Consider the following 55,518-nt stretch of genomic DNA (forward strand, 5'->3'; position numbering starts at 1 on the left):
CTACGCTCCTGGGCGGGATCGCTGACCAGCCGGTAGGCGATGGCGCCGACGATCGCCCCGACGATGGGCGCGACCCAGAACAGCCACAGCTGCTCCAACGCCCAGCCGCCCACGAACAACGCGGGGCCGGTGGAACGGGCCGGATTGACCGAGGTGTTCGTCACCGGAATGCTGATCAGGTGGATGAGCGTCAACGCCAGTCCGATGGGAATCGCCGCGAAGCCGGCTGGCGCGCGCTTGCTGGTCGCCCCCAGGATCACGAAGATGAAGCCCGCCGTCAGCACGACTTCCGTCACCAGGGCCGACACCATCGAGTACTTGCCCGGCGAATAGGCGCCGTAGCCGTTGGCCGCGAAATGGCTGCCCTTCAGGTCGAAACCCAGCTTGCCGCTGGCGATGCAGGCCAGCACCGCCGCAGCCACGATCGCGCCCAGGACCTGGGCAATGACGTAAGGCAGGATTTCCTTGGCCGGAAAACGGCCGCCCGCCACCAGGCCCACCGTGACGGCCGGGTTGAAATGCCCGCCGGAAATATGGCCGACCGCGAACGCCATTGTCAGCACGGTCAGGCCGAAGGCCAGCGCCACGCCAGCAAAACCGATGCCTAGTTCCGGGAAACCGGCGGCCAGCACCGCGGCGCCGCAGCCCCCCAAAACCAGCCAGAACGTGCCAAAGAACTCAGCGCCGCAACGCTTAGAAAGCGGATACATGTCGACTCCCCGAAAAACGAAAATGCCACGGTATCGCGGGGCGGCAACGACGACTTTAAAGCAATGCAAATCTTGACAATTCTTGAACGCAGCCAGACGCGGCCCCCCCTGCCGCAACCACGGTAACGGCGTCCGATGGACTCGGGGATCGTCCGGACCGGCTAGACGGAAAGGCGCACGCCGCACGGGCACGGACGATGCAGGCCGTGCCGGGCCGCGCATCCGGCGCTTTGGCCCGCGCCCCGGAACGAGCGCGCCTAGCCGTGCACGGGAGTGCAGAGCTCCACCAACGTTCCGTCCGGACAGCGCACATAGGACACGACCTGCCCCCAGGGCTTGGAGACAGGCGCGCTCATTTCCGTGGCGCCCGCCGCAAGCGCGCGGGCATGCGCCGCGGCCACATCGTCCGTCACGAAAGCCACTTCCATGCCCAGCGGCTCGGCCGACGCCGAAGCCGCTACATGGCCGCCGCCGAAATTGGAGCCGGCCAGTTCATGCGCCGCGAACGACAGCGTGGTTTCACCGGTGTCCAGTTCGCCGTAGGTCTGGGACTCGTGCAGAAAACGCCTGGCGAAACCGAATGCCTGTTCAAAAAAGGACAGCGATGCGGCGACGTCCGGAACGTAGATGATGGTGTATCCGAATTTCATGGTTCGTCCTGATCGTGGGAAATGGCGCAGTGGCCGGCGCGCGCGCCGGAGGCGCATGATTGGATTGAACCAGATTACTGTTCATTTATCCAGTATTTAGTAGTCTTGCCAGCCGACAGCCTGATCCCTGCCTAGGCCGCCTCTTGGTGCAGCCCGCCGCTGGACCACCGGTCCACGTCGCGGATCAGATACAGCAGGAACTTGGTGTAAGCCACATCCAGCGCCTGCACCCAGGCGGAGTTGTCGTGGCGGGCGCAGGACGCGCGGATGGCGCAATCCAGCGTTTCCGCCAGATGGCCGACCGTGGTCCCGGACATCCGGAAGCAGATCGGCGCCTGGCAGGAATGCCGGTGGGCATGGCGCAGCGCGCTGTCGCGCGCCTGCGCCGTGGCGTGGGCATCGGCCACGTCCCGCAGCAAGCGGTTCAGGATTTCGCACCAGTCGGCCAATAGCTCATGCACGGCTCACCTCTCAGGGAACACGTCTGCGTCAGGAAAAGGAGTACTAGGCGGGCGCGTGCAGCACCGTCACCAGCACGGTCGCGTCGCGCACGGCCTGCAGCGCGTGCGGTTCGTGCGCGGGCAGCGCGACGAGCTGGTTCTCGCGCAGTTGGCGCACGCCATCGCGCAATGCCACGCTAACCTCTCCGGCGATGCAGTGAATGGTGATTTCGCCCGCCACGGCATGTTGCGGCAGGCCCTTGCCGGCGGGCAGCGCCAATTGCAGCAGTTGCATGTGCGCCGTCTTCATCAGGCTGACGCTGACGGTCTCCCCGTGTTCGCGATGCGGGGTGCGTATATCGATGACATCCAGAAATGCAGCGTGCTTGAGCGCCATGGAAGGCTCTCCTTATCGTGCTGTGTACGGGGCTGTTTGAGAGGCTGTTGCGATGCCGGACAGCGGCAAGCCTCCACCGAAGAGCGCGAAGATATATCAAAAATGCGCTTTAGGCACGGGAGGTTATCCCTAAGCGCGGGCCGGCGCCGAAAAAAGAAAAGCCCCAAGGCATTCAATGCCTTGGGGCTTGCAGGACACTGTAGCCATGAAGCCCGATCAGTGCCTAAATAAGGTTGGTGCGAAGGAGGGGACTCGAACCCCTACACCTGTTACGGCGTCAGGACCTAAACCTGGTGCGTCTACCAATTTCGCCACCTTCGCTATAGGCCAAGCCCGCTATTGTAGCTTGCTTGTTAAAATCTTGCGTCATGAATCCGCGCCTCGATGCCCTACACCCCTATCCGTTCGAAAAACTGCGCGCTTTGCTGGCTTCGGCCAGCCAGCAGCCGGACGGTCTGACGCCCATCAATCTGTCGATCGGCGAGCCCAAACACGCCGCGCCCGCGCGCGTCGAACAGGCCATCCGCGACAGCCTCGCGGGCCTGTCCGTGTACCCGTCCACCAAGGGCGATCCGGCGCTGCGCCGGGCGATCTCGGAGTGGCTGGCGCGGCGCTACAGCATCCCTGCCCCGGATCCGGAAACGCAGGTGCTGCCGGCGCTGGGCTCGCGCGAGGCGCTGTTCGCGTTCACGCAGACCGTCATCGACCCGTCCGCAGGCTCGGTGGTGATCTGCCCCAATCCCTTCTATCAGATCTACGAAGGCGCGGCGCTCCTGGCTGGCGCCACGCCCTACTTCGTCAACGCCGACCCGGTGCGCAATTTCGCCAGCGACTGGAGCCAGGTGCCCGACGAAATCTGGAAGAAGACGCGCATGGTGTTCGTCTGCTCGCCGGGCAACCCGGCAGGCAACGTCATGTCGCTGGACGAATGGGAAACGCTGTTCGAACTGTCCGACCGCCATGGCTTCGTGATCGTCTCGGACGAGTGCTATTCGGAAATCTATCTGGACGAAGGCAACCCGCCGCTGGGCGGCCTGCAGGCCGCGCGCCGCCTGGGCCGCGATACCTACCGCAACCTGGTGGCATTCTCCAGCCTGTCCAAGCGTTCCAACGTGCCGGGCCTGCGTTCGGGCTTCGTGGCGGGCGACGCCGCGCTGATCGGCCGCTTCCTGCTGTATCGCACGTATCATGGCAGCGCCATGAGCCCCATCGTGTCCGCAGGCAGCATCGCCGCCTGGACGGACGAGGCGCACGTGAAGGACAACCGGCGCCTGTACCGCGAGAAATTCGACGCCGTCGTGCCCATCCTGCAGAAGGTGCTGGACGTGTCCCGCCCGCAGGCCTCGTTTTATCTGTGGGCGGCCACGCCGGGTTCCGATACCGCGTTCGTGCGCGACCTTTTTGGCCGTACCGGTGTTACCGTGCTGCCGGGCAGTTTCCTGGCACGCGAGGCTCACGGCGTGAATCCCGGCCAGGGCCGCATCCGCATTGCTCTGGTGGCGCCCTTGGCTGACTGCGTGCAGGCAGCCGAACGCATCGCCCATTTTGTGCATACTTCCGTTTGATCAACCTTTAAAAGCTGAGCCGCTATGACTCTCGACCTGCAGACCACCATCGAAAAAGCCTGGGACGACCGGGCCAACCTGTCGCCCACCGACGCCAGCGCCGAAGTGCGCGAAGCGGTCGAGCGCACCATCGACGGCCTGGACCTGGGCCGCCTGCGCGTGGCCGAGAAAATCAACGACGACTGGGTTGTGCACCAGTGGATCAAGAAGGCCGTGCTGCTGTCGTTCCGCCTGAACGACAACGCCATCATGGGCCAGGCCCCCCTGCAGTTCTACGACAAGGTGCCGCTCAAGTTCTCGGAGTACGGCGACAACGCCTTCAAGCAAGGCGGCTACCGCGTGGTGCCGCCGGCCGTGGCCCGCCGCGGCGCCTACCTCGCCCGCAACGTGGTGCTGATGCCCTCCTACGTGAACATCGGCGCCTACGTCGACGAAGGCACCATGGTCGACACCTGGGCCACCGTCGGCTCCTGCGCCCAGATCGGCAAGAACGTGCACCTGTCGGGCGGCGTGGGCATCGGCGGCGTGCTGGAACCGCTGCAAGCCAACCCCACCATCATCGAAGACAACTGCTTCATCGGCGCCCGCTCGGAAGTCGTGGAAGGCGTGATCGTCGAAGAGAACTCGGTGCTGGCCATGGGCGTATTCCTGTCGCAAAGCACCAAGATCTATGACCGCGCCACCGGCAAGATCACCTACGGCCGCGTGCCGTCGGGTTCGGTCGTGGTCCCGGGTTCGCTGCCGTCGGCCGACGGCTCGCACAGCCTGGCTTGCGCGGTCATCGTCAAGCGCGTCGACGCGCAGACCCGCGCCAAGACCAGCATCAACGATCTGCTGAGGGCCTGATGAGCAATTCAGCCGTACTGGATCTGGTCAAGGACCTGATCGCCCGCCCTTCGGTCACGCCGGCCGATGAAGACTGCCAGGCGACGCTGGCCGCGCGCCTGGAACGCATCGGCTTCACCTGCGAGACCATCGCCCAGGGCGGTGTCACCAACCTGTGGGCGCGCCGCGGCAGCGCGGCGCCGCTGACCGTGTTCGCCGGTCACACGGACGTGGTGCCTCCGGGTCCGCGCGAAAAGTGGGAAAGCGATCCTTTCGTTCCCACCGAGCGCGATGGCTACCTGTACGGCCGCGGGGCGGCCGACATGAAGAGCTCGATCGCCGCCTTCGTGGTGGCGGCCGAGGAATTCGTGGCGGCCCACCCGCAGCATGGCGGCTCGATCGCCCTGCTGATCACCTCCGACGAAGAAGGCCCGTCCATCGACGGCACCGCCATCGTTTGCGACGCGCTGAAGGCGCGCGGCGAACAGATGGACTATTGCATCGTCGGCGAACCCACCTCGGGCGACGTGCTGGGCGACACCTGCAAGAACGGCCGCCGCGGTTCGCTGTCGGGCAAGCTCACGGTCAAGGGCATCCAGGGCCACGTGGCCTACCCCCACCTGGCGCGCAACCCCGTGCACCAGCTGGCGCCGGCCCTGGCCGACATCGTCAGCATCGAATGGGACCAGGGCAACGAGTACTTCCCGCCCACCACGTTCCAGGTGTCGAACCTGAACTCGGGCACCGGCGCCACCAACGTGGTGCCGGGCGAGGCGGTGGCGCTGTTCAACTTCCGCTTCTCCACCGCCAGCACGCCGGAAAGCCTGCGGGCGCGGGTGCATGAAGTGCTGGACCGCCATGGCCTGGAGTACACGCTGGACTGGGAACTGGGCGGCGAGCCCTTCCTGACGCCGCGCGGTTCGTTGACGGATGCGCTGGTCTCGGCCATCCGCGATGAAACCGGCGTGACGGCAGAGCTCTCCACCACCGGTGGCACGTCCGACGGCCGTTTCATCGCCAAGATCTGCCCGCAGGTCATCGAATTCGGTCCCTGCAACGCCACGATCCACAAGGTCAACGAACGCATCGAAGTGGCCTCGCTGGATCCGTTGAAGAACATTTATCGGCGCACGCTGGAAAACCTCCTGCTGCCGCCCAAGTAAAAGCCTCACATGTATCAATCCGCCCGCCAAGAACTGCTGACCCTGCGCGACCTGATCCGCTACGGCGTGTCACGCCTGAACGCCGCCCAGGTGGCGCTGGGACATGGCAGCGACAATGCCTGGGACGAGGCGGTCTACCTGACGCTGCACGCCTTGCATCTGCCGCTGGATACGCTGGAGCCCTTTCTGGACGCCCGCGTGCTCAGCGAAGAACGCAACCGCGTGCTCGACCTGATCGACCGCCGCGTGACCGAGCGCCTGCCCGCCGCCTACCTCACCAACGAGGCCTGGCTGCGCGGCCACCGCTTCTACGTGGACCAGCGCGTCATCGTGCCGCGCTCGCCCATCGCCGAATTGCTGGACCAGGGCCTCGCGCCCTGGGTGCAGGATGCGCTGGCGGTTGAGAACGTGCTGGACATGTGCACGGGATCCGGCTGCCTGGCGATCCTGTCCGCGCTGGCCTTCCCCTATGCCCACGTGGACGCGGTCGACGTGTCGCCGGATGCGCTGGAAGTGGCGCGCCGCAACGTGGACGACTACGGTCTGACGGACCGGCTGGACCTGCACGAAAGCAATCTGTTCGACAGCCTGCCGCCGCGTCTGTACGACGTGATCATCTGCAATCCGCCCTACGTGAACAGCGGCTCCATGGACGTCCTGCCCCAGGAGTACCGCCACGAACCGCAGCTGGCGTTGGCCGGCGGCGACGACGGCATGGACCTGGTGCGCCGCATCCTGGAAGCGGCGCCGCGCTTTCTCACGCCGGAAGGCGTGCTGGTGCTGGAGATCGGCCACGAACGCGACTTCTTCGAAGCCGCCTTCCCGCAGCTCTCGCCCGTCTGGCTGGACACGGAAGAAGCCTCCGACCAGCTTCTGCTGCTTACCCGCGAGCAACTCAGCCTGTGATACGCGCTACTGGATTGACCCTGCGCCGCGGCACCAAGGTGCTGCTGGACGGCGCTGAATTCGTCGTGCATCCGGGCGAGCGCGTGGGCATCGTCGGCAAGAACGGCGCGGGCAAGTCCTCGCTGTTCGCGCTCTTGACCGGCACGCTGGACCTGGACGCGGGCAACCTGGCCATGCCCGCAGGCTGGCGCATAGCCAGCGTCAAGCAGGAAATCGAAGCCGACGAGCGCCCGGCGCGCGAATTCGTCATCGACGGCGACACGCATCTGCGCGAGCTGCAGGCGCGCCGCGCCGAGCTGACGGACGAGCAAGGCACGCAGATCGCCGAGGTGGAAGCGGCGCTGGTGGAAGCCGGCGCCTGGAGCGCGGCCTCGCGCGCCGAGCAGTTGCTGGCCGGCCTGGGCTTCAAGCCCGCCGAATGGATGCAGCCGGTGGCGAGCTTTTCCGGCGGCTGGCGCATGCGCCTGGCCCTGGCCCGCGCGCTGATGGCGCCGTCCGAATTGCTGCTGCTGGACGAGCCCACCAACCACTTGGACCTGGACGCCATGCTGTGGCTGGAGAAATGGCTGGCGGCCTATCCCGGCACCGTCATGCTGATTTCCCACGACACCGAGTTCCTGGACGCGGTCGCCAAGTCCATCCTGCATTTCGACCACGCCAAGCTGGTGCGCTACCGCGGCGGCTATGGCGACTTCCTGACGCAGCGCGCCGAGCGCCTGCGCCAGACCAATATCGCCTACGAACGCCAGACCCGCGAAGCCGCCCGGCTGCAAGGCTTCATCGACCGCTTCAAGGCCAAGGCGTCCAAGGCCAAGCAGGCGCAGAGCCGCGTCAAGGCGCTGGCGCGCATGCAGGTGCTGGCGCCCTTGCATGCCGAAGCAGGCATCGACATCCGCATCCCCTCGCCCGACCAGGTACCGGATCCGCTGCTGACCCTGGAACATTTGTCGGCCGGCTACACGGACGCCGACGGCAACGCGGTGCCCATCCTGCGCGACGTGACGCTGATGGTGCGCGCCGGCAGCCGCGTCGGCGTGCTGGGCGCCAACGGCGCCGGCAAGAGCACGCTGATCAAGACCCTGGCCGAAGAGCTGCCGGTGCAGGCCGGCACGCGCCGCGCCTCGCGCGGGTTGGCCATCGGCTATTTCCATCAGCACCAGCTGGACATGCTGGACGTGGACAGCACGCCCATCGCCCATCTGGCGCGCCTGGCTCCCGAGACCCGCGAACAGGAGCTCCGCAACTATCTGGGCGGCTTCGGTTTTTCCGGCGACACGGTGACCAGCAAGGTCGGTCCCATGTCCGGCGGCGAAAAGGCGCGCCTGGCGCTGTCCCTGATCGTCTGGCAAAAGCCCAACCTGCTTCTGCTGGACGAACCCAGCAACCACCTGGACGTGGAAACGCGCGAAGCCCTGGCCGCCGCGCTGGCGGACTTCGGCGGCAGCATGCTGCTGGTGTCGCATGACCGGCATCTGCTGCGCACCACCGTGGACAGCTTCTGGATCGTGGCCGACGGCGCGGTACAGGAGTTCGACGGCGACCTGGAGGACTACCGCGACTGGCTCGCCGCCCGCAACGCCGGCGAACGCGCGGAAGCCGCGCGCGAAAACGCCGCAGGCAACGAACCGGTGGTGGACCGCAAGGCCCAGCGCCGCGCCGAAGCCGAACAGCGCCAGCGCCTGTCCGCGCTGCGCAAGCCGCTGGAATCCAGGCTCGCCAAGGTCGAGACCGAGATGGAGAAGCTGCGCGCCAAGCTGCATGCGCTGGACGCCGTCATCGCCGACCCGGACCTGTACTCGGATGCTCGCCGCGCCGAACGCCAAAAGGTCATGGCCGAGCATGGCGAGCACGGCAAGCGCATGGACGAGCTGGAAGAGCAGTGGCTGGAAATCCAGGGTTCCCTGGAAGAGATCGAACAGTCCGAGGCCTGACGGCCTGCGGCGGGCGCCCTGCCCGCCGCCGCTTCCTTCACGCCCTCTTTATCTAGAAATAGAAATCGTTATCATTTATACTTTGCCGCGAATTTGACTCTATCTGGCGCCCGGCGCCGGCGACATGTCTACGCTCACGGAAGTATTTCTCCGCCATTACCGAGAGGTGCTGGGTTTCCTCTCCCTGCGCACCGGCTCGCGCGACGTCGCACAGGACTGCGCGCAGGACACCTGGATCAAACTGGCGGAATTCAAGGACAGGACGCGTCCCGACAACGACCGCGCCTACGTCTTCCGCGTGGCCGCCAATATCGCTACCGACTGGCACCGGCGCCGCAGCCGCGAACAGATCGCCACCGCCGACTACGCCGCTTCGCGCCCTACCCTGCACGAGCCCGACACCCTGGACGTGGCTGCCGCGCGGCAGATGCTGCGCAGGCTGGAAGCCGCGCTGCTGACCCAGCCGCGTCGCAGCCTTGACGTGTTCGTGCTGCACCGGCACGAGGGCCTGAGCTACCGCGCCATTGCCGAGCGTTTTGCGATTTCTGTCAGCGCGGTGGAAAAGCACATGATGCGTATCCTGCTGGCCTGCGACCAGGCGCTGGCGTCCTGAGCATGGCCGCCCCCAAGACCGGCAGCGCCCAGGAAGAAGCGTCGCGCTGGGTCGTGCGCCACAGCGGCCAGGGCATGGATGCGCAAGCTCAGGCGGAGTTCGAAGCCTGGTACCGCGCCGACGCCAGCCACGCCGACGCCTATGAACGGCTGGCGCGCCTGTGGCGGCGCATGGGCGAAATCGATCGCGGCAAGCTGGCGCCGCGGCGCACGCGCAAGCGCGGCGCGGCGGCGGCGCTGGCCGTGCTGGCGGCCTGGCCGGCCTGGCAACTGCTGCGCGCCACCCATCCCGGCGCGGACTACACGACCGGCGCCGAAGTGCGCCGCGTGGCCCTGCCCGACGGCTCCAGCGCCACCTTGGACGCGGACTCGGCCATCGCCATCGATTTCGCGCCAGGCAAGCGCGAAGTACGGCTCCTGGCCGGACGGGCGCTGTTCTCGGCCGCGCCGCGCGCGCCCGGCGGTCCGGACTTCACGGTAGTGACGCCGGACGCGTCCGCAGCCGCGCTCGGCACCCGCTATGTCGTGGCGCGCGAGGCCGACGGCACGCGCGTGGCAGTGTACGAACATCGCGTCGCAGTCCATTGCCTGGCCTGCCAGGATGACACCGCCTTGGTGCTGGACGCGGGCCAGGAAGCCGCCGTGTCGGCGACGGGCATCGCCCGCCTCGCCACCGCGCAGGAACCGGCGCCGGACTGGAGCCAGGGCCTGCTGGCTTTCAACAATGTCGCATTGCCGCAGGCTGCGGCGCGGCTCTCCCGCTATGGCGGCAAGCACATCCTGGTGCTGGGCGACACCGCCAGGCGTTTGCACGTGTCGGGCACAGCCAGCATCGGCGATCCCAAGCGTGCGCTGGAACTGCTGCTGGCGCAGACCAAGGTCGGCATTACCGAACTGCCCGGCCTGTTGATCTTGCGTTAGAGCCGTTTGCTAATCAGTAAATGAGAATCGATATAAATTATTCATCGGCAATCCACTGAGGTAATCCGTACCTGCACACGTCCTACGGCTGACATCAACACCCGCTTGGACGCATTCATGCTGTTTCTCCACTTCAACCGGCGCGCGCGCCGGTCTGGCGCTACGGCGGCGCTGCTCGCCGCCGCGTTGCTCACGGCCTCGCCGGCCCCTGCTCAGCCCGCCGCGCCCGTTGCCTATGACCTGCCGGCCCAACCCCTGGGCGACGCCTTGCTCGCGTTGGGCCGGCAAGCCGGCCTGGAGATCTCGTTTCCGCCGGCGGCGGTAGCGGGCAAGACCTCCCCGCCGCTGCACGGAGAGTATTCGCCGCTGCTCGCGCTGAACCACCTGCTGGCGGGGTCCGGGCTGGCGCTACGCGCGGACGGCCCCGGACGCTACATCGTCTACGTGGACAAGACCAACCAGTTTTCCGCCCTGCGCCTGGACGCCGTGCGGGTCTACGGCGAACAGGTCGGCGAGCGCATCTATACCCGCGAGGACATCGCCGAGACGCCCAGTTCCAATCGCGACCTCAGCACGCTGGTGGCGACGCATCCGGCGGTGCGCACCAATCCGGGCGCGGCCGGCTCGCAGAACCGCGGCTCACTCAACGTGGAAGACATTTCCTTCCACGGCTCCAGCCCCTACCAGAACCTGTTCCAGCTCGACGGCATGGACGCGACCAACCGCGTGAATCCGGCCAGCAAGAATCTGAACCTGCAGGTCGGCAACGTGCCCAGCAACCCACAGTCGTACTTCGTGGACACGAGCCTGCTGGAGGAAGTCCGCGTGCACGACAGCTTCGTGCCGGTGGAGTACGGTGGCTTCACCGGCGGCGTGGTGGACGCGAGATTGCGCCGGTTCTCGGGCGAAAACCGCCTTAACCTCGACTACCGCTGGAACACCTCCAAGATGACGCGGCAGCAAGTCGCCGAGGGCGAAGAGAACAATTGGGCCAAAGGGAAACCGGGTTACTCACCCGAATGGAAGAAGCGTTTCTATTCGGCCGTGGGCGATCTGGCCTTCAATGAAAAATCGGGCGCGGTGCTGGCCATGTCGCGGCGCGAATCGGACATCACACGCTGGAACATGGGCGTGGATGACAAGGGGCAGCCGACCCCGGGCCAGGATGCCTACCGCGACCGCATTGACAACTTCCTGGGCAAGTTCAGCGTGCGCGCCAGCGCCGATACCACGGCCGACCTGACGCTGAAGTACAGCGACCGCAGCGAAACCCTGGCCAGTGACCTGTTCCGGCACACGCGCTGGGACAACAACCATGGGGCGCGCGGTATCGGCGCCAACGTGGATCACTATTTCAAGGGGGGACGCCTGGCATTGCAGGCGGGCTGGGACCGGTCGCTGAGCAACCGCGAATCCATCGGCGACGAACTCGTGACCTTCCGGCCCTACCGGCTGCCGCAGTACACGGCCGGCGGCTTCGGCAAGGAACAGACGCGGCAGGACACCTGGACGCTGAAGGGCCGCGTCGACCTGGATCCGGTACGGACGGGCGTGTTCACGCACATTCCGTACGCGGGGGCCGAACTGAACCGGGTCCAGGCGAACTTCGAGCGTTTCCAGAAAAGCCATTCCTACCAGCGGGCTTATAACCGCGATGGCAGCTATCGCGACTACAGCAAGGTCCGTTACCTGCCCGGCACCGTGGACGTGAACTACGACATGGCCAGCCTGTACCTATCGGACCGCATCGAGTGGGAACGGCTGGCCTTGGACGCTGGCCTGCGTTACGACCGCGAAACTTTCCTGGGCAGCAACAACGTGTCGCCGCGCACGCGGCTGGACTGGGACATGTTCGGATCGGGCGACACCCTGCTCAGCGCCGGATGGTCGCGCTATTACGGCTCCAGCGTGCTGGAAACCGCGCTTGAAGCGGAAAGAAGCCGCCTGCGGCGCCAGGTGCTGGACAAGAACGGCAACCCCGTGGCGGACGGCGGCAAGGAGTACTACGTGGAGTACAAGGGCTTGCGCATGCCCTATGACGACGAATGGGCGATCTCGCTGCGCCAGCGCATGGCCGGCGTGGAAGGCGTGCTGAGCTACGTGCGCCGCAACGGCCGCGACCAGTGGACCAAGACCGGCACCGAAAAGGACGGCTACCGCTACACCAACGAAGGCCTGTCCACCACCGACGGCGTCAGCCTGTCGCTACGCACACTGGAGCCCTGGCGCCTGGGCGAAACGCGCTGGAACATGCAGGCAAGCTGGAGCTGGCAGAAACGCAAGACCAACGCGGACCTGGTCGAAGGCTACAACGGCGACGCGCGCGACCCCGACGAATACGTGATCTACAACGGCTCGCGCCTGCGCGCCATCGACCTGCCGCCAAGCTCCTTCTACCAGCCGCAGATCGCCACGCTCAGCCTGACCGGCGCGTGGCCGCGCACAGGCCTGACCTGGAGCAACATGGTGAACTGGCGCAGCAAGCGCGACGCCACCATCTACGTGGGACTGGGTCCGCGGCCCGATTATCTGGAGCGTTTCGAATCCGGCGAGATCCCGTCCTATTGGACCTGGGACACCAAGCTTTCCTGGAATCCCACGTTCGCGCGCAGCCTGGAATTCACGGTCGAAGTCCTGAACGTGCTGGACCGCAGGCCCGCCGTGACGGCCAGCAATCCGAACGTCAAGACCAACCGCAGTACCTATCAGACGGGACGGGAGCTATGGCTGCAAGTCGGTTACCGCTTCTGATCCTGGGCGCGGCGCTGGCGCTGGCGGCGTTCGCGTCCCACGCCGATGCAGACGCCCAGGACGATCAGACCGCCTGCCGCACGTCCACGGGCTGGAACGCCGCCTGCCTGCGCCCGCACTACGCTGGGCCGCCCTCGACCTGGCCTGCGCCCACGATCGATCCTGGCGTGGACTGGCGCGAATGGGGGCCGGCGCCGCCGGCCTCCAGTCCGCCCCTGGCCTGGACCGCGGCCAATGCCGGCCAGGCAGAACTTGCCGCAGACGTTGCGCGTCCGGCGGTGGTGACGCTGGGGCAGATGCTGTTCTTCGATACCCGGCTGTCGCGCAAGGGGCAGGTGTCCTGCGCCTCCTGTCATCTGCCGCAGCGCGCCTTCACCGACGGCCTGGCGCTGGCCGTGGGCGAAGACAAGCTGATGGGCAGGCGGCGCTCCACGCCGCTGTATGCGGCGCCGTTCGCGCCCCGGTTGTTCTGGGACGGACGCGCCGCCAGCCTGAAGGAACAGGTGCTGGGCCCCATCCACGATCCCCGCGAAATGAACCATGATGCCGACGGCGCCGTGGCGCGGCTGCTGGCGGCCGACGCCTACCCGGCGCAGTTCCTGCAGGCGTTCGGCGCGGCGCCGGCCGCTCGGCCGCCAGTGGATGCCGACCGCCTGGCGCGCGCGCTGGCCGCCTATGTCGCGACGCTGCGGCCCGAGCCCACGCGCTTCGACACATTCCTGGATGGGCAATCCGACGCGCTGGACGATGCCGAGCTGATCGGCATGCACCTGTTCCGCACCCAGGCGCGCTGCATGAACTGCCACAGCGGCGCGATGCTGACCGACCACCAGTTCCACAACATCGGCCTGTCCTTCTATGGCCGCCGCAACCAGGATCTGGGACGCTACGAAGCGACGCGCGATCCCGCCGATCTGGGCAAGTTCCGCACGCCCAGCCTGCGTAATGTGTCGCGCGCCGGACCGTGGATGCACAACGGCATGTTTCCCGATCTGAAGGGCCTGCTGCGGATGTACAACGCCGGCATGGGCCGCGACCCCGAGCCCAGCGATCCGCCCGACCCCTATGCGCCGCGCAAGTCCGAACACATCCGGCCGCTTGCGTTGAGCGCGGACGAGATCGACGTCTTGCTGGCGTTCATGCGGGTCTTGTAGGAAAGGAAGAGGCGGCGCGCGGCGACTCGCTGATGCAAGCTGCCGCGCGCCGCCGGCCTGGCATTACGAGTAGGGGCGCTCGCGCAGGCGGGTGTGGTGGTCGACCACGGTGTCGATCACTTCGCGCAGGATGGTTTCGGCTAGCGCGGGCGGCACGCCCGCCTCTTGCGCCAGGCGGCGGATGCGCGCGACCTGCTGCTCTTCGCGCTTGGGATCCACCAGATCCATGCCAAGGTCGCGCTTGAGCTCGCCGATCATGTCCGTGCAGCGGAACCGCACGCCCAGCAGCAGCATGATCTGCTGGTCGATTTCATCGACCTCGGCGCGCAGCGACGCCAACTCGGCTTTGGAAGTATCGTTGTCGGCCATGAGTATCAACCCTGAACAATGTCGAGTTTGGCGATGCCCAGCGCCAAGGTCTTGGCGCCCACGTCGCGGAACTGGATTTCAGCCTGGGCGTCCTGCCCTGCTCCGCTCAAGCCGATGATCGTGCCCTCGCCGAACCGCGCGTGGTGCACGCCCTGACCTACACGATACTGCTTGTCGCCCACCGTGACGCCGGTGGTGACGCTGCGGGCTTGACGCGGCGCAATGGTATTGGTGGGCTTGCGGCCGAAAGCGTCGCCGCGATTGCCGCCGCCCCAGCCAGCGCCCGTGCCGCCGACCTGGGCCAGGCCGGCCTTGGGCGACAGCCACTTCAGGTGCTGTTCGGGGATTTCTTCCAGGAAGCGCGAACGCATCGCGTAGCGCGTCTGGCCGTGCAGCATCCGGCTTTGCGCCAGGCTGATGTACAGACGCTGGCGCGCGCGCGTGATGGCCACATACATGAGGCGGCGCTCTTCTTCCAGTCCGGAAGCTTCCAGGACGCTGTTCTCGTGCGGGAACAGCCCCTCTTCCAGGCCGGTGATGAAAACCGCGTCGAACTCCAGGCCCTTGGCGGCGTGCACGGTCATGAGCTGGACGGCGTCCTGGCCTTGCTGGGCCTGGTTGTCGCCCGCTTCCAGCGCTGCGTGCGACAAGAATGCCGCCAGCGGGGTCAGACCGTCGGACGCCACGACCGGCGCGTCGACCACGCCCGCGTTCAGCGTGGAGGCCGTGTCCTGTTCGGGCACGACGCCGGCAGGCATGCCGTCGTAGTTTTCCTCGGACGCGAACACCGCCGCGGCGGTGACCAGTTCGCTCAGGTTTTCCAGGCGCTCCGCGCCTTCGCGTTCGGCCTTGTAATGCGCGTTCAGCCCGCTGGCCTCGAGCATGTGCTCGACCATTTCCGGCAACGGCAGGTCGCGGGTCTCTTCGATCAGGCGATGGATGAGTTGCGCGAACTGCGCCAGGTTGGAGCCGCCCTTGCCGGGCACCAGGGCCACGGCCGCGTACAGGCTGGTGTCGTGCGCGCGCGCGGCGTCGCCCAATTGCTCCAGCGTGCGCGCGCCGATGCCGCGCGTGGGAAAGTTGACGACCCGCATCCACGAGGTGTCGTCGTGCGGGTTGGCCATCAGGCGCAGGTAGGCCAGCGCGTGCTTGATTTCCTGGCGCTCGAAAAAGCGCAAACCGCCGTACACCTTATAGGGAATGCCGGCGGAAAAGATGGCGTGTTCCAGCACGCGCGACTGCGCGTTGCTGCGGTAGAGCACGGCGATCTCGCGGCGCAGGCTGCCTTCGCGTATCAGCGAACGGATTTCGTCCACGATCCACTGCGCTTCCATGCCGTCGGACGGCTGCTCGATGACGCGCACCGGCTCGCCGTCGCCTTGCTCGGTCCAGAGATTCTTGCCCAGGCGGCCGGTGTTGTGGCCGATCAGCGCGTTGGCCGAATCCAGGATGTGGCCGAAGGAACGGTAGTTCTGCTCCAGGCGGATCACGGTGCCGCGCGCATAGTCGCGCTCGAAGTCGGCCATGTTGCCGACGTTGGCGCCGCGGAAGGCATAAATCGACTGGTCGTCGTCGCCCACCGCGAAGATCGCGGCGCCGCCGCCAGCCAACAGGCGCAGCCACTTGTACTGCAGCGTGTTGGTGTCCTGGAACTCGTCGACCAGAATATGGCGGAAGCGGCGCTGATAGTGCTCGCGCACCGGCGCATTGCGCGACAGCAGTTCGTAGGCGCGCAGCAGCAGCTCGGCGAAGTCCACCACGCCCTCGCGCAGGCACTGGGCCTCGTAGAGCTGGTAGATCTCGATCAGGCGGCGGCGATGGGCGTCATAGGCTTCCACGTCGGCGGGACGCAGGCCCTCTTCCTTGGCGCCGTTGATGAAGCGCTGCACATCGCGGGGAGGATACTTTTCGTCGTCGACGCCGTTGGCCTTCATCAGGCGCTTGATCGCCGCGAGCTGGTCGGTGACGTCCAGGATCTGGAAGCTTTGCGGCAGGCCGGCATCGCGGTGATGCGCGCGCAGCATGCGGTTGCACAGACCGTGGAAGGTGCCGATCCACAGGCCGCGCGTATCGATCGGCAGGATGGCCGACATGCGCGCAAGCATTTCGCGCGCCGCCTTGTTGGTGAACGTGACCGCCAGCAGCCCAAAAGGCGAGGCCTGGCCGGTTTGAATCAGCCAGGCCATGCGGGTGGTGAGCACCCGGGTCTTGCCGCTGCCCGCCCCGGCCAGGACCAGGGCGTGCTGCGGTTCTAACGTTACTGCGGCGCGTTGTTCAGGATTGAGCTTCTCTAGCATCATGCCGCGTAGCGGCGCAGACGTTGAGCGAATTGCTCGAGCCCGGCGATGCCGCTTTGCTGGGCGCGCTGGCACCAGGCCTGCAGGTCATGAAGAAGCTGTTCGCTGCTGGCGCTGGAGCTTTCCCAGATGCGGCCGAGTTCGCGGCGCATCTGCACCAGCGTGGCCAGCGACTTGTTGCGGGCAATGGCTTGATCCACGGCGGCAACCTGTTCGGGCTGGAGGATGTCCTCGTTGCGGTGGATGGCGCGGCGCACGCTGTGCAGCTTGGTCCAGTCGCACTCGGCGCTGTCCTTGTTGCGCGAATCCTTCAGCTTGGCCAGCTCTTCACGGGCGGCGCTCTTGATCACGTCCGCATAGCGGGCCATGACTTCGTAGCGGTGCGTGATCACGCCCTGCAGGGTGCGCAGGTCGATGCCGGTCTTGCTGTCGTCCAGCTTCAGCTTGGGCGCAACCTTCTTGATCTTGGCCAGGCCGAAGAACTTCAGGATGTTGATGTAGCACCAGCCGATGTCGAACTCGTACCACTTGGCCGAGAACTTGGCCGACGTGCCGTGGGCGTGATGGTTGTTGTGCAGCTCTTCGCCGCCGATCACGATGCCCCAGGGGAACACGTTGGTGCTGGTGTCCGGGCTGTTGTAGTTGCGGTAGCCCCAGTAGTGGCCGATGCCGTTGACGACGCCGGCGGCCCAGAAGGGGATCCAGGCCATCTGCACGGCCCACACGGTGACGCCGATGGCGCCGAACAGGGCGATGTCGATGGCGAGCATGGTCAGCACGCCCCACAGGCTGTGCTTGCTGTAGACGTTGCGCTCGAGCCAGTCGTCAGGCGTGCCGTGGCCGAACTTGGCCATGGTTTCCTTGTTGTTCGATTCTTCGCGGTACAGTTCCGCGCCGCGGAACAGCACCTTCCAGATGCCGAACAGGATGGGCGAATGGGGATCGCCTTCCTTTTCGCACTTGGCGTGGTGCTTGCGGTGAATGGCCACCCATTCCTTGGTGACCATGCCGGTCGTCATCCAGAGCCAGAAACGGAAGAAGTGCATGACGGCCGGATGCAGATCCAGACCACGGTGCGCTTGGCTGCGATGGAGAAAGACCGTGACCGACACAATCGTGATGTGCGTCACAACCAGAGTGAACACGACAACCTGCCACCAAGTGGCTTGGGTCAGACCGCCGGCAATGAAGGAAAGGATGTAATCCATAAAGCTGTAAGGAGCCTCGCTAGAGAAGTGCCTGGAGTTTAGCTTACCTTGGCTGACTTATGACAAGGTAGTTTCAAAATAGTTTTTGAGCGAAATCAAGGACTAAGCCCCGGTTTTTCAGGGCAAAAAGCCACTCTCGCAACCAAAAACGCAGGTTGCGAGGCCGAGCCTTGCGGCACGCGGCGCTAGGGCCGTCCTCCCCAGGGTAGGTGGGGGGCATACGCGAAGGCGCAAGGTTTGGGCTCGATTTCACCGTTAAAGTTCCTGTCAGCTTGGCGTCCGGTCTTGAAGCGGACTTGCGGCTGGCGCACACTGCGGGTGCTTTACCGACCAAACTGTCTCTTTTGTCCCACTGATGTTGCTGAAAAAAATCCGTCCCCAATTTTTTTACGCCCTGGCCGCGCTGGGAACCGCCCTGCCCGCCGCCGTTTCCGCGCAAACGCTGAAATCGGGCGACGTCGCCGTGCTGGCCTCGTACTACGAGATCCGCGGATCGGACTGCCTGGCGCTGCGCGCGCCGCGCGTGTCGCTCACCATGACGCCGCGCCTGGGCAAGGCCAACATCATGCAGACGCGGGGCCAGTCCAGCGATTCCGGGCGTTGCGCCTACCAGACCGTGCCGGTGTCCCAGGTGGTCTACCAGGCTGACCAGGCGGGCAATGACAGCCTGGCCTGGGAAGTGAAGTACCAGAACAAGACCCTGGGCACGCGGCGCTACAGCGCCACGGTGGTGGTGACGCCGGGTCCCTGACCCGGCGCCCCCGATCAGGCCGGCTGGTCCTGCGGACCGGCCGCGTCGTCCTCGGACGTTGCTTCAGCCGCAGCCTCATCCGTTTCCGAGGCTACTTCGGCCGCGGTCGCCGCGCCCTTCTTCTTGCGCTCGAATACCGCGGCGAAAAAGCCGTCGGTGCCGTGCACGTCGGGGCGCAGCTGCACGTAGGGGCCGTCCAGCTTCAGGTTTTCACAGCGCGCGGCCAGGATCTCGGCGGCGTCCAGGCGCTCGAAATCGGGATGGCTGGCGAGGAAACGCTCGGCCTGGACCTCGTTTTCCTCGGCCAGCAGGCTGCAGGTGGCGTACACCAGGCGGCCGCCCGGAGCAACGCAACGCGCCGCGCTGTTGAGAATGCGTTCCTGCAGCTGACCCAGTTCGGCCAGCGCCTCGGGGTGCTGGCGCCATTTCAGGTCCGGATTGCGGCGCAGGGTACCGATACCGCTGCAAGGGGCGTCGACCAGCACGCGCTGGGCCTTGCCGGCCAGACGCTTGACGCGGGCGTCGTTTTCGCTGTCGATGACCACCGGCACCACGTTGGACAGGCCGCTGCGCGCAAAGCGCGGCTTGGCGCGCTGCAGGCGGGCCGCGGACACGTCGAACGCGTACAGGCGGCCGGTGGAGCGCATCAGCGCGCCCAGCAGCAGCGTCTTGCCGCCCGCGCCGGCGCAGAAATCGATGATCATTTCGCCGCGGCGCGGCGCCACCAGCAGCGCCAGCAACTGGCTGCCCTCGTCCTGGACTTCGATGCTGCCGTTCTCGAACTGCGGCCAGCGGTTGATGGCAGGACGGCCTTCCATGCGGATGCCCCAGGGCGAATAAGGCATGGCGACAGGTTCGTAGCGGCCGGCGCCCTGCTGCAATTCGGCCAGCATGGCGTCGCGCTCGACCTTCAGCGGGTTGACGCGCAGGTCCAGGCTGGCCTGGCGGTTCAACGCCTCGATCAGCGTTTCCGGGCTGTCCATGGCGCCCAGGCGTTCGTCCAGCCAGTCAGGGATGCTGCCGCGCACGGCGCGCGGCAGGGTCGCCAGGTCGATCTGCGACACGCGCTGCAGCCATTCGGCTTCGCCGGCGTCCATGCCTTCGGCCAGCGCCTCGGCGCCCAGCGTCGCGGCCAGTCCCAGGATGGCCAGGCGGCGCGAAGCGGGACCGACGCCGCTTTCGCCGAACTGGCGGTAGCGGCGCAGATGGCGCAGCACGTCGTAGACGGCCTCGGCGACCTCGGAGCGATCGCGCGCGCCCAGATTCGGATGGTTGCGCAGCCAGTGCGACAGGGCCGCGTCGGCCGGATAGGTCCATTGCAGGATTTCGCCCAGGACGCGCTGGACCTGGTCGATGCGGATCGCCGCGTGCGATTGGCGCGGGCGGTTGAATTGAGGTTTGGGCGGACGGTCCTGGCCGCCGTCGCTGCCGCCGCCGCGCGGGCCGCCATACTGGCCGCGCTCGCCGCCGCGATCATCGCCTCGCGGCGAGCCATAAGACGGACGCGAGTCCGAGCGGCCATCACGACGATCCGAACCATAGGAGGCGCGCTCGCCGCCACGGCCTTCGCCGCGCGGAGCGTCATAGGACGGACGCGGGCCGGGACGGCCTTCACGGCGTTCCGAACCATAGGAAGCGCGCTCGCCGCCACGGCCTTCGCCGCGCGGGGCGTCGTACGACGGACGTTGGCCCGGGCGGCCTTCGCGGCGTTCCGAACCATAGGAAGCGCGTTCGCCGCCACGGCCTTCGCCGCGCGGAGCGTCATAGGACGGACGCTGGCCCGGGCGGCCTTCACGGCGTTCCGAACCATAGGAAGCGCGTTCGCCGCCACGGCCTTCGCCGCGCGGGGCGTCGTACGACGGACGCTGACCCGGACGGCCTTCACGACGTTCCGAACCATAGGAAGCGCGCTCGCCGCCACGGCCTTCGCCGCGCGGGGCGTCGTAGGACGGACGCTGACCCGGACGGCCTTCACGGCGTTCCGAACCATAGGAAGCGCGTTCGCCGCCACGGCCTTCGCCGCGCGCCGGGTCGAAGGACGGACGCGGGCTCGGACGGCCTTCGCGGCGGTCCGAACCGTAGGCGCCGCGTTCGCCGCCACGGCCTTCGCCGCGCGGCGCGTCGTAGGACGGGCGCGGCGTCGGGCGACCGCCGGAGCGCTCGTCGCGGCTGCCGCCGGAACGGTCGTCACGGGCGCTGTCGCGTGCGATCGGCGCGCGCGCGTCGCCCTTGGGGCGCGAGAAGAAGGACCGACCGTCGCGGCCTTCGGACGCGGCCCTGGCGGCGCCTGCCGGACGGGAACGCGGAGATTGGGGTTTGGTCATGGTGTATTCCAGTGGGGCGGAGGGCTTCCGCCCGAAAAATTCGATTCGGGGCCGCTCAGGCGGCCGGCGACCAGGCGAAAAGGCGATCGGGATCGCCCTGCACGTTGACGCGATGGTCGCTGGTCAGGGTAACCCGGCCTTCGGCAAGCCAGCGCACCGCCGCCGGAAAAGCCCGGTGTTCGACCGCCAGCACGCGCTCGGCCAGGGATTCGGGCGTATCGCCCGCCAGGACCGGCACGCAGCCCTGGGCGATGATGGGGCCGTGGTCCAGCACCGGCGTGACGAAGTGCACGGTGCAACCGTGCACGCGCACCCCGGTCGCCAGGGCCTGGGCGTGCGTGTGCAGCCCGGGAAACGCCGGCAGCAGCGACGGGTGGATGTTCACCAGCCGGCCGGCGTAGTGATTGACGAAGCCCGGGGTCAGCACGCGCATGAAGCCCGCCAGGATGACGTAATCGGGTTCGTAGCGGTCGATTTCGGCGGCCAGCGCGGCGTCGAAGGCTTCGCGGCTGGCGTAGTCCTTGTGGTACAGCGCGCCGGTGGGGATGCCCTGCTGGGCCGCCCACTCCAGGCCGGCGGCGTCGGGCTTGCTGGCGATGACGGCGGCGACTTCGGCCGGCCAGCCTTCATTGCGGCAGGCCTCGGACAGCGCCTGCATATTGCTGCCGCGTCCCGAGATCAGGATGACGATGCGGCGCTTGGTGGTAGATATTTCCGGCAAGATAAGGAATTCCAAGGGAAATCGGGCCCGTCCGCCCTACGCAATCCCGCGCGCGGCGACAGCCTGGACGCGCGGCAAGTAAGGACAGGAACAAACCCGGAATCCAAAATTGTAAACTCTCGCTCGTGAAACCATCGCTGCGCATCTACCGATCCCTGCCCCCGCCCGACCGGCGCGCCCCTTGCGCGCTGACGATCGGCAATTTCGACGGCGTCCACCGCGGACACCAGGCCATGCTGGCGCGCGTCTGCCAAGTCGCGCGCGACCGCAACCTGACGCCCGCCGTGATGACCTTCGAGCCGCATCCGCGGGAGTATTTCGCCACCCTCAACCAACGCCCTGAGCTCGCGCCCACCCGGATTTCGGGTTTGCGCGACAAGCTGGCGGCGCTGGCGCGTTACGGCATCAGCCAGGTCGTGGTGGAGCGTTTCAACGCGCGCCTGGCTGAAATGTCGGCCAACGCCTTCATCGAACAATTGCTGGTCCAGGGCCTGCACGCCAAATGGCTGCTGGTGGGCGAAGACTTCCGCTTCGGCCACAAGCGCAGCGGCGACATCGACCTGCTGCGCGAGGCCGGCCTGCGCCATGGCTTCGAGGTGCAGACGCTGGCGGACGTGACCGACCAGCAAGGGCACCGGATATCCAGTTCCGAGGTGCGCACCGCGCTGGCGGTGGGCGACCTGGAACGCGCCCGCCACCTGCTGGGCCACCCGTACCACATCAGCGGCCACGTGATCCACGGCCAGAAGCTGGGCCGCACGCTGGGCTTTCCCACCATGAACCTGCGGGTGGCGGAGCGCTGCGCCGCGCGCTCGGGCATTTACGTGGTGCAGGTCTACGGCCTGGCCGAGCGGCCGCTGCCGGCGGTCGCCAGCCTGGGCGTGCGCCCCACGGTCGAAGACCGCGGCCGCGTGCTGCTGGAGTCGCACCTGCTCGACGAGACTGTCGACGCTTACGGTAAACTCGTACGCGTCGAATTCCTGCAAAAGCTGCGGGACGAAGAAAAATTTCCTGACCTCCCTTCCCTGACTGCCGCCATCGCCGAAGACGCGCGAAACGCGCGCGCCTATTTTGCCGTTCATGGACTATAAAAAGACCCTCAACCTGCCCGATACCTCCTTCCCCATGCGGGGCGACCTTGCCAAGCGCGAGCCCGCCTGGATTTCGCAGTGGGAGGAAAACCACGTCTACCAGGCGATCCGCGCCGCCAGCCGCGGCCGGCCGCGCTTCGTGCTGCACGACGGCCCGCCCTACGCCAACGGCGACATCCACATCGGCCACGCGGTCAACAAGATCCTGAAGGACATCATCGTCAAGAGCCGCAACATGGCCGGCTATGACGCGCATTACGTGCCGGGCTGGGACTGTCACGGCATGCCGATCGAAATCCAGATCGAAAAGAAGTACGGCAAGCACCTGCCCGTGGCGGAAGTGCAGTCGAAGGCCCGCGCCTACGCGCTCGAGCAGATCGACCGCCAGCGCAAGGACTTCAAGCGCCTGGGCGTGCTGGGCGAGTGGGATCGTCCCTACATGACGATGAACTTCAGCAATGAAGCCGACGAAATCCGCGCGCTGGGCCGCATCCTGGACAAGGGCTACGTGTTCCGCGGCCTGAAGCCCGTGAACTGGTGTTTCGACTGCGGCTCGGCCCTGGCCGAAGCCGAGGTCGAGTACGCCGACCGCGTCGACCCGGCGGTGGACGTGGCCTTCCCGTTCGCCGAGCACGCCAAGCTGGCCAGCGCCTTCGGCCTGGACTCGGTGGAAGACGGCGCCATCGTCATCTGGACCACCACGCCCTGGACCATCCCGTCCAACCAGGCGCTGAACCTGCATCCCGAAATCGAATACGCGCTGGTGCGCGTGACGCCGGTTCCCAAGTTCGGTCCGCTCCTGCTGATCGCCAAGGAACGCGTCGAAGCCTGCCTGAAGGCCTGGAACCTGGAAGGCGAAGTGATCGCCACGGCCCCGGGCGCGGCGCTGTCGGGCATCGAATTCCGCCACCCGCTGGCGCAGTTCAATGCCGCCTACGACCGCAAGTCGCCCGCCTACCTGGGCGACTACGTCACGGCCGACTCCGGCACTGGCGTGGTGCACTCGGCGCCGGCCTACGGTATCGAAGACTTCATCTCGTGCAAGGAGCACGGCATGAAGGACACCGATTTCATCAGCCCGGTCATGGGCGACGGCAAGTACGTGGACAGCCTGGCGCTGTTCGGCGGCCTGTCCATCTGGGACGCCAACCCCAAGATCGTCGAGGCGCTGACGGAAGCCGGCGCGCTGATGCACGTGGAAAAGCACAAGCACAGCTACATGCACTGCTGGCGCCACAAGACCCCCATCATCTACCGCGCCACCAGCCAGTGGTTCGCCGGCATGGACGTGGCCCCCAAGGACGGCGGCCCGACCCTGCGCGAATCGGCGCTGGCCGGCATCGACGCCACGGCCTTCTACCCGGCCTGGGGCCGCGCCCGCCTGCACGCCATGATCGCCAACCGCCCCGACTGGACCTTGTCGCGCCAGCGGCAATGGGGCACGCCGATGGCCTTCTTCGTGCACAAGGAAACCGGCGCGCTGCACCCGCGCACCGCCGAATTGCTGGAACAGGTGGCGCAGCGCGTCGAGCAAGGCGGCATCGAAGCCTGGCAGACGCTGGACCCGCGCGAACTGCTGGGCGACGAAGCCGACCAGTACGAAAAGAACCGCGACACGCTGGACGTGTGGTTCGACTCGGGCAGCACGCACGCCACGGTGCTGGGCGGCAAGGACGGCGACTTCGCCGGCTCGCACGGCGCTGAGCTCGCCTGGCCCGCCGACCTGTACCTGGAAGGCTCGGACCAGCACCGCGGCTGGTTCCATTCGTCGCTGTTGACCGGCTGCATGCTTTACGGCCAACCGCCCTACAAGGCCCTGCTCACGCACGGCTTCGTGGTGGACGGCCAGGGCCGCAAGATGAGCAAGTCGGTGGGCAACGTGATCGCCCCGCAAAAGGTGTCCGACTCGCTGGGCGCGGAAATCCTGCGCCTGTGGGTGGCTTCCACCGATTACTCCGGCGAGCTGTCCATCTCCGACGAGATCCTGAAGCGCGTGGTCGAAGGCTACCGCCGCATCCGCAACACGCTGCGCTTCCTGCTGGCCAACCTGGCCGATTTCGACGCCGTGACGCAGTCCGTGCCCTATGGCGAGCTCTTCGAGATCGACCGCTACGCGCTGGCCATGACCGCGCAGATGCAGGCGGAAGTCCAGGCCAACTACGAACGCTACGACTTCCACCCGGCCGTCTCGCGCCTGCAGACGTTCTGCTCGGAAGACCTGGGCGCGTTCTACCTGGACATCCTGAAGGACCGCCTGTACACCTCGGCCGTGGACAGCCGCGCGCGCCGCTCGGCCCAGACGGCCCTGCTGGACATCACGCAAACGCTGCTCAAGCTGATGGCCCCGATCCTGTCCTTCACTGCCGAAGAAGCCTGGAAGGAACTGGTCAGCTCGGCCTTGAAGAACCAGGCCGACGCCGCCCGCACCACGATCTTCACCGAGGTCTACCACGCCCTGCCGCCGTTCGCCGACGCCGACGCCCTGTCGGCCAAGTGGACGCGCCTGCGCGCCATCCGCGCCGAAGTCCAGCGCAAGCTGGAAGAAGTGCGCACGGCCGGCGACATCGGCTCCTCGCTGCAGGCGGAAGTGGACCTGTACGCCAACGGCGCCGACCAGGAACTGCTGGCCAGCCTGGGCGACGACCTGCGCTTCGTGCTGATCGTCTCGCGCGCCACGGTGCACGCGGGCGAAGGCGAGACCCGCATCGAGGTCACGCCGTCCACGCACAAGAAGTGCGAGCGCTGCTGGCACTGGCGCCTGGACGTGGGCCAGGACGCGGACCATCCCGAGATCTGCGGCCGCTGCGTGTCCAACCTGTTCGGCTCGGGCGAAGCCCGCGACAAGGCTTGAGCATGGCCCGCCCCTCCGAACCCGGAGTGACGGGCGCCGCCGCCCCCGCCCGCGCCGCGCCTGCGCGCGTGGGCGGCTGGCTGGCGCTGGCACTGCTCATCATCGTGCTGGACCAGCTGACCAAGGTCTACTTCAACACCTCGTTCCAGTATGGCGAGCGCGTCAACGTGCTGCCGGTCTTCGACTTCACGCTGATGTACAACCGCGGCGCCGCCTTCAGTTTCCTGGCGTCCGAGGAAGGCTGGCAGCGCTGGCTGTTCACCGGCCTGGGCTGCGTGGCGGCGGTGGTCATCACCATCATCCTGCGCCGCACCCATGGCCAGCCGCGCTTCAGCCTGGCGCTGACCCTGATCCTGGGCGGCGCCATCGGCAACGTCATCGACCGCGTGGTCTATGGCCACGTGGTGGACTTCCTGCTGTTCTACTGGAACAACTCCTACTTCCCCGCCTTCAATCTGGCGGACGTGGGCATCACCTGCGGCGCCGTGCTGCTGGTGCTGGACGAACTCCTGCGCGGCCGCAAGGCCAAGACCCAGGCCTGAAGACGGCCCGGCCGGGGCGCGATGCCCCGGCTTGCTCCCGCATTTCCCACGGTTTTTGTCCTGTTTGATGCCCCCTGAACGCATCGCGAACGGCGCAATGCCGCAATGCAGAATAAAATCACTGTCCGTTCCTCGTTTACACGGCGCTGAACCCGCCGCCTCCCTCATGCTCGACCTCGCCCGCAAACGCATCGTCCTCGGCCTGACCGGCGGCATCGCCTGCTACAAAATCGCCGAACTGGTGCGGCGCATGACCGAACAAGGCGCCACCGTCGACGTGGTGATGACCGAGGCGGCTACGCACTTCATCACGCCGGTCACGATGCAGGCCCTGTCGGGCCGTCCGGTGTTCGTGGATGCCTGGGATGCCCGCGTGCCCAACAACATGGCGCACATCGACCTGACGCGCGGCGCGGACGCGGTGCTGATCGCGCCGGCCAGCGCCGACTTCATGGCCAAGCTGGCGCACGGCATGGCCGACGACCTGCTGTCCACGCTGGCGCTTGCGCGCGCCTGTCCCCTGCTGGTCGCGCCCGCCATGAACCGCGAGATGTGGGCCAACCCGGCCACGCAGCGCAATGTGGCGCAGTTGCGCGCCGACGGCATCAGCGTGCTGGGTCCGTCCGCCGGCGAACAGGCCTGCGGCGAAACGGGCGACGGCCGCATGCTGGAAGCGCATGAACTGCTGACCGACCTGATCGCCTTCTTCCAGCCCAAGCTGCTGGCCGGCCGCCACGTGCTGCTGACCGCCGGCCCGACGTCCGAACCCGTGGATCCGGTGCGCGTGCTGAGCAACCGTTCGTCGGGCAAGACCGGCTACGCGCTGGCGCGCGCCGCGCGCGAAGCCGGCGCCCGTGTCACGTTGATCACCGGCGCCACCTTCCTGCAGGTGCCGCGCGGCGTCACCGCGCTGTCAGTCACCACCGCGCGCCAGATGCACGACGCCGTGATGGCCAGCGCGGCCGACGCGGACATTTTCATCGCCGTGGCCGCCGTGGCCGACTGGCGCGTGAAGAACGTCAGCAACCAGAAGCTGAAGAAAACCAGCGAAGGCGGCGGCGCGCCCGTGATGGAATTCGAACCCAATCCGGACATCCTGGCCGAAGTGGCCAAGCTGCCCAACGGCCCCTGGTGCGTGGGCTTCGCGGCCGAAACCGAGAAGCTGGCCGAGCATGCCGAAGCCAAGCGCACGCGCAAGGGCATACCGCTGCTGGTGGGCAACCTGGCGCACAAGGTCATGGACGCGGACACCACCGAACTGGTGCTGTTCGACGAGCAAGGCACCCATCCCCTGCCCGCCGCCGACAAGCTGGACGCGGCGCGGCGCCTGATCGCCGAGATCGCCGCCCGCTTCCCGAAGTAAAAGCCAGGCCGCGGTTCCGGCCTGGCTGCTGACCAACCCCTGTTTCCGGACAGGGGTTTTTCTTTGCCGCGGGCTTGCCGCTCATGCGGCCGTCGTCAGTGGACATGCTCCTGCGAGGAACGATCCTCGCGCTCCATCTGCAGCGTCGTATGGTGCAGATGGAAATCCGCCTGCAGACGTTTCTCGATGGCGCGGCGCACCTGTTCGCCGTCGGCCCCGGCCGCCAGCACCACGTGGCCCGTCAGCATCGGATTGCTCTGCGTCACTGCCCACAGGTGTATGTCGTGAATCGAGACCACGCCGGCCGTGTCGGCGATGGCCTCGCGCACGGCCTGCAGGCTCATGCCCGGCGGCACGCCCTCCAGCAGGATGTTCACGCATTCGCGCAGCAGCATCCAGGTGCGCGGGAACACCATGAAGCCTATGCCGACCGCCAGCGCCGAATCCACCCAGCGCCAGCCCGTGAACCAGATGAGCACGGCGCCGAGGATCACGCCGATCGAACCCAGCATGTCGGCCCAGACCTCCAGGTAGGCGCCCTTCACGTTCAGGCTTTCGTCCTTGGCGCCAGCCAGCATGCGCATCGAGATCAGGTTGACGATCAGCCCGACCACGGCGACCGCCAGCATCCCCAGGGACTGGATGTCCGCCGGCGCCGACAGGCGCTGGTAGGCCTCGTACAGGATGTAGAACGCCACGCCCAGCAGCACCAGCGCGTTGACCGCCGCGGCCAGGATCTCGAAGCGGGCGTAGCCGTACGTACGCATCAAGTCAGCCGCCTTGCGGCCCGCGCGTATCGCCACCAGCGCCAGCAGCAAGGCCATGGCGTCGGTCATCATGTGCATGGCATCGGAAATCAATGCCAGGCTGCCCGTGATCATGCCGCCCGCGATCTCCACCAGCATGAAGCTGCCGGTCAGGCCAAAGGCGATCCAGAGGCGGGATTCGGGCAAGGCGCGGACGTCGCCGTGCTGATGGCTGTCGCTCATGACTGTCCTGATCGTGGAAAGGCTCCATGACAAAGCCTGTAGCGGCTTCAGAGTCAAGCACGGCGGCGCGCGCCATGAAAAAAACCCTCCGTGTTACCGGAGGGTTTTTGTTGGGCAACCCGGCTTACTGCTCCAGGCTGATGTTGGCCGCCTTGACGATGTCGGCCCATTGCTGGCGGTCCTTCTCCAGGAACTGGCTGAACTGCTCGGGCGTCATGCCGGTGACCGGCTCGGAACCCAGGCCGGCCATCTTCTCGACCAGCGCGGGCTGCTTCAGCACGTCCTGCATGGCCGCGTAGTAGGCGGCCAGCACGTCGGCCGGCAGGCCGGCGGGCGCGAACACGCCTTGCCAGGTCGGCATGTCGAAGCCCTTCAGGCCCTGCTCGTCCAGCGTCGGCACGTTGGGCAGTTGCGGCGCGCGCTTGATCGAGGCCACCGCGATCGCCTTGACCTTGCCCTGCGAAGCCAGCGGCGCGGCGGTGGAGATGTTGTCCATCGTCATGGCGATGTGGCCGCCCAGCAGGTCGGTGATGACGGGCGCGGCGCCGCGGTAGGCGGCATGCGGCACCTTCACGCCCAGCTTGTACAGCATGGTCTCGGCGATCAGGTGGTTGGAAATGCCCACGCCGGCGGTGCCGTAGGTGGCGGTCGGCGTCTTCTGGAAGTATTCCTTGAGTTCGGCCAGGTTGTTGGCCGGCACATCCTTGTTGACGATGACCACGTTGGGCTGCACCGCGGCCAGCGTGATGGGTGTGAAGTCCGACGGCTTGTAGTTCGTGCCCTTGGGGTTCAGGACATGGGTGATGGCCATGGACCCGGCGGCGGCGATGCCGATGGTGTAGCCGTCGGCCGGCGACTGGGCCAGGCGGTAGGCCATGATATTGCCGCCGGCGCCGGCCAGGTTTTCGACCACGACGGGTTGGCCCAGGCGCTGCGACAGGGGCTCGGCCAACAGGCGCGCCAAGGTGTCGGCGGAACCGCCGGGCGCGAAGCCCACCAGCAGGCGCACCGGCTTGACGGGCTTCCAGGCGTCGGCGGCGAAGGCCGGCGCGGCCGTCAGGGCTGTGACGGCGAACAGTGCGCCAGCGGCGCGATGCAGATTACGGCTGAACATGAAAAACACTCCCAACGATTGATTGACGAAGCCCGCTTCGTCTCCTCTCGCCGCTCGCCTGTCCCCGCCGCGCCGCGCATCGGTGTGCGCGGCAAGGTTGCGGGACGGGTTCGGCGGCGTTATTCCAATACTTGCGCCAGCGTCTGCGCCACCATGCGGTTGGACAGCAGCACCGGCCGGCCGGAAGCCTGCGCCACGGCCTGGCGCATGCGCTCGGCGTAGCCCATGCAATGCATGACGATCAGGTCGCAGGACGCGAGTTCGCGGCCCGCCCGCTCGAAGTTGAGCGCGGCCTGGGCCGCGTCGGCTTCGTAGGGGGAGGCATGCACGACCACGGTCTCGCAGGACAGCGGCACGACCATGTGGAAGGCGTCGACCTGCGCCTCCAGCGGCACCACCAGGCCCACCTTGCGGCAATGCTCGGCCAGGCCTGCGACCAGGTGGTCCACCACCTGCTGCGGCTCCACCACCAGCGTGCGCATCGGCGCGATCGCGGTGCCGGTGCACAGCGGCACCAGCACGTCGTAGCCCGCGGCGTCGGCCTGGCGCATGACTTCGGCCAGCCGCGCCTCGGCGGCGGCCGCGTCCAGTTCGATCTGCGAGCCGTCTCGCAGGCGGGTGGCAAAGCGGTATTCGCCCGGCTTGGGCGCGAGCGCGGCCAGGCCGGCGGCATCCAGTCCGTCGAGCGCGCCGAATTCGTCGATGCGCACCTGCGCGCCCAAGAGCGGCGCCATCTCGGGCACCACATCGCTGCGCGGCGACTGGCCGATGGTGAAGAACGCCACGCGGCGCGGCTGCGCGCTCATGCCTCGCCCGCGCTTTCGCGGCCCACGGTCTGCAGATGCGCCATCGAACCGTAGCGGCTCTGCAAGGCGGCCCATTCCTTGTCGTCGACGAAGCTCATCGCGCCTTGCCCGTAGAGCTTGGCGATCTCGATGCAGAAACGCATGGCGACGTCGGCGTCCACGGCGTTGGTCACGCCCGTGGCGCAGCCCGGCACGGTGGTTTGCGCGGTCAGCGCCACGCCCACCACCGGCGCGCCGGTGACGATCGTGGGCTGCATCAGCGAGTTCACGTGCTGCAGGCCGTTTTCGTAGGGCGTGATGTCCTGCGTGGTCAGCGGCAAGGTCAGCGGCAGCTCGCCGCTGACCCAGCCCATGACGTCCAGCATGGTCTCGGGGATGCGCAGCAGATAGCCCTGGCGCGCGACCGGCGTCAGCGCCACGCCGCGCTTGTTGACCAGGCGGTTGCCGCGCGTGGTGTCGACGGACAGGATCGCGTCCATGCGCGGGTCGACCTCATGCGACATCATCTCGCGCATCGGGAACGGCGAACGCATCATCGGCACCGGATGATGCGGCCGCGTGCCGGCGCGCGGACAGATGTGGGTGCGGATGCGCACCGTGCCCGGCATGACGTCGCCTTGGCGCGCCATGGCCATCAGCTTGAACGCCGCGGCAATCGCGACCACCGCGCCGTCGCTGTCGGACACCAGGCCGGTGACCGCCGGACGCGCGCCGATGCCGCCAAGGCGGCCGACGATGCCGAGTTGCGGCGCGGTTTCGTCGAGGCCCGGAATGACGATGGACAGGAATTCGGTGGCCGCGCCGTCGCGCTCCAGCCGGGTCACTTCGACTTCGCAGTTGCCCGCCGCGCGCAGTTGCTCGGCCACGGCCTCGCCCGTGATGTGGGCGGAGGACAGCAGTTCGATGGCGTCGATCACATGCTTCATGCCGGGATCTCCACGGGGCCCGGACGGAACACGCGCGGCTCTTCGTTGCCGAGGAACAGCGGCGCATCGTGCGGGCCGACCAGGTCGATCCGGTTGCCGCGCACGCGCAGCGCGGAGCCTTCCGGCAGGCCCAGCACGGGCATCCGCGGATTCAGCGTGCAGAACTCGGCCAGGCGTTGGGCGCGGGTTTCGCCGCGATGTCCGGGAGGATGGGCATTGGTGTAGTGCGGATTGATCTGGAACGACAGCAGGTCCAGGGCGTCGAAGCCTTGCGGATCCGTGATGGGCATGTCGTTGGTGGTGCAGATGCTGGGGCAGCTCAGGTTGGAGCCGGCGCTCCAGCCCAGGTAGGCCGCGCCCTCGCGCACGCGGCGCGCCACGACGTCCAGCAGGCCTAGTCGGCGTAGCTGGCCCAGCAGATTGAAGGTGTTGCCGCCGCCCACGATGATGATGGCGGCGCCTTCCAGCGCGGCCACCGGATCCTCGGCGCGATGCAGCCCCTGGATGGCCAGGGCGGTATCCGCCAGCGCCGATGCCACCAGCGCGGTGTAGTCGTCCCAGTCGCGCGTGACGCCGGCGTACGGCACGAAGACGGCCGGCGCGCCTTGCGGCAGCGACGCGATCAGTTCGCGGATGTCGGGCAGCGCGTGGACCAGATAGCCGGCGTCGCTGCTGGAATTGCTGAGGAGCAGTAGGTTCATGTGGAGGATTTCCGTAAGGGGATTTTCTGGGTGTCCGGCGGCGCGGACGCATCTGTGGGCCTGAAAGCGTTCAGGCCAGCCAATAGGGATCGTTCAGTTCGCGGCCCAGCGCCCCCACCTGCCGCAGCACCGACTCGCGCAAGCGCGCGACGCGGGCGGCATCGGCCTGGAAGGAAACGAAGGACAGGCACAGGCCGCGCAGTTCGCCGGTGGCGGGATCGCGCACGGCGGCTGCCACCGCGCCTATGCCCGGCATGGCCTGGTCGATGGCCACGCCGCAATGGTCGGCGCGGGTCTGCGCGACCAGGCGGGCCAGTTCGCCGACCGTGGCGGGACAGTCGCGGCCTTCGGTGGGCAGCGGCTGGTCGGCGTCGGCGCCGTAGAGCGCCTGGAACTCGGTTTCGCTCAGGCGCGACAGCAGCGCCCGGCCCATGGCCGTGCCCGAGGCGGCGCGGCGCGAACCGGGCGGCGACAGCACCTGCACCGGGTGCGAACCGTTCAGGCGCTGCAGCACCACGGTTTCGCGCTGGTTCAGGGTGGAGAGATAGGCGGTCAGGCCGCTGTCGTCGGACAGCCGGGCCAGCACCGCGCGGCAGGCGTCGTCCAGCGGCGTGGCCGCCATGCCCGCGCGCACCGCCTGGGCCAGCATGGTCCCCGCGCGGTAACGACGCGTGGCGGCGTCCTGGTCGAGCAAGCCGTAGTGCTGCATCTGGTTGAGCAGGCGCGACGCGCTGCTCTTGGGCATGGACAGGCGCGCCGCCACTTCCGTGAAGCTCAGCTCCGACGCGCCTTCCGCGTACAGCCCCAGCACGCGCTGGACGCCATCGAGAATACTCATGCTTGTTCCATAAAACGGAACTTATGTTCCTGTAAGTTGAACAAGAATAATGCGGGGCTCGTCGGCGGTCAATACGGAAGGACCATGAAAAAGCCCCGGCGGTCGCCCCCGGGGCCTGGTCGCGGGAGCCGCGAGCGCCCGCGTTGACCAACGCAATGGTTCAGACCATCGGCCGCCCGTCCTGCGGCGCCTCGCAGAATTGCAGGAAGCGATGCAGCGGCGTCTGCCGTTCGGCGGCACGCTGCCACGCGAGGACCGTAGGCGGGTTCTGTACACCCAGCTCGACCGGCAGGATGACCGCCTCGGCCCCGACGGTCAGACGTAGTGCCGCCGCCAGCGGCAGCATGACCAGGTAATCCGTGGTGCGCACGAATTCATCGGTGAGCAGCAGATCGCTCACCTGGATGCCGCGCGGCGGCAGTTCCAGGTCGCATCCCAGGAACAGCGCGGTCAGCTTGTCGTGCATCATCGTGCCCGGACGCGGCTTGCACCAGGGTTCTGCGTGCAACTCGCGCAGCGTAAGGCGGCGGCGGGCGGCCAGCGGCGACAGCCGGGCGTTGGCGACGACCACCAGCGGCTGCGGCGGCACCAGCCGCAAGCGTCCCAGGCCAGGCGCTATCAGCTCGGGCGTGTCGTAACACACCAGCGCGTCCAGCTTGTCGTCCAGCAGCAGGTCCGCCATGGCGCGGTATCCGCCGGCCTGCACATCGAGCGCGACTCCGGGCTGCGCCTGGTTGAAGGCATGGATCAAGGGCGCAAGAGTCAGTTTGCCCATGTCGGTCGCCACGCCGATGCGCAAGTCGCCCAGACGGCCGCTGCGCACATCCGTAACGGCCTGGGCCAGTCCGCGGGATTGCGCCACCACGGCCTCCATCATGGGCAGAATCTGGCGGCCCATTTTCGTCGGACGCTTGGCATTGCCGATGCGTTCGAACAGCTTGAAACCCAACTGCGATTCCAGCTCGGCCAAGGTCTTGGAGACCGCGGACTCGCTCACGTTCGCGGCGGCGGCCACCTCCTTGGCCGACGGCGCATCGCGCAGCGCCAGCGCAATCTGCAAATGCCGCAGCTTCAGGCGCGAAGCCAGCGACTCGATAGGCTGCGGCTTGACCATTTTCTCAATCCCTTAGTCGAATAATTCACTATACGGTAAACCCTTGCGGACCGATGATAGCGGCATAGCGCGTGGCCATGAGCCGATCCGCGGCCGGCCAGGCCTCAGGAGCAATAGAGCGCAAACAGGAGACCGCCTTGCCAGCCCGACCCCGCCTTCTTGCCTTTATCCTTGCCGCCGCGACCGCGGCGGGCCTGCAACCCAGCGCGATGGCCCAGGAGCCAGCCAGCGGCGACAAGCTCGTGCGCCTGGTGGTCGGCTACGCCGCGGGCGGCGCCGCCGACGCGGTGGCTCGCGCCTATGCCGAACAATTGCAGGCGGCGGGCTACGCCAACGTCATCGTCGAAAACCGCCCCGGCGCATCGGGACGCCTGGGTTTCGACGTGGTGAAACGCGCCAAGGCGGACGGGCTCACCCTGTACCTGGGTTCGTCGCCGATGTTCGTGATCTTTCCGCTGACCTACAAGAAGCTGGGATACGACCCGGACCATGACCTGCGCCCCGTCGCCCTGGTGGCCGACGTGCCCACCGGCGCCGTCACGGGCGCCGCCCAACCCTACGGCAACATGGCCGAATACCTGCAATGGGCCAAACAGGCGCGCGCCAAGGCGACCCTGGGCCTGGCGACGCAAGGCAGCCCCGGCCAGTTGGGAACGATAGAAATGGGCGGCCAGAACGGCCTGGAGGTCGTGCCCGTGCTCTACCGCGGCGCGGCGCCGATGCTGGTGGACGTGGCGGGCGGCGAAGTGTCGATGGGCTGGGACGCCGTCGCCAGCATGCTGCCGCTGTACAACGCCGGCAAGGTGAAATTCCTGGGCGTGGCAGGCAGCCGCCGCCTGCCCACGCTACCCAATGTGCCGACGCTGCTGGAACAGGGCTACCCGCAGTACCAGCATGCCGCCAGCTGGTATGGCGTGTACGCGCCCGCGGCCACGCCGGACGCCACGATCGCCCAGCTGGAACAGGCTTTTGTCGCCGCCGGCAAGCGGCCAGCGCTGGTGGAAAAACTGCAGACCGCGGGCTTCCTGGTCGAACCCCAGGACGCGCAGGCCGCCAAGCGCCGCATCGGCGTCGAACGCGCGCACTGGGCCCCCATCGTCAAGGCCGCCGGCATTTCCTTCGACGAATAAGGCGGAACGTGGTTTCGATGAGCGACTCTCTTTGCGACTTGAGCGCGGCCGAGGCCGCGCGCCTGGTCCGAACCAAGGCGGTGTCTCCGGTTGAGCTGGTGCGCGCCTCCCTGGAACGGGCCGAGCGGCTGCAGCCCGTCCTGAACTGTTTCATCACGCTGTGCGCGGAAGAGGCCATGGCCGAAGCCCGGCTTGCCGAAACCGCGCTGATGCGCGGCGATGCTGCCGGCCTCTTGCATGGCCTGCCCTACACGGTGAAGGACCTGGTCAATACCGCGGGCGTGCGGACCACCTTCGGCGCGTTGCCGTTCAGCGCGAACGTGCCGGCCGAAGACGCCGTGGCTGTCGCGCGGCTGCGCCAGCAAGGCGCCGTCCTGATCGGCAAGACCACGACGCCGGAGTTCGGCTCCAAGTCCATGACGGATTCGCCGCTGTTCGGCCATACCCGCAACGCCTGGAACCTGGAACGCACCTGCGGCGGTTCCAGCGGCGGCGCAGCGGCGGCGACGGCGGCCGGCATCACGGCGCTGGCGGTGGCCAGCGATGGCGGCGGCTCCACCCGCATCCCCGCGGCGTGCAACGGCGTGGTGGGATTCAAGCAAAGCCTGGGCGCGATCCCGCACAGCCAGGCGCAGGACGCCATCGGCAACCAGACCTACGTGACGCCGACCACGCGCACCGTGGCCGATACCCGCTTGATGATGGCGGCCATGGCCGGTCCGCATGACTGCGATCCATGGTCGCTGGGCATACCCAGGGCCGACTACGCCGGCGCCGCGGCCGGTCCCGAAACGCTGCGCGGCAAGCGCGTCCGCTATTGCCTCGCCCCGCCCGGCCGCCCCGTGGCCGCCGACGTGCGCGGCGCGTTCGAGGCCGCGCTGGCGCGCCTGGCCGATTTGGGCGCGGAAGTCGAACCGTTCGACGGCGCGGGCTTCGATGTCGAGCCGATCTGGCGCGTCATCAACCACACGGTCTGGCGCACCCGCTTTCTGCCGCTGATAGAACGCGAACCCGACGCCTACAGCCCCACCTTCCGGCGGCAGATCGCCACCGCCGCGGCGTTCAGCGCCCAGCAATACCAGGAAGCCATGTTTGCCCGCACCGCGCTCTACCGCAAGGTGCAGGCCCTGTTCGGCCAGGCCGACCTGCTGGCCATGCCGACCATGTCGCGCACCGCGTTGCCGCTGGGCACGGACATATTCGACACCATGGACATCGACGGCCGCCCGTACGGCGACATCCGCGCCCATTGGTATCCGTGGACCATGCTGTTCAACCTGACCGGCCACCCAGCCATCAGTGTGCCTTGCGGCCTGGGCCAGGATGGCCTGCCGATAGGCTTGCAGCTGGTAGCCCCTTGCCACGCCGACCTGCCGCTGCTGCAGGCGGCCGAAGCCTACGAGCAGGCCCGCGCGCCGCTGCCGCGGCCGCCCGCCATCGCGTAGATCGCGTCCCTACCTGGTCGACAACTCCGACCACTGCGCCAGCGGCAAGGGCGGCTGCGCATGCAGGATGCGGCCCAGCACCAGCTTCAGTTCGGCCCAGCCGCCGCGCTCGGTGGGCCAGCTGGACGGCGTCACCGCCTGCCAGTTGCCGCCCGCCGCGCGTTCGGCCATCTTGAAGCGGAAGGTGTAATGCCCCGCCATGCCCATGCGCAGGTCCGTGACCACCAACGCATTGCCGATGACGTCGTAGCGCAGCCAGTCGTCGGTGAACCAGCTAAGGCGCTGGTGCAGCGGCACGTCCGCCAGCGCCTGCGCCACATGCAGGTTGAGCGGCTGGCGCAGCCATTCCGGCGGATCGCTGTCGAACAGGCTGCTGACCGATTCGTAATAGTGGCCATCTGGCGTCTTGGCGATGACGCGCCACACCAGCGTGTTGAAAGGCATGGGCACCGCGCGCAGTTCGCTCAGCGCAATGCCCTGCCCCTGCATCGCCTCGCGCACGCGGTCCTCGGCGGCGATGCGTCCGGCCAGCCCGAATCCCAGATAGGCGGTGCTGAACACCAGCGCCGCGGCCAGCAGCCGGCGCGCCGTCAGCGTCATGCCGAAGCCGACGGCGAACAACACCGCCAGCAGCAACGGCACGGTATAGACCGGGTCAATGATGAACACGGCGGCCCAGCTTTCGGGGATGAGCGCCAGCGGCCAGAACAGCTGCGTCCCGTAGACCGTGAAGGCGTCCAGCACCGGATGCGTCACCAGCACCAGCCATAAGGTCAGGAACAGCCGGCGTCCGCTGTATGGCGCCTGCGGCCAGTATTTGCGGATCAGCCAGGTCAGGAAAACAGCCAGCCCGGTCAGCACGAACACCGAGTGCGAGAAGCCGCGGTGGTAAGTCATGAGCGACACCGGGTCCGGATAGCGCATCAGGACGTCCAGATCCGGCACCGTGGCCAGCGCCGCGCCATAGATCAGCGCCCGGCGTCCCTGCACCCGCCCCAGCAGGGCGCCCTGTATGCCCGCGCCCAGCACCGCCTGCGTAACCGAATCCATAACTCTCCAACAATTAGCTTCATCCAGACGGACTATACGGCGCACCGACAGTTCCGCAGGCGTTAACATACCCGATTGCATTCAGCTAATTTTCAACTTCGTAAATATGGACCAATACATCGACCAGATCGCGATGTTCATCGAGGCCAACCAGGCCTGGGCGGGACCGATCACCTTTCTGCTCACGCTGGGTGAATCCATGGTGCTGCTGGGCCTGTTCATCCCGGCCACGGCCTTGATGCTGCTGACCGGCGGCCTGATCGGCGCCGGCACCCTGAATCCCTGGGCCATCATCGCCTGGGGCATCGCCGGCGCCATCGTGGGCGACGCGCTGTCCTACTGGCTGGGCCGCTGGGCCGGCCCCGGCATCCTGCGCCGCTGGCCGCTGAAGCAGCAGCGCAGCGGCGTGGCGCGCGCGCGCCTGTTCTTCTACCGCTACGGCTTCGCCTCCGTGCTGATCGGCCGCTTCCTCGGCCCCATCCGCTCCACCATTCCCACCGTCGCCGGCGTCATGGGCATGGGGCACAGCCGCTTCCAGATGGCCAACGTCGCCTCCGCCATCCTCTGGATGCCGCTGATGCTGGCCCCGGGCTACATCACCGCGCGCAGCCTGGGCACGGCGGACAACGCGCAACAGATTGCCATGATGATCGGCGCGGGACTCTCGGTACTGCTAGGATGCGGGCTGTTGATAGCCATGCTGCGCAAGCGCCGGGTCCCGGCGCGCCAACGCCGCGGCAACTGAACCGGAGAGAGGGGCAATGGCCATAGACGGGGAACCCAGGAATGGCGATTTCGCGCGCTACGTCGAAAACCTGACGCGCGCCGGCGGGGCATCGCCGGGACAGGTTCCCGACAAGCGGACGGACTCCCGCCCGGCAGCGCCCCCGCCTCCTGCCTCGCCATCCGAAACGCTGTCCGGCGCGCCCTGGGGCAAACCGGCCCCGCCGCCCCTGCAATCGCGGCAAGCGCCCGCAGCCCCGGGCCAGACGGATGCCGCCGAGGTATCGATGGCCCGCCAAGCCACCCAGCGCAAGATCGGCGTCATCCTGACGGTGGGCGGCATCCTGGCCGGCTGGGCAGGCGCGCGCATCATCTTCGAAGCCCTGCGCGGCCCCGGCTTCGACCTGGACGAAGCCATGCCCGCCGTCTTCCTGTTCTTCTTCGCCATGATGCTGTTCAAGGCGGCCCGCAACGCGCGCAATCCGCGCAACAAGACGCCGCTGCCGCCGCTCAAGCGCTCCTCGTACCGCAAGGACGGCGGCGCCTGATTCCGCCATCGCGGCGGCGCGGCGCGGACGGGCAATGGTGCTAACATTTCCGCCGCTGTCGAAAGACCCATAAACCACGGAGTGAAAGTGAATAACGTAGTCGGATTGAACCAGGCCCAGGCGGCCACGATGCTGAAGCTGCAGGGCCACTTGAACAGCATGATCAATCCGGATTGGGTCAACGGCGGAGCCCGCTTCCTGCGCGCCGCCTTCGTCGAATCCGCCGAAGCGCTGGAACACTACGGCTGGAAGTGGTGGAAGAAGCAGACCATCGACCTGCCGCAAGTGCAGATGGAGCTGGTGGACATCCTGCACTTCTATCTGTCGCACACCATCGTCCAGTCCCGCGGCGACATCGCCGCCGCCGCCGGCGCGCTGGTCGCCGACCTGTCCGGCCCGGCTTCGGTCGCGCTGGACGGCAAGACCCACACGCTGGACCAGCTGAACGTGCCCGAGCTGCTGGAACTGATCGGCGGCCTGGCCGTATGCGGACGCGCCAGCTTCAAGGTGCTGGAACAGACCATGACGTCCTGCGAGATGAGCTGGAACGACGCCTACACGCAATACGTGTCCAAGAACGTGCTGAACATCTTCCGCCAGCAGCATGGCTACAAGGAAGGCACTTACATCAAGATCTGGAACGGCGAGGAAGACAACGTCGTGCTGGCCCGCCTGCTGTCGCAGCTGGATCCCGCGCGCGAGGATTTCGCCGACCAGCTGCACCGCGAGCTGGAGCAGGCTTATTCGCGCCTCTGAGCCGCGACGGTTCCTGCCCGCCCGAAGAACGCCGCATCCGCGGCGTTTTTTGTTTTGGGGGGATGCCAGCGCAACAAACGGAGTTTCAAATGGGCGGTGGATTTCTACACTGGCCTCGCCTGTAATCACAGGGAGGACCGGGCATGCGCACCGCGGCAAGCGGGAACCAAGACATGACAGCAACAGCCTATGACTGGCAGAACGTGGAGCACGCGCTTGATGCCCACGGCAACGCCGTGCTGCCCGGACTGCTGACACCCGCGCAATGCCGCGCCCTCGCCGCCCTCTATCCGGATGAAGCGCGCTTTCGTTCGCGCATCGTCATGGCGCGGCATGGCTTCGGCCGCGGCGAATACAAGTACTTCGCCTACCCCCTGCCGCCGCTGCTCGATCAGCTGCGCCACGCGCTCTATGCCCGGCTGGCGCCGATCGCCAACCGCTGGAATCAGCGGCTGCGCGCGGACACGCAGTACCCGCCCGAACTGGACGCCTACCTGCAACGCTGCCACCGGGCGGGCCAGACGCGTCCCACGCCATTGATGCTCCAGTACGGCGCGGGCGACTACAACTGCCTGCATCAGGATCTCTATGGCGAGCATGTGTTTCCGCTGCAGGTCGCCATCCTGCTGTCGCAGCCGGGCAAGGATTTCACCGGCGGCGAATTCGTCATGACCGAGCTTGCGGCCCGCAGCCAGCGCGCCGACGTCGTGCCGCTGGGCCAGGGCGACGCGGTGGTGTTCACCGTCAATCAACGGCCCGCGGCGGGCGCGCGCGGGCCGCGCAAGGTCGCCATGCGGCATGGCGTGAGCCGCGTGCGCAGCGGCCGGCGCCATACCGTGGGCCTCATTTTTCATGACGCGGCATGATGCCCCGTTCGCTTGCGACCATCGATGAGGACCCTATGCATGACAGCGGCATGAACGCCCCCGAAACCAGCCTGGACCGCCTGGACTGGACGGACATCGGATCGCAGCTCGACGTCGAAGGCTATGCCGTGCTGCCAGGATTGCTGGGCGCGGAACTGGCGCGCAGTCTGGCACGGCAGGCCGACGCGCCGCCTGCCCGGCGGGTGAGCCTGGCATCTGCCGGCCTGGGCCGCGGCGACCTGTACTACTTCGACGCCGGCATGCCGCCGCCGCTGGAGCAATGGCGCGCGGCGCTGTACCGTCGGCTGGCCGTTCACGCCAATCGCTGGAACGAGCTTCTGGACGTTTCATCGCGCTATCCCGATGAGCTGGACGATTTTCTTCAGCGCAACCGCGACGCCGGCCAGGCCCGGGCGCAATCGCACCTGAGCCGGCTCGGCGTCGAAGATTACATGGCACTGCACCAGCGCACTGAAGGCTTGCAGGTCTTCCCCATGCAGGTGGTCGCGCTCCTGTCCGAACCGGGAGACGGATTCCAGGGCGGCGAGTTCGTGATGACGGAGCAGCGCCCGCGCATGCAATCGCGTCCGCTGGTGGCGCCGCTAGCTTGCGGCGATGTCGCCATCATCGCCACGGGGGAACGCCCCTTTCACGGTTCCAAGGGTTATTACCGCGTCAACCTCAAGCATGCCGTCAGCCGCGTGCGCAAAGGAGTCCGCATCGGCCTTGAACTGTTTTTCCACGATGCGCCCTGATGCCAGCCCAAGCCATGCCCACATCGACCATGCTGCACGACCTGCCTGAAACCCGGATTGCGGATGCGGACTGGCAGGCTGTCGAAGACGATCTCGGCCGCGATGGCTACGCCGTACTGCCGGGGCTGCTGACGCAGGCCCAGTGCGAGAAGCTTGCGGCCGGCTACGGCGAGCAAGCGCGCTTTCGCAGCCGCATCGTGATGGAACGCCATGCGTTCGGCCGCGGCGAGTACAAGTACTTCAGCTATCCGCTGCCCGATATCGTCGCGGGCTTGCGGCAGTCGCTCTACCCGCGTCTGGCCCCCATCGCCAACCGCTGGCATGCCGCCATGCGCCTCGAAGCGCGCTTTCCGGCGACGCATGACGAATTCCGGGAGATCTGCCACGCCGCCGGACAGCGCCGGCCCACGCCGCTGCTGCTGCGCTACCAGGCGGGCGACTACTGCTGCCTGCACCAGGACCTGTACGGCGACCACGTCTTTCCGTTCCAGGCCATCTTCCTGCTCAACGAGCCGGGACGCGATTTCGAAGGCGGCGAGCTGCTGCTGGCCGAGAGCAATCCCAAGCAGCCCGGCCGGGCCGACGTGGTGCCCTTGCGGCAAGGCGATGCCGTGGTGCTTGCCGTCAACCACAGGCCTGTGCGGTCGGCGCGCGGCTATTACCGCGCGAATCTGCGGCACGGAGTCAGCCGGCTGCGCAAGGGCGAGCGGCACAGGCTGGGCATCATCTTCCACGATGCCAGGTAGGCTGCGCGATCGTCAGGCCGCGCGCGCAGCCTCGATGGCGGCATCCCAGACGGAAGGCGAGCCGATCTGCCGCCGCAACTGCTCGGTGAAGGCGCGGATGCGCGCGTTGGCGCGCGGCATGGCGCGCAGCAGGTAGATGCCGCTTTCGGGTGGCGGGCTGGCGTCCTGCAACGTCAGTTGCACCAGCCGGCCCGCGCCCAGGTCCACGCCCGCGGACCAGTTGGGCATGAGCGCGATGCCCAGCCCTTCCAGCGCCGCGAACCGGCGCGCGTCGCAGTCGTCGCATTCCAGGACGAACCTGGCGTCCCGCGCCCATTGGCCATCCCCCAGCTCGCGCCAGCCGCGCACGCTGGTGCTATGGCGCCGGTCGATGAGGCGATGGCGCGACAGGTCCGCCAGCGTGCGCGGCACGCCGTGGCGTTCCAGGTATGAGGGCGCGGCGCAGATCAGATAACGGTGGCTGCCGATGCGCTGCCCGATCAGGCTGCTGTCGGGCTGCTGCCCCACCCGCACCACCACGTCCATGCGTTCGACCACCGGATCCACCACGCGCTCGGTCAGTTCCAGCTCCACCTGCAATTGCGGATGGCGCTCACCCAGCTGCTGCAGCATGGGCACCACGTAGCGCCGCGCGAACGCCGGCAGGCAGCTGACCCGCAACAAGCCCTGCACGGTCTGCTCCAGCGAAATGACTTCGGAGCGCGCCTCGGTCATGTCGTGCAGGATCTTCACGGCGCGCTCGTACAGCACCTCGCCGGCCTCGGTGGGCATCAGCGCGCGGGTCGAGCGCACGAACAGCGGCACCTTGAGCTCGGATTCCAGCGCGCCGATCTGCCGCGCCACGGACGAGGCCACCATGCCGCGGCGGCGGGCCACCTCGGAAAAGCTCTGGGCGCGGGCGACGTCGACAAAGATGGACAGGCTCTCGGCGAATTTGACGGTTTTCATTTGTGCGTGCAGCGCAAAAGGCTTTGGCGTGGGACGCCAGCTTTCCTGGGAGGTTTGGCAATTACGATAGCGTGCATGGCCGCATTTTGGCAATTTTGACAAAGATAAACGGCCGACTACAACGACGACAAGCCCTGGAGACACGCATGCCCCCGACTACCGCCCCCCGCCGTTCGCACCGCGCCCTGCTGGCCAGCGCCGCCCTTGCCGCAGGCGCCTGGGCCGCCGCCCTGCCCGCGCTGGCGGATTCCTATCCGAGCAAGCCGGTGACGGTGGTGGTCCCCTTCGCCGCAGGCGGTACCGTGGACCGGGTGGCGCGCCAGGTGCAGCAGGCGCTGCAGGACAAACTGGGCCAGACGGTGGTCATCGACAACCGCGGCGGCGCCGGTGGCACCATAGGCACGGCGCTGGTGGCCAAGTCCGCGCCTGACGGCTATACGGTGGAAATGGTGTTCGATTCCTACGCCACCGAGCAGCACATCTACCCCAAACTATCCTACGACACGGCGCGCGACCTGACCGGCGTGTCTTACATGGTGCGCTCGCCCATGGTGCTGGCCGTGACGGGCAATGGCCCCTACCAGACGCTCGCCGACTATGTCGCGGCCGGCAAGAAGGGCAGCGTGTCCTACGCCTCGGTCGGCGCGGGCAGCTCCAACCATCTGGCGGCCGAAATGTTCCACCAGGCTGCCGGCACCAGCGGCATCCATACGCCCTACCGTGGCGGCGGCCCGGCCGTGTCGGACCTGATGGGCGGACATGTGGAATCCATCATCGCCAGCCTGCCGCTGGTGCTGCCCCACATCCAGAGCGGCAAGCTGCGCGCGCTGGCCGTGACCGCACCCAAGCGCGTCGCGGCCCTGCCGGACGTGCCCGCCATCGCCGAAAGCTATCCGGGCTTCGAGATCTATTCCTGGGTGGGCATGGTGGCGCCCGCGCAGACGCCGGCGGCGACGCTGGACAAGCTGGCCGACGCCACCATCGCCGCGCTGCGCGATCCGGCCGTGGCAGGACGCATCACCGAATCGGGATTCGAAGTGGTGGCCGGCGGCCGCGACGACATGAACCGGCTGGTGCAGGCCGAGTCCCAGCGCTGGGGCGAGCTCATCAAGCGCCGCGGAATCGTTGCACAATGACCGACATGCAGACGGAGAACGCCATGCACTCCTTCATCTACGCCAGCCGCGCCCAGCGCGTGGTCTTCGGACCGGGCAGCCTGGGCGGCCTGGCGGCCGAACTTGATGCGCTGGGACTGCGGCGCGCGCTGGTACTCTGCACGCCGCCGCAACGCGCGCAGGCCGAACGGGTCGCGGCGCTGCTGGGCGAGGCGCGGGTGGCCGGCATCTTCGACCAGGCCGTGATGCACGTGCCGATCGAAATCGCGCGCCAGGCGCGGGAGGCGGCGCGCAAGCTGGGCGCCGATTGCGCGGTAGCGGTGGGCGGCGGCTCCACCATCGGCCTGGGCAAGGCCATCGCGCTGGATTCCGGGCTGCCGGTCATTGCCGTCCCCACGACCTATGCGGGCTCGGAGATGACGCCGATCTACGGCCTCACCGAGAGCGGCCTGAAGAAGACCGGCAAGGATGACCGGGTGCTGCCGCGCAGCGTGGTGTACGACCCCGAGCTCAGCCTGTCGCTGCCGGTATCGATGAGCGTGACCAGCGGCATCAATGCCATCGCCCATGCGGCAGAGGGCCTCTACGCGCAAGACGGCAATCCGATCATGGACCTGATGGCGCAGGAAGGCGTACGCGCGCTGGCGCAGGCGCTGCCCGCCATCCACGCAGGCTCCCAAGGCGCGGAACTGCTGCAGGCGCGCAGCGACGCGCTCTACGGCGCCTGGCTGTGCGGCACGGTGCTGGGCAGCGTGGGCATGGCGCTGCATCACAAGCTCTGCCATACGCTGGGCGGCAGCTTCAACCTGCCGCACGCGGAAGTCCACACCGTGGTGCTGCCGCAAGCCCTGGCCTACAACGCCGCGGCCGCGCCCCGGGCCATGGAGCGCATCGCGGCGGCGCTGGGCGCGCCGGCTGCCGCGGCGGGCATATTCGATCTGGCCAGCACGCTGGGCGCGCCCACGGCATTGCGCGACATCGGCATGCGCCAGGAAGACCTGGACCGCGCCTGCGACATCGCCATGCAGACGCCCTACCCCAATCCGCGCCCGCTGGAACGCGAGGCCTTGCGGGCGCTGCTGCAAAACGCCTACGAAGGAAAACGGCCGTGATGGGTCAAGCGCGGCGGCCTATGACAGCCTCTTTTCGGCGCTGACGCCGCGCTGCGCCCATCCCGCTCACCGTTGTCCGAAGCGCGTCTCGCCAAACAGCGCCTTCTGCTCACGCGGCTGCGAGCGCCAGTACTGGCGCGGCGCGCTGACCTGGCCGCCCAGTTGCGCGGCGGCGTGCCAGGGCCAGCGCGGGTCGTACAGCATGCCGCGCGCCAGCGCGACCATGTCGGCCTGGCCGCCCTGGAGAATGTCTTCGGCCTGCTGCGCCTCGGTGATCAGGCCTACCGTGATGGTCGGCATGCCCACCTTGCGCTTGATTTCGTCTGCGAACGGCACCTGGTAATTCGGACCCACGGGTATCTTCTGCTGGGACGAGACGCCGCCGCTGGAGACGTCGATGAATTCACAGCCGCGCTCCTTCAGGGCTTGCGCCAGGACCAGCGTCTGTTCCAGGTCCCAGCCGCCTTCGACCCAGTCGGTGGCCGACACGCGCACACCCAGCGTCACCGACGGCGGAATGGCCTCGCGCAGCGCCTGGAAGACTTCCAGCGGAAAGCGCATGCGGTTCTCGAGCGAACCGCCGTAGGCGTCGTCGCGCCGGTTGGACAGCGGCGAAAGGAACTGGTGCAGCAGATAGCCGTGCGCGGCGTGCAGCTCGATCGCGTCGAAGCCCAGCCGCACGGCGCGCCGGGCGCTGGCCACGAAGGCGTCGCGCACGCGCGCCAGGCCCGCCGCGTCCAGCGCGTGGGGCGGCGGTTCCGACGCGTTGTGCGGCACGGCCGAAGGCGCCCAGCCTTGCCAGCCGCCGGACTCGGGCGGCACCAGTTGGCCGCCGTTCCAGGGCGCTTCGCTGGACGCCTTGCGGCCCGCGTGGCCCAGCTGTATGCCCAGCTTGATGGGCGCGTAGCGGCGGATGGCGGCGACGACGCGGCCGATGGCCGCCTCGGTTTCGTCGGACCACAGGCCCAGGTCTCCCGGGGTGATGCGGCCGTCTGGCTCCACGGCGGTGGCCTCCACGAACAGCAGCGCGGCGCCGGACAAGGCCAGGTGCCCCAGGTGGATCATGTGCCAGTCGGTCGCCAGGCCGTCTTCAGCCGAGTACTCGCACATGGGCGCAATGACGATGCGATTGGCCAGTTCCAGCTGGCCGATGGACGTGGGACTGAAAAGCAGGGACATGCTGGAGCCTCCGGGGCGTGGGATGCGACAGCATAGCGCCCCGGCCCGTCCGGGAACCTGAATACCGCAGCCCCGGGCGGGGTCAAGGCGCGTCCGCAAGCGATGCGCTACTGCCCTTCGATCACCGAGTCCAGGAACTGGCGCGTGCGCGGCTCCTTGGGCTGGCTGAACAGCACCGACGATTCGGCGTCCTCGACGATGTTGCCCTGGTCGAAGAACAGGGTCCGGTCCGAGCTGCGTTCGGCGAACTTCATCTGGTGGGTGACGATGATCATCGTCATGCTGCGCCGGGCCGACAGGTCGCGCAGGATCTGCAGGATGCCGCCGACCAGTTCCGGGTCCAGCGCCGACGTTACTTCGTCGAACAGCATGATGTGGGGGCACATGGCCAGCGCGCGGGCGATGCCCACGCGCTGCTTCTGCCCGCCCGACAACTGCGCCGGATAGACATCCAGCTTGTCGCCCAGGCCGACCATTTCCAGGTACTCCACGGCCTGTTCGCGCGCCTGGGCGCGAGGCATGCCCCGCACATGCAGCGGCGCTTCCATGGCATTGGCCAGCGCCGTCATGTGCGGGAACAGGTTGAAGTGCTGGAACACCATGCCGATCTTGCCGCGCACCTTGCGCAGGTGCTCCGAGTTGGGGCCGACAGAACGGCCCTGCGCGTCGGTCCACATGGGCACGCCGTCGATCTCGATATCGCCGCTGGTGGGCCGGTCCAGCGTCATCAGCACGCGCAGCAGCGTCGACTTGCCCGAACCCGAGGGGCCGATCACGGCCACGGTCTGGCCCGACGGTATCTCCAGGTTGATGCCGCGCAGCACCTCCAGTTCGCCGTACTGCTTGCGCAGGTTCTTGATGCTTATGCTGGCGCTCATCTTTTTCCTCCATATCGTTGCAGGCGGGCCTCCAGGCCGCGCACGCCCCAGGCCGCCGCCAGGCTCAGCGCCAGGAACAGCAAGCCCACCAGGGTCAGGGGCTCGGTGTAGCGGAAGGTGGCAGAGCCGATCATCTTGCTCTGCTGCAGCAGTTCCACCACGGTGATCGCCGACAAGAGCGGCGTGTCCTTGAACATGGCCACCAGGTAATTGCCCAGCGCCGGCACCACCGGCGGAATCGCCTGCGGCAGCACCACGCCCACCGCCGTGCGCCAGCGCGACATGTTCAGCGCGGTGGCGGCCTCCCATTGGCCGCGCGGCACGGCTTCGATGCCGGCGCGGTAGACCTCGGCGCAATAGGTCGCGTAGTGCAGGCCCAACGCGGTGATGCCGGTGGCCAGCGGCGACATCCGCACGCCGGTCAGCGGCAGCACGTAGAACAGGAAGTACATCTGCACCAGCAGGGGCGTGCTGCGCACGAACTCGATCACGAAGGCCGTGGGCAGGGACACGATGCGCAAGCGCGAACGCCGCAGCAGGGCCAGCGCCAGGCCCAGCGTGACGGCCACCAGCATGCCCAGCACCGTGGCCTGGATCGTGATGAGCAGCGCGGAACCCAGCGTGGGCAGGATCTCCAGGGCGAAGGACCAATCGAATACCGGCTTCATCGCACGCGCACCTTGCGTTCCAGCAGACGCACGCCGCCCGTGATCAACAGGGCCACCGCGAAGTACATCAGCAGCATCAAGGTGAAGATCTCGGTGGTGCGCAGGGTCTCGCTGCGCAGCAGCTGGCCGCGGAAGGTCAGGTCGGTGATGGTGATGAGGGACACCAGCGCGGTGTTCTTCAGCAGCTCGATCAGCAGGTTGCCGGCCGGCGGCAGCATGGCCGGCACGGCCTGCGGCACCACGATGCGGCGCATGATCTGGCCGCGCGTCAGGTTCAGCGCGATGCCGGCTTCGCGCTGCCCTGGCGGCACCGCTCGGATCGCGCCGCGCACCACTTCCGCGCCATAGGCGCCGGCGTTCAAGGCCAGCACCACGATGCCCACCAGCATGGCCGGCAACTGCACGCCGAACAGCGGCAGCACGAAGTAGAACCAGAACAGCTGCACCAGGGCCGAGGTGCCGCGAAATACCTCGACGTAGACCGCCGCGATCCAGCGCAGCGGACGCAGGGACGACAGGCGCCCGATGCCCGCGGCCAGCGCCAGCGGAACGGCCAGCACCACGGCGCCGGCCATGATCTCCAGGGTCACCGCCAGCCCCTGCAGCAGCGGCGGCGCCAGTTCGGCGAAATGCTCGGATATCAACCGCATGCGCGCCCCCTTACTGGCCGGCGCACAGCTTGGCGGCCGTGACCCCCTTGGGCAGTTCCTGCGCGGTGAAGCCGAAAGGCGTCACGAGTTTCTGGTGTTCTTCGGTGCCGATGAACTTGGCCAGTTCGGCGTTGAAGGCGTCGGCAAACGCCTTGTCGTCGCTGCGGAACGCGTAGGCGCCGTAGCCGCGCACGTCCTTGCCGTCGATGACCGGGTCCTTGAACGGATCGGCCTTCTCCAGGCCGCTGGCCGCGCTGGCCTTGCCCATCAGGTCGTTGACCGTGAGCGCCGTGGCCGCATAGGCGTCGGCGCGCCCCGCCTGCACGCCGGACAGCGCGCTGACCGCGTCCGGGAACACCACCACCTGGGCGGGCGGCACCTTGATCTTGGAGGCGTATTCCGCTTCGATCGCGCCCACCACCACGCCCAGCTTGGCGTCGGGATTCTTCATCACGTCTTCGTAGCTGTGCAGGTTCTTGGGATTGCCCTGCTTGACCAGGAAGGACTGGCCCACGCCATAAGTGGGGTCCGAGAACGCCACCTGCTGGCAACGTTCGGGCGTGACGTACATGCCCGCGGCGATGATGTCGAAACGCTTGGCCTGCAGGCCCGGAATGAGCGAGCCGAACTCGGTCAGCACGCCCTCCACTTCGTTGATGCCCATGCGCTTGAGCACTACCCGCGCGATCTCCACCGATTCGCCGGTGACCTTGCCCTCCTTGCTGTCCATGAACGCGAACGGCGCTTCGTTGGCGTAGCCGATGCGTATCTTGCCGGCGGCCTTGGCGGCGTCCAGGGTGGACGCGGCGGCGGGCGCGCTCGCCGCCGGCGCAGCCTTGTCGGATCCCGAGTCGGAACATGCCGCCAGTACTCCCAGGCTCAAGGCGGCCAGCATGCGTCTGGATCGGATAAGGCTCATGGCAGTTTCTCCCGTATTTATTTCGAGGTATATGGATTCACTAAAAATGATACGCTATTAAATGATTTCTACACGAATGATGTGTCCGAAAAAAAGCAGGCCGCAGCCTGCTTTTTGCGCCATCTCCCTATGGGAGGTCAGGACAAGTTACGAATGGCAGAGATATATGTCCCTACTTATTCCGCGTAGGAAAAACGGCCGTTCCTGACGATGCCCATGACGCGGGCGCGCTCGTCGAAGCCCTGGTGATTGTCCTTGGTGATGTTGAGCACGCCATTGGGCACGATCAGGTCGCGCGTGTTTTCCAGCGCGTCGCGCAAGGCCGCGCGGAACTCAGGGGTGCCGGGCTTGGCGCCGGATTTCAGCGCGCGCGCCACCGCCGAGTCCAGCAGCATCCAGGCGCCATAGGCGTCGCCCGCGAACTGGGTCAGCGTGTTGGCGCCGTAGCGCGCTTCGTACTTGTCGGCGAAGGCCACCGCCACCTTCTTGACCGGGTTGTCGTCGGGCAGTTCGCGCGCCACCACGCCGGGGCCGGTGGGGAACAAGGTGCCCTCCACATCCGCGCCGCCGACCTGCAGGAATTCCAGCGTGCCGATGCCGTGCGTCTGGTAGATGGCGCCGGTGTAGCCGCGTTCCAGCAGCGTCTTCTGCGGCAGGGCCGACGGCGTGCCGGCGCCGGCGATCAGCACGGCATCCGGCTTGGCGGCGATGACCTTCAGCACCTGGCCGACCACGGAGGCGTCGGTGCGCTGGAAGCGTTCCTGCGCCACGATCTTCAGGTCGGTCCCGGCAGCCGCCGTGAACTCCTTCCACCAGCTGTCGCCGTAGGAATCCGCGAAGCCGATGAAGGCCACGTTCTTCAGGCCCTTCTTCTTCATGTCCGCCACCAGGGCGGTAGCCATCAGCGAATCGTTCTGCGGCATCTTGAAGGCCCAGGCGCGTTTCGGATCCGACAGCGGTTCGACGATGACGCTGGAGGCGGCCAGCGCGATCATGGGCGTGCCGGTTTCGGCCAACACGTCCAGGCCAGCCAGCGCGGCGGCCGTGGTGTTGGGGCCGACGATGGCGTCGACCTTGTCTTCCGAGGTCAGCTTGCGCATGTTCTTCACCGCGCGGCTGACGTCGGTGCCGTCGTCCAACACCACGTAGCGGGCCGGCTCGCCGCCCAGCGTGGCCGGCCACAAGCGGATCGCGTTATTGGTCTGGATGCCGATGGCGGCGGCCGGACCGGTGGTGGACACGTCCACGCCGATGACGATTTCAGCCTGGGCGGACAAGGCGGGGACGGCCAGCGCGATGGCGCAGGCGTAGCGGACGAGCTTGTAAGACATGACAGCAGTTCTCGGCGAGGTTTGAGCAGATGCCTGTATTTTGCCTGATGGGTGAGCGCCGCCTTGCGACCCGGATCAATAAAGCGGGCCTGCGGTTACATCGGCTTGCCGTTGCGCGCAGACGCTTTCCGCGCCGGACGCATGCGTCCGCCGTATCATCGTCCATGCCATCTCAGGCAAAGCGCCCCGCCCCAGCCGGCGGCCCGCGCCCTCCCACACCGGCCGCGCACGCGACGGGCGCGGCCCTTCTACAGGAGTCACGCATGAAGAAAACCGCAAGCGCCCACTGGTCGGGCGATCTGAAGACCGGCAAGGGCACGATCTCCACGCAAAGCGGCGCGCTCAAGGAACAAGCCTACGGCTTTAACACCCGTTTCGGCGACACCCCGGGCACCAATCCCGAGGAACTGCTGGGCGCGGCGCATGCCGGCTGCTTCACCATGGCCCTGTCCAACATCCTGTCCGAAGCAGGCATGGTGGCGCAAAGCCTGGACACCAAGGCCGAGGTCACGCTGGACAAGGTGGACGGCGGCTTTGCCATCACCGCCGTGCACCTGACCGTGGAAGCCGTCATCCCCGGCGCCAGCGCCCAGGCCTTCGAGGACGCGGCCCGCAAGGCGGAAAAAGGATGCCCCGTGTCCAAGGTGCTGAACGCCAAGATCTCCATGGACGCCAAGCTCAAGTCCTGATCCCCTCCCGACCCGTGGCCCGTTCACCAAGGGCGGCGCCACGGGATCCATTGGGCCGCCCTATCCCCTGCTTGCCCAAAATCAATTTGACGACCGCTTTCCCCAAGAGGATGATGAGAATCATTCTCAGGAGTGAGCATGGGCCAATTCATCTACGCGATTTCCGGCGGCAGGACCGCGCTGGCACAGGACGTCCAGGTATCGGCGGGCCTGCGCCGCATCGCCGGCCCCGGCATCCTGGTGGCCGTGGGCTATATCGATCCGGGCAACTGGGCCACCGACATCGCGGGCGGCAGCGGCTTCGGCTACGGGTTGCTGCTGGTCGTCGTCAGCTCGGCCCTGCTGGCGCTGGGCTTCCAGATCCTGGTGTCGCGCCTGGCGCTGGCCACCGGACAGGACCTGGCCACGCTGACGGCCCGCCACCTGTCGCCGCGGGTGGCCAAGGCCGCCTGGCTGGCCGGCGAGGCGGCGATCCTGGCGACCGCCCTGGCAGAACTCATCGGCGGCGCGATCGCGCTGCGCCTGCTCTTCGGGCTGCCGCTGATCGCGGGCGTCGCGGTGACCGGCGTCGGTACTTTCGCCGTGCTGGCGCTGACACGCGGCAACGCCGACAAGCATGAGCGCTTCATCGCGCTGCTGCTGTCGGTGGTGGCGATGTCCTTCGTGTTCCTGCTGTTCAAGGCCAACCCGGCCTGGACGGAGGTGGCGCACGGGATCACGCAGACCGGCCGCGCGCTGCGCGACCCGCAGGGCTTCCTGATCGCGCTGGGGATCCTGGGCGCGACCCTGATGCCGCATAACCTGTACCTGCATTCCGGCTCGCTCGCGCAACGGGCGCAGCAATTGCCGCCGGCCGCCCGCGACCTGGCCATGCGCGTGGCGCGCAACGACACCGTCGTGTCGCTGGGCCTGGCCATGCTGATCAACGCCGCCATCATGATCGTCGCCGCCGCCTCGCTGTCGGGCTCGGGCATCATCGTTTCCAGCCTGGACGACGCGCATGCCGTGATCGCCCAGACCCTGGGCATCGGCGCGGCCATCGTGTTCGCCGTGGCGCTGTATGCCGCGGGACAAAGCTCCACCATTACCGGCGTGCTGGCCGGACGCATCCTGTCCCGCGGCTTCCAGGTGCGTAGCGGCTGGTCGGACCGCCGCCGCGCCCTGGCGACGCGGCTGGTGGCGGGCGCGGCCGCCGTTGGCCTGCTGGCGTTCACCGGCGGCCAGGATCCGGACGGCCTGCTGGTGCTGAGCCAGGTCATTCTGAGCCTGGCCCTGCCCTTCGCGCTGGGGCCGCTGGTGCTGCTGGCCTGCCGCAAAAGCCTGATGGGCAGGTACGTGCTGCGCGGCGCCTGGGCCTGGGCGGCGGTTGCGGCCACGCTCGGCATCCTGCTGCTGGATGGCTATCTGGTGGCTGACATGCTGGTCTGATCCCCAGGGATAGCCAAGCATAAAAAAACGCCAGCAATGCTGGCGTTTTTCTCGTACCCGCTATCGGGCTCAGTGGTAGGCGGAGACCACGGGGTGCTGGCGACGGCCGGCGTCCATGTCGTGCAACACCTCGCCGACGGCGCCGCCGAAGGCGGCCAGGCGCACTTTCAGGCGCAGCCAGCGCGAACCGGAAGCGTGGCCGGACAGGCTTTCCGCGATGATCGCGTCATGGATCAGGGTACGTTCCAGCTCATCCGACATGCGGGCATTCTTCAGCGCGGTATCGCTCATGGTTCTCTCCTTGAGAAAGCGATGTGGAACAACACGAGTCCATCTTAGACCTGTGCTTGCTGCGCCGCAATAAATTTCTTAAGCATTTTTTTGTGCGTTGCGCAATGGGGACAAACACCAAAAATGGTGCACATGTGCACTGCTGCCCGCACCTTTCTTGTGCCGCCCTTTCCCGGGCGCCTGATCAGCGCTGCGCAAGATGCGCCTGGATCAGCATGTCCGCCATCTGCGCGACCCGGCCGGCCGGCCCGCCTTCGCCAAATAGCTGGCTGGAAACAAAGGCCCCCTCGAACAACAGCAACAGGCCATCGCCCAGCGCGTCGGGATCGGCCGCCCCCATTTCCGCCGCCATGGCGGCCAGGCGCCGCCGCAGTTCGGCCTTGTGTTCCACCGCCACGGCGCGGGCGGGATGGCCGGCTTCGGGGTATTCCACCGCCGCGTTCGTCAGGCCGCAGCCGCGGTAGCCGTTCTGCACCGCGCGCACGCCCAGACCGGTCAGGTAGGCCAGGATCTGGGCCCGCGGGTCGCCCGGATGCGCCGCGCAGGCCGCGTCGAAGCGCGCCCAGAACTCCGCGTCGTAGTCGCGCAGATAGGCCGCCGCCAGCTCGTCCTTGGACGAAAAGCTGCGGTACAGGCTGGGTTTGGTCACGCCCGCCTCGTTGACGATGGCGTCCACGCCCACTGCCCGTATCCCGTCCCGGTAGAACATTTCCCGCGCAGTCTTGCGGATGCGCTCGGCCGCCAGCGGCGGCTTGGATGCGGGCCGGTCGGCGGCAGAGGTTTTGCTGGCCATGAATGGGCTCCTTTTCCGGTTGGCGGATACGGCGAAAAACTGCTTGACTATGTTACTGACCGGTACGTACTATTCGCAAACTCCATTACGTACCGGTCAGTAACATGAGTATAGCCCACCCTCCCGTCCCTTTCCGGCGCGCCGGCCAGAAGTACGCTTTCGTCGTCGTCGCGGTCATTTTCCTGTCCTTGCTGGTTTCAGCCGGCCTGCGTTCCTCTCCCAGCGTGTTGCTGGTGCCTCTGGAGGAGACCTTCGGCTGGAGCCGCAGCACCATCTCGCTGGCCGCCGCGGTCGGCATCTTCCTGTATGGCATGGTCGGGCCGTTCGCGGCCGCCGCGATGGAGCGTTTCGGCTTGCGGCGCGTGCTGATCGGCGCGCTGATGCTGATGGCCGCATCCAGCGCGGCCAGCGCCTTCATGACCCAGTCCTGGCATCTGCTGCTGACCTGGGGCGTGTTCTCGGGCCTGGGGTCCGGCGCGGTCGCCGTGGTGCTGGGCGCCACCGTCGTCAACCGCTGGTTCACCAAGCACCGCGGCGTAATGATGGGCCTGCTGACCGCCAGTTCCGCCACCGGCACGCTGGTGTTCCTGCCGGTGCTGGCGGCGCTAGCCTCGTCGGGCGACTGGACGCGCGTGGTGTGGACGGTCGCGGCCGCGGCGGCGGCGCTGGTGCCGCTGGCCTGGTGGCTGGTGCCGGACCGCCCGTCCAGCGTCGGGCTGGTCCCCTTCGGCAGCGATCCGCATGCGCCGCCCGCGCCTGCCGCGCCGCGCACCGGCATGCTGGCGGCCACCTTCGGCGCGCTGGCGCGGGCCTCGCGCACCCGCACCTTCTGGTTCCTGTTCGCGACCTTTTTCGTTTGCGGTTTCACCACCAACGGCCTGGTCGGCACGCACCTGATCGCGCTTTGCGGCGACCACGGCATGCCCGAAGTGCAGGCCGCGGGCCTCTTGGCGTTGATGGGCATCTTCGACCTGATCGGCACCACGGCGTCCGGCTGGCTCACCGACCGCTACGATCCCCGCAAGCTGCTGTTCGTCTACTACGGCCTGCGCGGACTGTCGCTGATCTACCTGCCCTATTCCGACTTCTCGTTCTACAGCCTGTCGATCTTCGCCATCTTCTTTGGGCTGGACTGGATCGCCACGGTGCCGCCCACGCTGCGCCTGACGACCGAAGCCTTCGGCGAGCGCGACGCTTCCATCGTGTTCGGCTGGATCGTCGCCGGCCACCAGCTGGGTGCGGCCAGCGCCGCGTGGATGGCGGGCGCCGTGCGCGAAGCGCAGGGCAGCTACCTGATGGCCTTCGTCATCTCCGGCATGACGGGCCTGATCGCCGCCGTCATCGCACTGATGATAGGCAGGAAGCGCGTGGTGGCGCAGCCAGCCTGAATGCGCCCGCAGTCGGACAGCCGAGCCCTGGGCCCGCGCTGTCCGCGCAGATGACAGAACTCTTCAAGCCTTGGATGCCC

Annotated in this window: 54 protein-coding genes and 1 tRNA gene (2 of these 55 running past the window's edge); 27 read left to right on the plus strand and 28 right to left on the minus strand. The window is 67.5% G+C overall.

Annotated features, from left to right (window positions below; all coding sequences use genetic code 11):
* The 5 genes from aqpZ to ACZ5YA_RS08790 form a co-directional block, all read right to left on the minus strand.
* Positions 1–710, minus strand: the 5' portion of a protein-coding gene (gene aqpZ, locus ACZ5YA_RS08770; protein ID WP_054456051.1) for an aquaporin Z. Its footprint begins 4 nt before the window's first position; 710 of the gene's 714 nt are visible here — the first part of the coding sequence; the start codon lies at positions 708–710; its stop codon lies off the left edge, out of view.
* Positions 711–967: 257 nt separating this feature from the next.
* A complete protein-coding gene (locus ACZ5YA_RS08775; RefSeq protein WP_059373611.1) occupies positions 968–1,360 on the minus strand; it encodes a VOC family protein in 393 nt (130 codons plus the stop codon).
* A 131-nt stretch (positions 1,361–1,491) separates the two neighbouring features.
* The gene (locus ACZ5YA_RS08780; protein ID WP_124260363.1) at positions 1,492–1,821 is read right to left on the minus strand and encodes a hypothetical protein; all 330 of its coding nucleotides are present in this window, start codon (positions 1,819–1,821) and stop codon (positions 1,492–1,494) included.
* 43 nt (positions 1,822–1,864) lie between these two features.
* A complete protein-coding gene (locus ACZ5YA_RS08785) occupies positions 1,865–2,197 on the minus strand; it encodes an AraC family ligand binding domain-containing protein (RefSeq protein WP_464092379.1) in 333 nt (110 codons plus the stop codon).
* 234 nt (positions 2,198–2,431) lie between these two features.
* A tRNA-Leu gene (locus ACZ5YA_RS08790) sits at positions 2,432–2,518 on the minus strand.
* A 47-nt stretch (positions 2,519–2,565) separates the two neighbouring features.
* Between ACZ5YA_RS08790 and dapC the strand changes: the two genes are divergently transcribed.
* The 9 genes from dapC to ACZ5YA_RS08835 all read left to right on the plus strand — a co-directional run bounded on the left by dapC (position 2,566) and on the right by ACZ5YA_RS08835 (position 14,025).
* Entirely contained in the window at positions 2,566–3,762 is a 1,197-nt protein-coding gene (dapC, locus tag ACZ5YA_RS08795) for a succinyldiaminopimelate transaminase (RefSeq protein ID WP_251881625.1), read from the plus strand.
* A 24-nt stretch (positions 3,763–3,786) separates the two neighbouring features.
* On the plus strand, positions 3,787–4,608 hold the full coding sequence (gene dapD, locus ACZ5YA_RS08800) for a 2,3,4,5-tetrahydropyridine-2,6-dicarboxylate N-succinyltransferase (RefSeq protein WP_013394697.1): 822 nt from the start codon (positions 3,787–3,789) through the stop codon (positions 4,606–4,608).
* The gene (gene dapE / locus ACZ5YA_RS08805) at positions 4,608–5,750 is read left to right on the plus strand and encodes a succinyl-diaminopimelate desuccinylase (protein WP_059373625.1); all 1,143 of its coding nucleotides are present in this window, start codon (positions 4,608–4,610) and stop codon (positions 5,748–5,750) included. The genes dapD and dapE overlap by 1 nt, the downstream gene beginning before the upstream one ends.
* Before the next feature lie 9 nt (positions 5,751–5,759).
* The gene (gene prmB / locus ACZ5YA_RS08810) at positions 5,760–6,656 is read left to right on the plus strand and encodes a 50S ribosomal protein L3 N(5)-glutamine methyltransferase (protein ID WP_059373627.1); all 897 of its coding nucleotides are present in this window, start codon (positions 5,760–5,762) and stop codon (positions 6,654–6,656) included.
* Entirely contained in the window at positions 6,653–8,587 is a 1,935-nt protein-coding gene (locus ACZ5YA_RS08815) for an ABC-F family ATP-binding cassette domain-containing protein (RefSeq protein ID WP_251881627.1), read from the plus strand. Before prmB ends, ACZ5YA_RS08815 begins: the two co-directional genes overlap by 4 nt.
* A gap of 124 nt (positions 8,588–8,711) precedes the next feature.
* Positions 8,712–9,200 carry an RNA polymerase sigma factor gene (locus tag ACZ5YA_RS08820; RefSeq protein WP_118932706.1) on the plus strand — a complete coding sequence of 163 codons (489 nt, stop codon included), beginning with the start codon at positions 8,712–8,714 and terminating at the stop codon, positions 9,198–9,200.
* 2 nt (positions 9,201–9,202) lie between these two features.
* Positions 9,203–10,120, plus strand: a complete 918-nt coding sequence (locus tag ACZ5YA_RS08825) for a FecR family protein (RefSeq protein ID WP_464092380.1) — start codon at positions 9,203–9,205, stop codon at positions 10,118–10,120.
* 117 nt (positions 10,121–10,237) lie between these two features.
* Entirely contained in the window at positions 10,238–12,871 is a 2,634-nt protein-coding gene (locus tag ACZ5YA_RS08830) for a TonB-dependent receptor plug domain-containing protein (protein WP_464092381.1), read from the plus strand.
* Positions 12,844–14,025 carry a cytochrome-c peroxidase gene (locus tag ACZ5YA_RS08835; RefSeq protein ID WP_464092382.1) on the plus strand — a complete coding sequence of 394 codons (1,182 nt, stop codon included), beginning with the start codon at positions 12,844–12,846 and terminating at the stop codon, positions 14,023–14,025. The genes ACZ5YA_RS08830 and ACZ5YA_RS08835 overlap by 28 nt, the downstream gene beginning before the upstream one ends.
* A 63-nt stretch (positions 14,026–14,088) precedes the next feature.
* On the opposite strand, the gene ACZ5YA_RS08840 is transcribed toward ACZ5YA_RS08835, so the two are convergent.
* From ACZ5YA_RS08840 to ACZ5YA_RS08850, 3 genes are read right to left on the minus strand one after another with little or no spacing between them, the layout of a single operon-like run.
* Complete coding sequence (locus tag ACZ5YA_RS08840) at positions 14,089–14,394, minus strand: chorismate mutase (RefSeq protein ID WP_054456030.1); 306 nt, start codon at positions 14,392–14,394, stop codon at positions 14,089–14,091.
* 5 nt (positions 14,395–14,399) lie between these two features.
* Entirely contained in the window at positions 14,400–16,694 is a 2,295-nt protein-coding gene (locus ACZ5YA_RS08845) for a UvrD-helicase domain-containing protein (protein ID WP_059373632.1), read from the minus strand.
* Complete coding sequence (locus ACZ5YA_RS08850) at positions 16,691–17,899, minus strand: DesA family fatty acid desaturase (protein WP_054456025.1); 1,209 nt, start codon at positions 17,897–17,899, stop codon at positions 16,691–16,693. The genes ACZ5YA_RS08845 and ACZ5YA_RS08850 overlap by 4 nt, the downstream gene beginning before the upstream one ends.
* 355 nt (positions 17,900–18,254) lie before the next feature.
* Here ACZ5YA_RS08850 and ACZ5YA_RS08855 point away from each other — a divergent pair, with 355 nt between their 5' ends.
* A complete protein-coding gene (locus ACZ5YA_RS08855) occupies positions 18,255–18,650 on the plus strand; it encodes a hypothetical protein (protein ID WP_059373634.1) in 396 nt (131 codons plus the stop codon).
* 14 nt (positions 18,651–18,664) lie between these two features.
* On the opposite strand, the gene ACZ5YA_RS08860 is transcribed toward ACZ5YA_RS08855, so the two are convergent.
* Both ACZ5YA_RS08860 and purN read right to left on the minus strand, forming a co-directional pair.
* A complete protein-coding gene (locus ACZ5YA_RS08860) occupies positions 18,665–20,005 on the minus strand; it encodes an RsmB/NOP family class I SAM-dependent RNA methyltransferase (RefSeq protein WP_464092840.1) in 1,341 nt (446 codons plus the stop codon).
* 1,024 nt (positions 20,006–21,029) lie between these two features.
* Entirely contained in the window at positions 21,030–21,686 is a 657-nt protein-coding gene (gene purN, locus ACZ5YA_RS08865; protein ID WP_118932857.1) for a phosphoribosylglycinamide formyltransferase, read from the minus strand.
* A gap of 134 nt (positions 21,687–21,820) precedes the next feature.
* Between purN and ACZ5YA_RS08870 the strand changes: the two genes are divergently transcribed.
* The 4 genes from ACZ5YA_RS08870 to coaBC all read left to right on the plus strand — a co-directional run bounded on the left by ACZ5YA_RS08870 (position 21,821) and on the right by coaBC (position 27,542).
* Positions 21,821–22,786, plus strand: coding sequence for a bifunctional riboflavin kinase/FAD synthetase (locus ACZ5YA_RS08870; RefSeq protein WP_059380498.1), 966 nt, complete (start codon positions 21,821–21,823; stop codon positions 22,784–22,786).
* Positions 22,776–25,637, plus strand: coding sequence for an isoleucine--tRNA ligase (gene ileS, locus ACZ5YA_RS08875; RefSeq protein WP_464092383.1), 2,862 nt, complete (start codon positions 22,776–22,778; stop codon positions 25,635–25,637). Before ACZ5YA_RS08870 ends, ileS begins: the two co-directional genes overlap by 11 nt.
* Before the next feature lie 2 nt (positions 25,638–25,639).
* A complete protein-coding gene (gene lspA / locus ACZ5YA_RS08880) occupies positions 25,640–26,179 on the plus strand; it encodes a signal peptidase II (RefSeq protein WP_059380496.1) in 540 nt (179 codons plus the stop codon).
* A gap of 166 nt (positions 26,180–26,345) precedes the next feature.
* Positions 26,346–27,542, plus strand: coding sequence for a bifunctional phosphopantothenoylcysteine decarboxylase/phosphopantothenate--cysteine ligase CoaBC (coaBC, locus tag ACZ5YA_RS08885; RefSeq protein ID WP_059380495.1), 1,197 nt, complete (start codon positions 26,346–26,348; stop codon positions 27,540–27,542).
* Positions 27,543–27,637: 95 nt separating this feature from the next.
* Here the strand turns inward: coaBC and ACZ5YA_RS08890 are convergent, their stop codons facing one another.
* The 7 genes from ACZ5YA_RS08890 to ACZ5YA_RS08920 all read right to left on the minus strand — a co-directional run bounded on the left by ACZ5YA_RS08890 (position 27,638) and on the right by ACZ5YA_RS08920 (position 34,030).
* Positions 27,638–28,531, minus strand: a complete 894-nt coding sequence (locus tag ACZ5YA_RS08890) for a cation diffusion facilitator family transporter (protein WP_118932852.1) — start codon at positions 28,529–28,531, stop codon at positions 27,638–27,640.
* Between the two features lie 124 nt (positions 28,532–28,655).
* On the minus strand, positions 28,656–29,645 hold the full coding sequence (locus tag ACZ5YA_RS08895) for a Bug family tripartite tricarboxylate transporter substrate binding protein (protein WP_059380503.1): 990 nt from the start codon (positions 29,643–29,645) through the stop codon (positions 28,656–28,658).
* A gap of 119 nt (positions 29,646–29,764) precedes the next feature.
* Positions 29,765–30,451 (minus strand): AroM family protein, encoded by a 687-nt coding sequence (locus ACZ5YA_RS08900; RefSeq protein WP_118932851.1) that lies wholly within the window; start codon positions 30,449–30,451, stop codon positions 29,765–29,767.
* Positions 30,448–31,377 carry a DUF1177 domain-containing protein gene (locus ACZ5YA_RS08905; protein WP_059380492.1) on the minus strand — a complete coding sequence of 310 codons (930 nt, stop codon included), beginning with the start codon at positions 31,375–31,377 and terminating at the stop codon, positions 30,448–30,450. The genes ACZ5YA_RS08900 and ACZ5YA_RS08905 overlap by 4 nt, the downstream gene beginning before the upstream one ends.
* On the minus strand, positions 31,374–32,078 hold the full coding sequence (pepE, locus tag ACZ5YA_RS08910) for a dipeptidase PepE (RefSeq protein ID WP_464092384.1): 705 nt from the start codon (positions 32,076–32,078) through the stop codon (positions 31,374–31,376). Before pepE ends, ACZ5YA_RS08905 begins: the two co-directional genes overlap by 4 nt.
* Positions 32,079–32,148: 70 nt before the next feature.
* Positions 32,149–32,916, minus strand: coding sequence for an IclR family transcriptional regulator (locus ACZ5YA_RS08915; RefSeq protein WP_118932849.1), 768 nt, complete (start codon positions 32,914–32,916; stop codon positions 32,149–32,151).
* Positions 32,917–33,076: 160 nt separating this feature from the next.
* Positions 33,077–34,030, minus strand: a complete 954-nt coding sequence (locus tag ACZ5YA_RS08920; protein WP_118932848.1) for a LysR family transcriptional regulator — start codon at positions 34,028–34,030, stop codon at positions 33,077–33,079.
* A gap of 137 nt (positions 34,031–34,167) precedes the next feature.
* Here ACZ5YA_RS08920 and ACZ5YA_RS08925 point away from each other — a divergent pair, with 137 nt between their 5' ends.
* Positions 34,168–35,160 (plus strand): Bug family tripartite tricarboxylate transporter substrate binding protein, encoded by a 993-nt coding sequence (locus ACZ5YA_RS08925; RefSeq protein WP_464092385.1) that lies wholly within the window; start codon positions 34,168–34,170, stop codon positions 35,158–35,160.
* Positions 35,161–35,177: 17 nt separating this feature from the next.
* A complete protein-coding gene (locus ACZ5YA_RS08930) occupies positions 35,178–36,605 on the plus strand; it encodes an amidase (RefSeq protein ID WP_059380487.1) in 1,428 nt (475 codons plus the stop codon).
* A 9-nt stretch (positions 36,606–36,614) separates the two neighbouring features.
* On the opposite strand, the gene ACZ5YA_RS08935 is transcribed toward ACZ5YA_RS08930, so the two are convergent.
* Positions 36,615–37,655: a metal-dependent hydrolase gene (locus ACZ5YA_RS08935; protein ID WP_251881641.1), complete on the minus strand. Its 1,041-nt coding sequence runs from the start codon at positions 37,653–37,655 to the stop codon at positions 36,615–36,617.
* A gap of 106 nt (positions 37,656–37,761) precedes the next feature.
* Here ACZ5YA_RS08935 and ACZ5YA_RS08940 point away from each other — a divergent pair, with 106 nt between their 5' ends.
* The 6 genes from ACZ5YA_RS08940 (at position 37,762) to ACZ5YA_RS08965 (ending at position 42,049) form a co-directional block, all read left to right on the plus strand.
* Complete coding sequence (locus ACZ5YA_RS08940; RefSeq protein WP_054455998.1) at positions 37,762–38,400, plus strand: DedA family protein; 639 nt, start codon at positions 37,762–37,764, stop codon at positions 38,398–38,400.
* Between the two features lie 16 nt (positions 38,401–38,416).
* Complete coding sequence (locus ACZ5YA_RS08945) at positions 38,417–38,926, plus strand: hypothetical protein (RefSeq protein WP_059380485.1); 510 nt, start codon at positions 38,417–38,419, stop codon at positions 38,924–38,926.
* Positions 38,927–39,031: 105 nt separating this feature from the next.
* Complete coding sequence (locus ACZ5YA_RS08950) at positions 39,032–39,682, plus strand: dUTPase (protein ID WP_118932843.1); 651 nt, start codon at positions 39,032–39,034, stop codon at positions 39,680–39,682.
* Positions 39,683–39,855: 173 nt separating this feature from the next.
* Entirely contained in the window at positions 39,856–40,548 is a 693-nt protein-coding gene (locus ACZ5YA_RS08955) for a 2OG-Fe(II) oxygenase (protein ID WP_464092386.1), read from the plus strand.
* A gap of 50 nt (positions 40,549–40,598) precedes the next feature.
* The gene (locus tag ACZ5YA_RS08960; protein ID WP_306636859.1) at positions 40,599–41,303 is read left to right on the plus strand and encodes a 2OG-Fe(II) oxygenase; all 705 of its coding nucleotides are present in this window, start codon (positions 40,599–40,601) and stop codon (positions 41,301–41,303) included.
* 14 nt (positions 41,304–41,317) lie between these two features.
* On the plus strand, positions 41,318–42,049 hold the full coding sequence (locus ACZ5YA_RS08965) for a 2OG-Fe(II) oxygenase (RefSeq protein WP_464092387.1): 732 nt from the start codon (positions 41,318–41,320) through the stop codon (positions 42,047–42,049).
* A 12-nt stretch (positions 42,050–42,061) separates the two neighbouring features.
* On the opposite strand, the gene ACZ5YA_RS08970 is transcribed toward ACZ5YA_RS08965, so the two are convergent.
* Positions 42,062–42,997 (minus strand): LysR family transcriptional regulator, encoded by a 936-nt coding sequence (locus tag ACZ5YA_RS08970; protein ID WP_059380482.1) that lies wholly within the window; start codon positions 42,995–42,997, stop codon positions 42,062–42,064.
* Positions 42,998–43,143: 146 nt separating this feature from the next.
* Here ACZ5YA_RS08970 and ACZ5YA_RS08975 point away from each other — a divergent pair, with 146 nt between their 5' ends.
* Together ACZ5YA_RS08975 and ACZ5YA_RS08980 are read left to right on the plus strand one after the other, a co-directional pair.
* Positions 43,144–44,133 (plus strand): tripartite tricarboxylate transporter substrate binding protein, encoded by a 990-nt coding sequence (locus ACZ5YA_RS08975; RefSeq protein ID WP_118932840.1) that lies wholly within the window; start codon positions 43,144–43,146, stop codon positions 44,131–44,133.
* On the plus strand, positions 44,130–45,224 hold the full coding sequence (locus ACZ5YA_RS08980) for a maleylacetate reductase (protein WP_464092388.1): 1,095 nt from the start codon (positions 44,130–44,132) through the stop codon (positions 45,222–45,224). The genes ACZ5YA_RS08975 and ACZ5YA_RS08980 overlap by 4 nt, the downstream gene beginning before the upstream one ends.
* Positions 45,225–45,290: 66 nt before the next feature.
* Here ACZ5YA_RS08980 and ACZ5YA_RS08985 read toward each other — a convergent pair whose 3' ends face one another.
* From ACZ5YA_RS08985 to ACZ5YA_RS09010, 6 genes are all read right to left on the minus strand, one after another.
* A complete protein-coding gene (locus tag ACZ5YA_RS08985) occupies positions 45,291–46,403 on the minus strand; it encodes an NADH:flavin oxidoreductase/NADH oxidase (protein ID WP_059380480.1) in 1,113 nt (370 codons plus the stop codon).
* A 107-nt stretch (positions 46,404–46,510) separates the two neighbouring features.
* Complete coding sequence (gene ehuA, locus ACZ5YA_RS08990; protein WP_059380479.1) at positions 46,511–47,281, minus strand: ectoine/hydroxyectoine ABC transporter ATP-binding protein EhuA; 771 nt, start codon at positions 47,279–47,281, stop codon at positions 46,511–46,513.
* Complete coding sequence (gene ehuD, locus ACZ5YA_RS08995; RefSeq protein WP_118932839.1) at positions 47,278–47,949, minus strand: ectoine/hydroxyectoine ABC transporter permease subunit EhuD; 672 nt, start codon at positions 47,947–47,949, stop codon at positions 47,278–47,280. The genes ehuA and ehuD overlap by 4 nt, the downstream gene beginning before the upstream one ends.
* Positions 47,946–48,599 (minus strand): ectoine/hydroxyectoine ABC transporter permease subunit EhuC, encoded by a 654-nt coding sequence (ehuC, locus tag ACZ5YA_RS09000; RefSeq protein WP_118932838.1) that lies wholly within the window; start codon positions 48,597–48,599, stop codon positions 47,946–47,948. The genes ehuD and ehuC overlap by 4 nt, the downstream gene beginning before the upstream one ends.
* Positions 48,600–48,609: 10 nt before the next feature.
* A complete protein-coding gene (gene ehuB, locus ACZ5YA_RS09005) occupies positions 48,610–49,518 on the minus strand; it encodes an ectoine/hydroxyectoine ABC transporter substrate-binding protein EhuB (RefSeq protein WP_464092389.1) in 909 nt (302 codons plus the stop codon).
* Positions 49,519–49,694: 176 nt separating this feature from the next.
* Entirely contained in the window at positions 49,695–50,849 is a 1,155-nt protein-coding gene (locus ACZ5YA_RS09010; protein ID WP_464092390.1) for an ABC transporter substrate-binding protein, read from the minus strand.
* A gap of 263 nt (positions 50,850–51,112) precedes the next feature.
* Between ACZ5YA_RS09010 and ACZ5YA_RS09015 the strand changes: the two genes are divergently transcribed.
* Both ACZ5YA_RS09015 and ACZ5YA_RS09020 read left to right on the plus strand, forming a co-directional pair.
* Positions 51,113–51,538: an OsmC family protein gene (locus ACZ5YA_RS09015; protein ID WP_059380474.1), complete on the plus strand. Its 426-nt coding sequence runs from the start codon at positions 51,113–51,115 to the stop codon at positions 51,536–51,538.
* Between the two features lie 138 nt (positions 51,539–51,676).
* Entirely contained in the window at positions 51,677–52,966 is a 1,290-nt protein-coding gene (locus ACZ5YA_RS09020) for an Nramp family divalent metal transporter (protein WP_464092391.1), read from the plus strand.
* A gap of 69 nt (positions 52,967–53,035) precedes the next feature.
* Here the strand turns inward: ACZ5YA_RS09020 and ACZ5YA_RS09025 are convergent, their stop codons facing one another.
* Together ACZ5YA_RS09025 and ACZ5YA_RS09030 are read right to left on the minus strand one after the other, a co-directional pair.
* Positions 53,036–53,257: a hypothetical protein gene (locus tag ACZ5YA_RS09025; protein ID WP_054455972.1), complete on the minus strand. Its 222-nt coding sequence runs from the start codon at positions 53,255–53,257 to the stop codon at positions 53,036–53,038.
* Between the two features lie 184 nt (positions 53,258–53,441).
* Entirely contained in the window at positions 53,442–54,050 is a 609-nt protein-coding gene (locus ACZ5YA_RS09030) for a TetR/AcrR family transcriptional regulator (RefSeq protein WP_059380472.1), read from the minus strand.
* A gap of 104 nt (positions 54,051–54,154) precedes the next feature.
* Between ACZ5YA_RS09030 and ACZ5YA_RS09035 the strand changes: the two genes are divergently transcribed.
* Positions 54,155–55,438: an MFS transporter gene (locus ACZ5YA_RS09035; RefSeq protein WP_088159629.1), complete on the plus strand. Its 1,284-nt coding sequence runs from the start codon at positions 54,155–54,157 to the stop codon at positions 55,436–55,438.
* Positions 55,439–55,501: 63 nt separating this feature from the next.
* Here ACZ5YA_RS09035 and ACZ5YA_RS09040 read toward each other — a convergent pair whose 3' ends face one another.
* Positions 55,502–55,518, minus strand: partial view of a GntR family transcriptional regulator gene (locus tag ACZ5YA_RS09040; protein ID WP_280016631.1) — the 3' end only. The gene runs 685 nt beyond the window's last position; 17 of the gene's 702 nt are visible here — the last part of the coding sequence; its start codon lies beyond the right edge, outside the window; its stop codon occupies positions 55,502–55,504.

The organism is Achromobacter sp. JCM 18799 (genome assembly GCF_055395645.1).

Coding starts and splice junctions, on each gene's coding strand:
- pepE (WP_464092384.1), bottom strand. CDS start 32,078: ATGAACCTACTGCTCCTCAGCAATTCCAGCAGCGACGCCGGCTATCTG.
- ACZ5YA_RS08855 (WP_059373634.1), top strand. CDS start 18,255: ATGTTGCTGAAAAAAATCCGTCCCCAATTTTTTTACGCCCTGGCCGCG.
- ACZ5YA_RS08825 (WP_464092380.1), top strand. CDS start 9,203: ATGGCCGCCCCCAAGACCGGCAGCGCCCAGGAAGAAGCGTCGCGCTGG.
- ACZ5YA_RS08920 (WP_118932848.1), bottom strand. CDS start 34,030: ATGGTCAAGCCGCAGCCTATCGAGTCGCTGGCTTCGCGCCTGAAGCTG.
- ACZ5YA_RS09035 (WP_088159629.1), top strand. CDS start 54,155: ATGAGTATAGCCCACCCTCCCGTCCCTTTCCGGCGCGCCGGCCAGAAG.
- ACZ5YA_RS08935 (WP_251881641.1), bottom strand. CDS start 37,655: ATGGATTCGGTTACGCAGGCGGTGCTGGGCGCGGGCATACAGGGCGCC.
- ACZ5YA_RS08775 (WP_059373611.1), bottom strand. CDS start 1,360: ATGAAATTCGGATACACCATCATCTACGTTCCGGACGTCGCCGCATCG.
- ACZ5YA_RS08915 (WP_118932849.1), bottom strand. CDS start 32,916: ATGAGTATTCTCGATGGCGTCCAGCGCGTGCTGGGGCTGTACGCGGAA.
- ACZ5YA_RS09030 (WP_059380472.1), bottom strand. CDS start 54,050: ATGGCCAGCAAAACCTCTGCCGCCGACCGGCCCGCATCCAAGCCGCCG.
- ehuD (WP_118932839.1), bottom strand. CDS start 47,949: ATGAAGCCGGTATTCGATTGGTCCTTCGCCCTGGAGATCCTGCCCACG.
- ACZ5YA_RS08830 (WP_464092381.1), top strand. CDS start 10,238: ATGCTGTTTCTCCACTTCAACCGGCGCGCGCGCCGGTCTGGCGCTACG.
- ACZ5YA_RS08985 (WP_059380480.1), bottom strand. CDS start 46,403: ATGTCCCTGCTTTTCAGTCCCACGTCCATCGGCCAGCTGGAACTGGCC.
- ACZ5YA_RS08970 (WP_059380482.1), bottom strand. CDS start 42,997: ATGAAAACCGTCAAATTCGCCGAGAGCCTGTCCATCTTTGTCGACGTC.
- ehuA (WP_059380479.1), bottom strand. CDS start 47,281: ATGAGCGCCAGCATAAGCATCAAGAACCTGCGCAAGCAGTACGGCGAA.
- dapD (WP_013394697.1), top strand. CDS start 3,787: ATGACTCTCGACCTGCAGACCACCATCGAAAAAGCCTGGGACGACCGG.
- lspA (WP_059380496.1), top strand. CDS start 25,640: ATGGCCCGCCCCTCCGAACCCGGAGTGACGGGCGCCGCCGCCCCCGCC.
- ACZ5YA_RS08930 (WP_059380487.1), top strand. CDS start 35,178: ATGAGCGACTCTCTTTGCGACTTGAGCGCGGCCGAGGCCGCGCGCCTG.
- ACZ5YA_RS08980 (WP_464092388.1), top strand. CDS start 44,130: ATGACCGACATGCAGACGGAGAACGCCATGCACTCCTTCATCTACGCC.
- ACZ5YA_RS08840 (WP_054456030.1), bottom strand. CDS start 14,394: ATGGCCGACAACGATACTTCCAAAGCCGAGTTGGCGTCGCTGCGCGCC.
- ACZ5YA_RS08850 (WP_054456025.1), bottom strand. CDS start 17,899: ATGGATTACATCCTTTCCTTCATTGCCGGCGGTCTGACCCAAGCCACT.
- ACZ5YA_RS08905 (WP_059380492.1), bottom strand. CDS start 31,377: ATGAAGCATGTGATCGACGCCATCGAACTGCTGTCCTCCGCCCACATC.
- ACZ5YA_RS08975 (WP_118932840.1), top strand. CDS start 43,144: ATGCCCCCGACTACCGCCCCCCGCCGTTCGCACCGCGCCCTGCTGGCC.
- ACZ5YA_RS08940 (WP_054455998.1), top strand. CDS start 37,762: ATGGACCAATACATCGACCAGATCGCGATGTTCATCGAGGCCAACCAG.
- ACZ5YA_RS08960 (WP_306636859.1), top strand. CDS start 40,599: ATGAACGCCCCCGAAACCAGCCTGGACCGCCTGGACTGGACGGACATC.
- coaBC (WP_059380495.1), top strand. CDS start 26,346: ATGCTCGACCTCGCCCGCAAACGCATCGTCCTCGGCCTGACCGGCGGC.
- ACZ5YA_RS08900 (WP_118932851.1), bottom strand. CDS start 30,451: ATGAGCGCGCAGCCGCGCCGCGTGGCGTTCTTCACCATCGGCCAGTCG.
- ACZ5YA_RS09020 (WP_464092391.1), top strand. CDS start 51,677: ATGGGCCAATTCATCTACGCGATTTCCGGCGGCAGGACCGCGCTGGCA.
- ACZ5YA_RS08845 (WP_059373632.1), bottom strand. CDS start 16,694: ATGATGCTAGAGAAGCTCAATCCTGAACAACGCGCCGCAGTAACGTTA.
- prmB (WP_059373627.1), top strand. CDS start 5,760: ATGTATCAATCCGCCCGCCAAGAACTGCTGACCCTGCGCGACCTGATC.
- ACZ5YA_RS09025 (WP_054455972.1), bottom strand. CDS start 53,257: ATGAGCGATACCGCGCTGAAGAATGCCCGCATGTCGGATGAGCTGGAA.
- ehuC (WP_118932838.1), bottom strand. CDS start 48,599: ATGCGGTTGATATCCGAGCATTTCGCCGAACTGGCGCCGCCGCTGCTG.
- ACZ5YA_RS08890 (WP_118932852.1), bottom strand. CDS start 28,531: ATGAGCGACAGCCATCAGCACGGCGACGTCCGCGCCTTGCCCGAATCC.
- ileS (WP_464092383.1), top strand. CDS start 22,776: ATGGACTATAAAAAGACCCTCAACCTGCCCGATACCTCCTTCCCCATG.
- ACZ5YA_RS09015 (WP_059380474.1), top strand. CDS start 51,113: ATGAAGAAAACCGCAAGCGCCCACTGGTCGGGCGATCTGAAGACCGGC.
- dapE (WP_059373625.1), top strand. CDS start 4,608: ATGAGCAATTCAGCCGTACTGGATCTGGTCAAGGACCTGATCGCCCGC.
- ACZ5YA_RS08895 (WP_059380503.1), bottom strand. CDS start 29,645: ATGTTCAGCCGTAATCTGCATCGCGCCGCTGGCGCACTGTTCGCCGTC.
- ACZ5YA_RS08965 (WP_464092387.1), top strand. CDS start 41,318: ATGCCCACATCGACCATGCTGCACGACCTGCCTGAAACCCGGATTGCG.
- ACZ5YA_RS08820 (WP_118932706.1), top strand. CDS start 8,712: ATGTCTACGCTCACGGAAGTATTTCTCCGCCATTACCGAGAGGTGCTG.
- ACZ5YA_RS08785 (WP_464092379.1), bottom strand. CDS start 2,197: ATGGCGCTCAAGCACGCTGCATTTCTGGATGTCATCGATATACGCACC.
- ACZ5YA_RS08955 (WP_464092386.1), top strand. CDS start 39,856: ATGACAGCAACAGCCTATGACTGGCAGAACGTGGAGCACGCGCTTGAT.
- ACZ5YA_RS08945 (WP_059380485.1), top strand. CDS start 38,417: ATGGCCATAGACGGGGAACCCAGGAATGGCGATTTCGCGCGCTACGTC.
- ACZ5YA_RS09010 (WP_464092390.1), bottom strand. CDS start 50,849: ATGTCTTACAAGCTCGTCCGCTACGCCTGCGCCATCGCGCTGGCCGTC.
- ACZ5YA_RS08835 (WP_464092382.1), top strand. CDS start 12,844: ATGGCTGCAAGTCGGTTACCGCTTCTGATCCTGGGCGCGGCGCTGGCG.
- ehuB (WP_464092389.1), bottom strand. CDS start 49,518: ATGAGCCTTATCCGATCCAGACGCATGCTGGCCGCCTTGAGCCTGGGA.
- dapC (WP_251881625.1), top strand. CDS start 2,566: ATGAATCCGCGCCTCGATGCCCTACACCCCTATCCGTTCGAAAAACTG.